Here is a 56,795-nt window from a genome sequence, read left to right on the forward strand (position 1 = left end):
GCCAGCTGGCACCGCGCCTCCCGGCCGTCGGCGGTCACGTCACGGGCGTGACGCGCGTCGCGGACGTCAGCTCGCGGGGGTCGCGTGCACCAGGAACTCGACGGAACCCGCGTCGTCGACCTTGACGAACCCCAGGCTCGGGGCCTGCACGCCGTAGTCCGAGAAGGTGATCGGGACCGAGCCGGAGATGTCGACGCCGTCGCCGTTCAGGCCGACCTGCAGCTTCGCGGTGACGTCCTTCGTGACGCCGTGCAGGGTGAGCTTCCCCGGAGCCGTCACGGTCGTCGTGTCGGAGCCGCTCGGGACCGCGTCGGCGATCGGCGCGGTGAGTTCGAAGGTGGCCTCGGGGAAGGCCGCGGCGTCCATCGCGGAGTCGCGGAAGTAGGCGTCGCGCTGGTCGGAGTCGGTGGTGATGTCGGCGACCTGCACCGCGATCTTGGCCGCGGTGATGCTCGTGCCGTCGACGGTCGCGGTGCCGGAGACGCTGTCGGTGCGGCCGGTGACGGTGACGTCGGAGCCGTTCAGGACCTCGTGGACGCGGTACCCGGCCTCGGAGTCGCCGCCGACCGTCCACTCGCCGGACAGGTCCGTGTCGTCGAGGGTGGAGGCCTCGCGGGTGGCGGCGACGGACGGCGCGGCCGAGGCCTTCGCGTTCTCGTTGCTCGTGTAGACGTTCGTGAAGACCACCGCGCCCACGACGCCGAGGACGACGACGGCGGCGATGACGGAGATCCAGATGACGGCCTTGCGGCGCTTGCGCGGGGTGTCGGTGGTCACGAGCAGAACGGTGACACGTCATGCTCGGGAGACCCTGAGTCCGTGGCAGCGACCGTCCCCGGTCCGGCCGCTACGCTCGTCCGGTGCAGAGGACCTCGACCCGGTGGCTCGAACTCGCCGGCTTCGTCCTGGCGTTCGTCGCCGTGCACGGGTTCCTGTGGTGGCTGACCCTCGTGTCGGCGAACCTGCCGCTCGGTGACGTGACCATCACCTACAGCCGCTGGATCGAGACCGGGCGGACCGCGGACTTCTGGGTCGGCATCGACGGCGCGTGGGTGTACCCGATCCTGGCGATCGTGCCGATGGCGGCAGCGGCCCTCGGGGGCGTCGCGTCGATCGGCACCGGCTGGCTGCTGCTGATGGTGCTGCTCGATGCCGTGGCGTGCGCGTTCCTGTGGCGGTTCCGGGCGCGTGTGGGGTCGTCGGACCGCTTCGGCGTGCACGGCGTGCGGGTCGTCTGGTGGTGGCTGCTGTTCCTGCTCGCGCTCGGGCCGATCGCGCTCGGTCGGATCGACACCGTCGCAACGGTGTTCGCGCTGGTGGGCGTGGCGTTCGTGGCCTCGAGGCCAGCCGTCGCGTCCGCGCTCTTCACCGCCGGCGCGTGGACGAAGGTGTGGCCCGCGGCGCTCGTCGCGGTGCTGCTGCTCCTGCGTCGCGGACACCGCCGGGGTGTGCTCGCCGGAGCGCTGGTGCTGAGCGCCCTGATCGTGCTCGTCGACGTGCTGTGGGGCGGTGCGCCGTACCTGCTGTCCTTCGTCGGTGAGCAGACCGGTCGTGCGCTGCAGATCGAGTCACCGCTCGCGACGCCCTTCATGTGGGCCGCAGCGTTCGGCGTCCCGGGTACAGCGGTGTTCTACGACCAGGAGATCCTGACCTTCGAGGTGTCCGGTGCCGGCACGTCCGCCGCCGCCGCGGTGTCGACGCCGCTGATGGCCGTCGTCGTGGTGGCCGGGGTCGTGCTCGCGCTCTGGGCCGCGCGCCGCGGTGCCCGTCGGGCCGAGCTCGCGCCGGTGCTCGCGCTGCTGTTCGTCGCGGCGCTCATCGCGACGAACAAGGTGGGGTCGCCGCAGTACATCGGCTGGTTCGCGGTGCCGATCGTGTGGGGACTCGCGGCGGGCACCCCGAGCGCACGTCGGTTCGTGCCGATCGCGGTGACCGCGCTGCCGATGGCGCTGCTCACGCAGGTGATCTACCCGGGCTACTACGACCAGTTGCTCGGTGTGCAGCCGTGGATCCTCGTGGTGCTCACGGTGCGGAACGTGCTCGAGGTGGCGATCCTGGTGTGGAGCGTCGTCGTGCTGGTGCGGATGGGGCGTCGCGCGGGGTCCGGACGGGTGTCGGCGCGCTCGTCGCCGTCCGTGCGCGACCAGCCCGAGCCGGGCAGGATGGACACATGATCGTCGCCTTCTCCGTCGCTCCGTCCGGTGGTCCCGCTGCAACGTCCGACGGGTCCGTGCACGACGCCGTCGCGGCCGCCGTGCGCGTGGTGCGCGAGAGCGGGCTGCCGAACCGCACCTCGTCGATGTTCACCGAGATCGAGGGGGAGTGGGACGAGGTCATGGACGTCGTCAAGCGCGCCACCGAGGCCGTCGGGGAGTACGGAACCCGGGTGTCACTCGTGCTCAAGGCCGACATCCGACCCGGGCACACCGGCGAGATCGACGGCAAGCTCGAACGGCTCGAGGCCGCGCTCGGCGAGTAGTGGTCAGCGGCGCCGACGCGGACGCCTGCGGCGACGGGGGTCGGTGCCGACGACCGCCGCGACCGTCAGCAGGACGAGGCCGGCGACCGCGAACACCACGACGACGACGATCCCGAGCGGGTCGGTGACGTCCTCGCAGTTCGCGGTCGCGCCGGCGGCGCAGGAGGCCAGGACGGTCGTGACGGTGGGCACGTCGTCATCCTGCACCGCAGCGTCGCCCGACACGCCGGAGCGGTCCCTCGGATGTCGGTGGTCGGGTGTCTCATGGTCTGCATCGAGCCACTTCCGGTGGCCTGCGAGACGACGATGAGGAGCGCGTGATGATGCACGACGGCTGGTGCCCCGACTGCGACCTGCGAACGGTCGTCATCGACACGGACGAACAGGGCGAGAACGCCTGGGCGACCTGCGCGGAGTGCGGCACCGGATGGGTGCACCGCGACGAGCTGCCCGAGCAGGCCCCCGCACGGACCCGCACCCCGGAGCGCCAGGCGGCCTGAGCACCAGCGGGCTTTCGCTGGTCCGTTGGAGCGGTCTACACTCGATAGACCAGGACATCATGGCCGCCCCGTCCGGTGGGGTGCTGCACCGTCGTCCCGCTCCGCCCGCACGAGAACAGGCCCCATGTCACAGCTCACGCCTGCGCGTCGCACCCTCGCGCTCATCTCGCTCGCTCTCGGCGGGTTCGCCATCGGCTCGACCGAGTTCGTCGCGATGGGGCTGCTGCCGAACATCGCGCAGGCCCTGCTCCCCGAGCAGTACGGCATCGACCCCGACGCCGGGATCGCCCACGCCGGCTGGCTCGTCAGCGCGTACGCCCTCGGGGTGGTGGTCGGTGCGCCGACCATCGCGGCGATGTCCGCCCGGTTCCCGCGCAAGGGCCTGATCCTCGTGCTGCTCGTGGGGTTCGTCGTCGCGACGATCGCGAGCGCGCTGCTGCCCTCGTTCGGTCTGGTGCTCGTCGCCCGCTTCGTCGCGGGTCTGCCGCACGGCGCCTACTTCGGCATCGCCTCGATCGTCGCCGGCGACATGATGGGCCCGGGCAAGCGCGGCAAGGGCATCGCCATGGTGCTGCTCGGCCTGTCGGTCGCGAACGTCGTCGGCGTCCCGGCGATCACGTGGGTCGGACAGGTGGCCGGGTGGCGGGTCGCCTACGGCGTCGTCGCCGCGCTGTTCGCCCTGACGTTCCTGGCCGTCGCGGCCTTCGTGCCGAAGAGCGCCCGCGACGAGCACGCCACGATCGGCCGTGAGCTCCGGGCGTTCCGCGTGCCGCAGGTGTGGATCGTGATGGGCCTCGGTGCCGTCGGGTTCGGCGGGTTCTTCGCGGTGTACTCGTACATCTCCCCGCTCGTGCAGAACGTCACCGGCATGCCCGAGTCGTTCGTGCCGATCGTGCTCGTCGTCGTGGGCATCGGCATGGTCGTCGGCGGGGTGCTCGGCGGACACCTGGCCGACCACAGCGTGAAGCGCACGATCTACGTCGGCATGTTCGCGCTCATCGGCGCACTGCTCATCACCGTCCTGACGGCGCAGTGGCTCTGGGGCATGCTGCTCGGCGCGTTCCTGCTCGGGGCGACCTCGTCGGCGATCCCGCCGGCGGTGCAGTCGCGCCTGATGGACGTCGCCGGGGATGCCCGCACGATCGCGGCGGCGCTGAACCACTCGGCGTTCAACATCGGCAACTCGATCGGTGCTGCCCTGGGCGGCGCGGTCATCGCCGCCGGCTTCGGGTTCCTCGCACCGGGCTGGCTCGGCATCGGCCTCGCGCTGCTCGGCGTCCTGGTGACGATGGTCAGCTACGCGGTCGAGCGGCGGAGCACGCGTCGTGCCGCGGTCCGCTCCTCGTCACCGTCCACCGGTCCGATCACCGCACCGGTCCCGACGGCCTGACACGCGGGGTGCGCGCACGCACCCACCGGACGGGAGGCCCGTGGCGACGCCGCCACGGGCCTCCCGTCCGTCACGTGGCGCGGCCAACGCACATGGTGAGCAGCAATGGTCGGGTCCTGTGACGGGACCCGACCATTGCTGCTCACGAAGCGCAACGCGCGAAGCGCAAAGCGCAAAGCGCAACGCGCGCTAGAGCCCCAGGGGGCTGCCGTCCTGCACGATGATGCCGTCGGTGATCGCACGCTTCCGCAGCGCGACCTTCGTGCCCACGTCGAAGCCGGCGACGCGGTACTTCTCGCGGATGCGCTTGAGGTAGCTCTTCGCGGTCTCCTCGGAGATGCCGAGCTGGTAGGCGACGCTCTTGACGGGCTCGCCACCGCCGTACAGGGCCATCACGCGACGCTCCTGGGCGCTGAGCTTCGGGACACCGCCGACGTCGCCGCTGTTGATGGCGAGGTCGAGCTCGGCCGAGACGTACTGCTCGCCGCGCTGGGCGGAGCGGATCGCCTCGACGATCATGTCGGCGTCCTCGCTCTTGACCAGGTACCCGAGGGCGCCGGCACCGAGGGCCTCGCGCACGACGTTCGGCTCCGAGTACGTGCTCATCACGACGGTCTTGACGCCCGCGGTCTTGAGCGTCGAGATCTTCAGCGACACCGGGATGGAGTCCTTGAGGTCCAGGTCCAGCAGCACCACGTCGACCGGGAACGCCGGGCTCGTCAGGAGCTCGGGCCAGGTCGTGACGGCGGCCACCAGGGTGATGTCGTCGGCCGCGTTCCGGATCCACTCCGTGAGCGCGCCGAGGAGCATCCTGTGGTCGTCGACCAGTGCGAGTCGGATCGGTTCCTCTGGAGTCGCCATGCTGGCGTCCTTTCTCGGTGCGGATTGCTCGGCCGATCATAGGAGGATGCGGGCCGGAAGTCGGTCAGGCGTGCGGGTGTCCGGCGGCTACATCGACGGATGTCGGTTCACGACGCAGTGCGCGACGATGTGCAGCGCGCCGTCGCGGACGGTCTCGGTGTACGGGCCGATGCGCTGCAGGGCACTCCACGCCGTCGGGCCGAGGCTGCGCCGGGGCACCCCGCGGGACTCGATGACGACGGGGACGTCCATCGTGTCGTCGCTGACCGGGTGACCGTCGGAGCCGATCGGACCGAGGGTGACGGAGACGACGGGCATGCCGGGCTGCGCGGTGCGGCCGTCGCCGACCATCTGCCAGATCGCCTGCAGCAGCCCGTCGCGCTGGGTGGGGGAGAGATGCCCCGCCAGGGCGGTCGGGTCGGCGACGCTCACCGAGCGACCGAGGTGGTCGGACTCGGTGATCGCGTGGTAGAGCCAGGTCTCGCGACGGCCCTCGATCAGGTGCAGGCGGAGCTCGGTGGCGAGCGACGCGGCGACGGAGCTCGAGGCGTCGGACAGCGGCAGCGGGTCGGTGCCGTTGGCGACGGCGTCGAGCAGCTTCTCGGCGGCCAGGTCGAGCCGGGCGAGCTCGTCCGAGGCGAGCATGCCGACGGCGAACTGCGGCGCCTGCACGTTGCTCTGCACGAGCACCCGGTCGAGTTCGCGCTGCACGAGCTGGCGGAACCGCTGCACGACGTACAGTGCGAGCGCCGGTGGCACGACGACGAGTGACAGCAGGGACACGATGCCGGGCATGGTGTCGTTCGTGATCGGCGTCGACGCGACAGCCATCACGATGAACGCGATGCCGAGTGCACCGATGGCGACGGCGACCTCGCGGGCGGGGCGGAGCGTGGCGATCGGCAGCAGGGCGAACCCGGCGGCCATCGACGCGGTCGCGGTGTGCGCGATGTCGTGCTCGGGCCAGATGCCGATGAAGTCGAGCGTGACCACGCAGGCCAGCACGACGCAGATCAACGCGAAGGCCGGACCCGTCAGCCGTTCGCCGTAGGTCAGGACGCTGAGTCCGACCCCGACGGCGGCGACGACGTAGAGCCCCCAGGCGACCGCGGGCAACCACGGGTCGGAGTACTCGTTCCAGCGCACCAGGAAGAACGCGATGCCGGCGACGGCCTCGATCGCGGTGAGGACCGCGGCGCCGAGGCCGAGGTACCCGGCACCGAGCGAGGCGCCGGGCTTCGCGGCCTGGCGCAGCGACCGGGCGCCGGTCGACGTGGACGGGAGCCCTCGGGCCTGCCGGCGCTCGCTCGTCCGGTACCGCTCGCGCGCCTCGCGGCGGGTACGGGGTGCTGGCGGAGCGGTCTCGCCGGGCAGGCTGCGGCCGATCGTGTCCTCGGGGACCCGGGTCATCGCGGTGCCTCCAGGACGACGGTGGTGCCGGAGCCCGGCGCGGAGAAGAGCTTCGCGTCGCCGCCGACCTCGCGCAGGCGGTTCACGACGCTCTCCTTGAAGCCGAGTCGCTCGGCACTGACGGTGGTGAGGTCGAAGCCGACGCCGGAGTCGGTGACCATCGCACGGACGACCTCGTTGTCGTGGACGATCGTGACGTGCGCCTCGCCGACGCCGGCGTGTCGACGGACGTTCTCGAGGCACTCGCCGAGCGCGAGCAGGAACGCGTCGAGCACGTTCGACGGCAGCAGGACCTGCCCGGTGCCGTGCCAGCTGACCTCGAGCCCCATCCGGCCGAAGCGCTGCTTGACCGACTCGAGGGTCTGCCCGAGCGGTGATTCCTCTTCGCGGGTGAGCGAGTAGTCACCGGACTGCGAGGGCTGCGGGGTCGCACCGAGGCGCAGGTGCCGGAGCAGTCGGGCGTCCTCGGCGGCCTGCTCGCGCATCGCCTGCTCGGAGACGCCGACGCCGGAGTGCGCCAGCAGCGTCAGGGTCGCGAGCACGGTGTCGTGCAGCAGGCGGGCACCCTGGCGGCGCTGGGCCTCGGTCTCGCTGGCCTGCCGTTCGGCGCGGTGGGCGGTGCCGATGCTGTAGATGCGGCGGGCGACGCGGGGGATGCTGCGCGAGATCCAGATCGCCACGACGGCCATCAGGATCCACCCGAGCAGTGCGCCGCTGACCGGGGTCGACAGGAGCGAGCCCGATCCCCACACCATGAGCACCACCACGGCGCCGCCCCCGGCGATGGTGATGCCGAGACCGACCGGGTGCCCGCGCTGGGCCATCAGCGGTGCCGAGAGCCCGCCGGCGGCCAGGGGCATGACGGCGCTGGCGACGAGGGGCCGCGCGGCGTCCTCGACGCCGGTGAAGAGCAGCACCATCGTGGCGAGCCCGGCGACGACGATGGCGGCGGTCCACCACACTTCGCCGCCGCGAGCGAAGCACACGAGGGCGGTGATCATCGCGGCGATGCAGAGGAGTGCGCCGATGAGGGGCAGCGTGGGCACGGCGGCGGCGGAGATGATGCCCACGACGCTGACCAGCGCGCAGACGATGCCCACGACACGGGTCGCCGACCGCAGCAAGCGGTCGCGTTCCTGTGCGATGAAGTCCATCGATGTCCTGGTTGGTGACGATCTGGGCGGTGCGGGAAACCGAGCGTCGGTCAGTGCCGAGCTCCACGCCATCATTCCACGCGCGCCACCCGTTGGGGGGTCTTCGGCGCGCCGTGGTGGCTGGCGGGCTCGCTCAGGAGTCGAGCAACCGCCGCAGGTGCGCCCCGACCTGCTCGTGCTCGATGAGGAACCCGTCGTGTCCGAACTCGCTCTCGATCACCGCTGCGGTGTTCCCGTCGAGTGCATCGGGCACGCCCGCGGCGATCCGGTGCTGGTCCTCGACGGGGAACAGCCGGTCGCTCGAGATCCCCACGACCAGGGTCCGCGCGGTCACCAGCCCGAGTGCCGCCGACACCCCGCCGCGCCCGGCGCCGACGTCGTGCGAGTCCATCGCGTACGTCAGCGTCACGTAGCTCGAGGCGTCGAACCGCCGGGTGAACTTGTTGCCGTGGAAGTCGAGGTAGCTCTCCACCGAGAACCGGCCGTCGTCGCCGAGCGGTGAGACGTCGCTCTGCCAGGACCGCGCAAAGCGGCTGTTCAGCTCGTCCGACGCCCGGTACGTCATGAGCGCCATCCGCCGGGCCAGCGACAGCCCCCGGTGCGGTCCCTCGCCGACGTCGGCCTCGTAGTAGTCGCCGCCCGCGAACGCCGGGTCCATCTGGATCGCGGCCCGCTGCAGCGAGTTCGCCGCGATCTGGTCGGCGGTGGTCTGCGCCGTCGACGCGAGGACCGCCAGCCGCCGTACACGCGCCGGGTGCGAGACCGCGAACTCGAGGGCGTGCATGCCGCCCATGGACCCGCCGACGACGGCCGCGAAGGTCTCGATGCCGAGCCGGTCGGCGAGCTGCGCCTGCACCTCGACCTGGTCGCGCACCGTCACGAACGGGAACCGCGAGCCCCACTCCGCGCCCGACGGCGACACCGACGACGGCCCGGTGGTGCCCTGGCAGCCGCCGAGCATGTTCGGCGCGATCACGAACCACCGGTCGGTGTCGATCGCCCGGCCGGGGCCGACGACGTCGCCCCACCAGCCGGCGGTGCGGTGGCCCGGGCCGGCGGCACCGGTCACGTGCGAGTCCCCGGTCAGGGCGTGCAGGACGAGCACCGCGTTGTCGCGGGCGGCGTTGAGCGTGCCCCACGTCTCGTAGGCCACGCGCACGGACGGCAGGCGGCCGCCGCGCACCCACTGCTCGCCGAGGGACTCGAAGTGGCGTGCACCCGGGTGGTCACCGGGACGCCAGGCACCGGTCACGGGCGGCTTGCCGAGGGTGCCGAGTTCGGTGCCGGGCACCAGGGTGGACGGCACGGAGTCCTCGGGGGTCGTCTGCCAGTCCATCGTGCGTCCAGTCTGCCGGGAGGCGCGGGTCGCCGCCGCCGTGTTACGTCACGCCCGGCGCGTGGCCGGGTGTCCGGGCCGTGCTCGCCGTTCCGTGCGCGCGCATGTTCCGACATCGTGCGCGTTGTTCGACTCGTGGATCGTCGCACCATGCGCACGTACCGGATGCGTGTGCAACGAGCGACGTCCCACGCGTCGATCGACACGTGGGACGTCGCAACATGCACGCGCATCGGCAGCCAGCCAGCCAGGCCCGGCCGCGCGAACCCTACGCGCGCTGGCTCTCCTGCGCGATCGCCCGGGCCGCCGCAAGCCCGGCCTCGAGGTCGGCCTTCAGGTCGGCGATGTTCTCGATGCCGACCGACAGCCGCACCAGGCCGGGCGTGACCCCGGTGGTGAGCTGCTGCTCGGGGGTGAGCTGGGAGTGCGTGGTCGACGCCGGGTGGATCACGAGCGAGCGGACGTCACCGATGTTCGCCAGGTGCGAGAAGAGCTGCAGGTTGTCGACGAACGCCTTGCCCGCGGTGACCCCGCCCTTGAGTTCGAACGACAGCACGGCGCCGACGCCCTTCGGCGCGTACCGGTTCGCGGCCGCGTACCAGGGCGACGTCGGCAGCCCGGCGTAGGCGACCGTGGCGACGTCGGGGTGCTGGTCGAGCCACTCCGCGATCTCCTGCGCGTTCGACACGTGCCGCTCGATGCGGAGTGACAGGGTCTCGATGCCCTGCAGCAGCGCGAACGCCGTGTCCGCGGAGTTCGACGCACCGAGGTCACGCAGCAGCTGCACCCGGGCCTTCACGATGTAGGCGAGCTCGTTGCCGACCGCCTCGGCGAAGACCGCGCCGTGGTACGACGGGTCGGGCGTGTTGAACTCCGGGAACCGGTCGGCGTGCTGCGACCAGGCGAACTTCCCGCCGTCGACGATGATCCCGCCGATGACCGTGCCGTGGCCACCGAGGAACTTCGTGGCCGAGTGCACCACGATGTCGGCGCCGTGCTCGAACGGACGGATCAGGTACGGCGTCGCGATCGTGTTGTCGACGATCAGCGGGACGCCGGACTCGTGGGCGACGTCGCTGACGCCCGTGATGTCGAGGACGTTGATCTTGGGGTTGCCGATGGTCTCGGCGAAGAACAGCTTCGTGTTCGGTCGGACGGCGCGGCGCCACTCCTCGAGGTCGTCCTGGTCCTCGACGAACGTCGTCTCGATGCCGAGCTTCGCCAGCGTGTACTTGAACAGGTTGTACGTGCCGCCGTAGATCGACGACGACGACACGATGTGGTCACCCGCCCCGGCGATGTTCAGCACCGCGTAGGTCTCGGCAGCCTGGCCGGACGCGACGAGCAGGGCCCCGGAGCCGCCCTCGAGCGCGGCGATCCGCTGCTCGACGACGTCGTTCGTCGGGTTCATGATCCGGGAGTAGATGTTGCCCGGCTTGGCGAGCGCGAACAGGTCGCGCGCTTCGTCCGAGTTCGCGAAGACGTACGAGGTCGTCTTGTAGATCGGCGTCGCTCGGGCGCCCGTGGTCGGGTCCGGCTGCGCGCCGGCGTGGACCTGGGTGGTCTCGAACTGCCACTGCGCGGCGTCGTGCTCGGTCATCTTGGTGCTCCTGTCCGGTGCGGCTGGTCGTCGGGTCGCCCTGCGCTCGGCCTGGAGGCGCGGCGCGGCTGTGCGTCGGGTGTCACGGTACGCAGGTGGCCGGGCCCGCACCACCGCACCCGCCTCGGGACGTAACGCACCCGCCCGACGCGCCACGGGCCTCCCGGCCGGCCGGCCGTCTGTCCGCACCGTGCTGTCACCGTCGGACGGTGCGAGGTCGGTGGTTCCGTGCGGCGCTACCGCGCCGCACGGAACGGGCAAGCTCGCACCGGCCGGAGGAACGCGCACGGTGCGAGGTTCCGTCGGACGGTGCGAGGTCGGTGGTTCGGTGCGGCGCGGTAGCGCCGCACGGGACGGGCAAGCTCGCACCGGCCGGAGTAGCGCGCACGGTGCGAGGTGGCACCGCTACGCCTTGTCGCGGCGGAACAGCCAGTCGACCTTCGGCTCGAGCAGCCACCGCATCCCGCGCCGCACGAAGGGTTGCGCCAGGAAGAGGCTGACGGCACACGCGATGACGACCATGAGGAGCACGAACGGCCATGCCGAGTGCTCGCCGGCCAGGACGCCGGACTCCCGGATCGGGTAGAGCACGAACGTGTGGAGCAGGTAGACGTACATCGTCGCCGCGCCGAACCGGGTGATCCAGATGTTCCGACGGGGGATGAGCACCAGGAACGACGCCGTCAGCAGGGTCGCGAGCAGCATCAGGCCGAAGCGCACCGCACCCGCCCACCAGGCGTCCTCGCCGAGCCCCGAGTAGGAGTCGTCGTAGAAGAACCAGTGGTGCAGGTCGAACTCCTTGAACTGCGGGATCCAGACCGCGCAGGACACCGCCCACGCGGCGAACACCACGACGGCGGCGATCCGCACCCGGACGACCGTGCGGCGGGACGCCTCGTACCAGCGGTCGAAGACGCCCCACTGCTTGACCTGCCACCCGAGCAGGAAGAACGGCAGCAGGCTGATCGCGCGGGACAGCGAGAGCGTGGAGTCGACGTTGTCGAAGTAGCCGACGCCGATGCTGAACACGACCGCCCAGAACAGCGGCCACCGCAGCTGCGCCAGGTACGGCAGGATCAGCTTGAAGATGCCCAGGGCCAGCAGGAACCACAGGGTCCACGTCGGTTTCGTCGGGTTGAAGTCCTTGCCGCCCTCGACGATGCCCTGCACCACGGTCCAGATCGTCTGCATGATGATGTACGGCACGACGATGTCCGTGATCGTCCGCCGCATCCGCTTCGCCGTCGGGGTGTCCGCCGACGAGAAGTAGCCGCTGATCACACCGAACGCCGGCATGTGGAACGCGTAGATGAACGTGTAGAGCGCCAGGGCGTGCTCGCTCGCCGGCGTCTGCCGCTGGATCGCGTGGCCGATCACCACGAGCGTGACCGCGACGAACCGCGCGGTGTCCCACATCGGGATCCGGCGCGGGGCTCGACCGGGCTCGAGCTGCGTCGCCGGGGCCGAGGGGGCGGGAGGGGCGGCATCCGTCGTCATCGCCGGTCACGTTACCGGATCGTGACCTGGACGGCCCGGTGCGGTGCCGGAACCGTCCCGCTCGGTACGGTGGACGGACCGGGCCACCACGCGCCCGGTCACCGACGCAGGAGGCAGATCACATGGCAGCACGGCGCGCAGTCGTCACCGGAGCGAGCTCGGGCATCGGGGCGGCCACCGTCCGGCTGTTCCGGTCGCGGGGCTGGGACGTGCTCGCCGTGGCCCGTCGCGCCGCGAAGCTCGAGGCGCTCGCCGCGGAGACGGGGGCCGACACCCTGGTCGCCGACATCACGGACGCCGACGACGTGGCGACGCTCGCCGCGCGGGTCGCGGACCTCGGCGGTGCCGACGTGCTCGTGAACAACGCGGGTGGGGCGTTCGGTTCGGCGAGCGTCGAGGAGTCCGACGTCGACGACTGGCGCGCCATGTTCGAGGTCAACGTGATCGGCACGAAGCGGGTCGTCTCCGCGCTGCTGCCGCACCTGCGCGACCGCGCTCGGGAGTCCGGGGGAGCCGACATCGTCACGGTGACCAGCACCGCCGGGTTCGTCGCGTACGAGAACGGTGGCGGCTACAACGCCGCGAAGTTCGCCGAGCACGCCCTGGTCGGCGCGCTCCGGCTCGAACTGAACGGCGAGCCGATCCGGGTCGTCGAGATCGCGCCGGGCATGGTGAAGACCGACGAGTTCGCGCTCACCCGGTTCGGCGGGGACGAGCAGAAGGCCGCCGCCGTGTACGACGACGTGCCGGAGCCGCTCGTGGCCGACGACGTCGCCGAGGCGATCGTGCACGCGGTGGAGCTGCCGGCACACGTGAACCTCGACCTCGTGACGATCCGGCCGGTGGCGCAGTCGGCGCAGCACAAGCTGGCGCGCGGCCCGCTGACGCCCCGCTGAGCCAGCCCGCACCGGCCCCGCGCAGCGCCCGGGCTGCTGCCGCGGGTCGCGGGCGCGGGCTCCCTGCCGGTACCGTGGTCGGATGCCGATCAGCAGCGAACCCGAGCCCGCGGCTCCGTCCACCGTGACCGTGACGAGCGGGCCCGAGGTACTCGGCTGGCTCGAGTTCGGTGACGCCGCACGCCTGCTCGCCAAGGACGTCCTGTCCAGCGGCTTCGAGCCCGAGGTCGTCGTCGCCGTCGCCCGCGGCGGACTGATCATCGCCGGCGCCGTCGCGTACGCCCTCGGCACCAAGGAGTGCGGCTCGATCAACGTCGAGTTCTACACCGACGTCGAGCAGCGGCTGGAGGAGCCGGTCGTGCTCGCCCCCGCCCTCGACGCCCCGAGCCTGGCCGGCAAGCGGGTCCTCGTCGTCGACGACGTGTCGGACTCCGGCCGCACCCTGCGCCTGGTGGTCGACATCATCCGGAACGCCGGTGCCGACGTCCGGAGCGCCTGCCTGTACTCGAAGCCCGGCACCGTCCTCGAGCCCGACCACGTGTGGCGCCGGGTCGACGGCTGGATCACGTTCCCGTGGAGCGCCCTCGCCCCCGTGACGGCCGAGTCGTGAGCATCCACCTGGTCGGCGGCGGTCTCTTCGCCGCCGCGGACGCCGCAGCGCCGTTCCTCGCCGAGGCCACCGCCCGTTCGGCAGCGGTCGGCCGGAGCGTCCCGCGCATCGCCCTGCTCTCCGTGGCGGGCCCGGACGGCGGCAGCCCGTCGTCGACCGCCGACATCGCCGAGGTCCTCGGCGGCCCGCGCACGGCCGAGGTGCTCGTCACCGAGGTCGCGGCCGGTCAGGTCTTCGACACCACCGTCCTGAGCGATGTCGACGCCCTGGTCGTCGGAGGCGGCGTCACCCCCGACTACCTGGCGGCGATCGCTCCGCTCGTCGACCAGCTCCGGCTGCTCGTCTCCGACGGTCTGCCCTACCTCGGCTACTCGGCCGGTGCGATGATCGCCGCCGACCGTGCCCTGGTGGGCGGCTGGCGCATCGGCGGCGTCGAGATCTGCCCCGAGGCGGCGTCCGAGGGGCTGGACGAGGTCGAGCTCCGCGAGGGCCTCGGCCTGGTCGACCTGACCATCGACGTGCACGCGGTGCAGGCCGGCACGCTCGCGCGGCTCATCGCCAGCGCCGAGGCCGAGTTCGTCACCGCCGGACTCGCGATCGACGAGGACACCACGCTCGTCGTCGGCGAGGGCGCGCTCGAGGTCCGCGGGACCGGCAGCGTCTGGCGTGTGATGGCCGGCGAGGAGTCGGTGGCCGTCGCCACCATGGGCGCGTAGCCGACGTGGAACCACGGCCACTCGCCGACCTGGTCGACCCCGGCTGGGCCGATGCCCTCGCACCCGTCGAACCGGACGTGCACCGGATCGGCGCATGGCTCCGGGACGAGACCGCAGCCGGTCGCCACTACCTGCCAGCGGGCGGCGACGTGCTGCGCGCGTTCACGACCCCGTTCGACGCCGTCAAGGTGCTGGTCGTCGGGCAGGACCCGTACCCGACGCCGGGCCACCCGATCGGGCTGTCCTTCGCCGTCGACCCGGCCGTCCGTCCGGTGCCGCGGAGCCTGGCGAACATCTACCGCGAGCTCGCCGACGACCTCGGGGTGACGCCCCCGCCGCACGGCGACCTGCGTGCGTGGTCCGACCAGGGCGTCTTGCTGCTCAACCGGGTGCTCACCGTGCAGGCGGGCGAGGCCGGCAGCCACCGCGGCAAGGGCTGGGAAGCGGTGACCGACCAGGCCGTCCGCGCCCTGGTCGCCCGTGGCACCCCGCTCGTCGCCGTGCTCTGGGGTGCCCAGGCCGGTTCGGTGCGACCGCTCCTCGGCGACACCCCGGTCGTCGCGTCGGCCCACCCGAGCCCGCTCAGCGCGTCGCGCGGGTTCTTCGGCAGCCGCCCGTTCTCGCAGGTGAACGCGCTGCTCGAGTCGCAGGGCGCACCGCCCGTCGACTGGACGCTGCCCGCTCAGTAGGCTCGGCACGTGCTCGAGGAGGAATACCAGCGACGGCGGGTCCTGCCGCGACACCTGCGTGCCCCGGCGGCGACCGAGACGGCCTTCGAGTACCGCATCCGTGCGGCCGAGGTGGGGGACCTGCCCCACGTGCGCGAGATCCACACGCACTACGTCCGCAACTCGTCGGTGACCTTCGACCCGGCGGCGTTCACGTACGCCGCGTGGAAGAAGCGCTACGACGACATCCGGAAGCGCCGCCTGCCGTTCCTGGTGGCGGAGAACCCCGCCGGGCAGATCCTCGGGTACGCCCTGGTCGACGCGTGGAACCCGCGGGACCGCTCGAACCACGTCGTCGAGGACTCGATCTACCTCGGCGCCGCGTCCGGTGGCAAGGGGCTCGGCCGCGCGCTGATGGAGGCGCTGCTCGACGAGTGCCGCTCGGCCGGTGTGCGTGAGGTCGTCGCGGTCATCGCGGACCGCCAGGCCGAGGCGTCGATCCGGCTGCACGAGCGGCTCGGCTTCGAGGAAGTGGGCCGGATGGGCAAGGTGGGCTACAAGTACGACCGCTGGCTCGGCACCGTCACGATGCGGCTCCGCCTGCGCGGCCCGCGACTGTTCGCGCGACGACGCTGACGGAGCCGACGCGGTCGACGCGCGTCACGCTCGAGACGCGGCCGCGGGGCGGACGGGAGGCCCGTGGCGGCCCCGGCACGCGCCTCCAGGCCGTCGCCCGGTCGCGTCAGCCCGCCGGCGCCTCGGTGATGAACTCGTCCCGCGTCACGCGGAGCAGCGCGGTGGCCGCCGCCGCGGCGGCGTCCGCGTCACCGTCGACCGCTGCGCGCCCGACCGCCTGGTGCCGGAGTGCCGCCTCGCGCGTCCAGCGCGTGATGGGGTCCCGCGACTCCGACGTGCGGGTGCGCAGGAGCGCCTCGACCGTGCCGGCGAAGTGCGCGAACACGGCGTTCCCCGACCCGGTGAGCAGTGCACGGTGGAAGCGGACGTCGGCCTCCAGGTAGGCGCGGCTGTCCTCGCGTCCGCAGGCGTCGAGCATGTCCTCGGCGGCGGCGAGCACGGCGTCCGCGCCCGCGGAGCCGGCGGTCAGGGACGCCGCGACCGGTTCGACGCCGAGCCGGAGCTCGACGAGCTCGCGCTGCTGCACGAAGTACGCCGGTGAGGTACCGCGCCACCGGATCACGGTGGGGGCGAGCAGCTCCCACGCGGTGATGTCGCGGACGAGCGTGCCGACCCGCTGCCGGGGCTCGACCAGGCCGAGGGACTGCAGGACGCGCAGGGCCTCGCGGACGACCGAGCGGGACACCCCGAACTCGTCGGCGACCAGTTCGGGTCGCACGACGGAACCCGTGGCCAGGTCGCCGTCGACGATCCGCTGGCCCAGGGTGTCGAGCACGTGGGCGTGCAGTCCGCGTGCGGTGGGCATCGTTTCCTCCGTGCAGTACGGGTCACGCGGTCGCCGTGACGCCGGTCCCATCGAAGCGGCAGACTCCGGGGACGGGCGGTTGGCGCGCGGGACGACGGCGTATAGTCTGATTAATCAGATTATTGAGGGTCGGCGTTCGTCGCGCCAGTCCACCCTCGACACGAAGGCGACGGAGCCGCGCAGCAGCGACTCCAGGAAGGGGCGCTGATGCCTCACGCTCTCCCGGACCACCTGCTCGCCGCGGGTGGCACCACCGAGACGGTCGACCCGTCCGGTTCGATCCCGCAGCTGATCATCGCGGCGCTCGTCGGCATCGTGGTGATCATCGCGCTCATCACCTGGCTCAAGGTGCACCCGTTCATCGCGCTCACGATCGGCGCGCTCGGCGTCGGCATCGGCGCGGGCCTGGCGCCGGACAAGGCGGTCACCAGCTTCGGTGACGGCTTCGGCGCGACCATGACGAGCGTCGGCATCCTCGTCGGGCTCGGGGCGATGTTCGGCAAGATGCTCGTCGACTCCGGCGCAGCGGACCGCGTCGTGGACACCCTGGTGCGGAAGTCGTCGAAGGCGGCGCTGCCGTGGACGATGGCCCTGATCGGGGCGCTCATCGGGCTGCCGATGTTCTTCGAGGTCGGCCTCGTCCTGCTCATCCCGATCATCGTGCTCGTCGCAAAGCGCAGCGAGGTGCCGATCATGAAGATCGCCGTCCCCGCGCTGGTCGGCCTGTCGACGATGCACGCGTTCGTCCCGCCGCACCCCGGCCCGCTCGTCGCGATCTCCACCGTCGGTGCGAACCTCGGCACCACGCTCGCCTTCGGCATCGTGCTGGCGATCCCGGTGATCATCCTGGCCGGGCCGCTCTTCGCCCGCTTCGCGGCCCGCTGGGTCGACATCCCCGTCCCCGACATGTTCGGATCGCGTGGGGCGGTCGCCACCGCCGGGCCGGGTTCGGGGTCGGGTTCCGGGTCCGCCGCCTTCGCCGACGACCCGGCACACCCCGGACGGGAGGCCCGGCGCGGCCCCGCCACGCAGGACACCGCGTCCCTGCCCAACGGCAAGAGCGACTTCACGCGCGTCATCAGCGAGCCGCGCAGCCCCTCGTTCACCGTCGCCCTGATCGGCATCCTGCTGCCGGTCGTGCTCATGCTCGCCCAGGCGATCCGTGAGGCCACCGCCCCCGACGCCGCCGGCTCGTGGGTGAGCCTGCTCGACTTCCTCGGTTCGCCGATGATCGCCATCGGCATCGCGGCCGTCTACGCGATGGTCTTCTTCGCGATCGGCGGCGGGATGGACCGCTCGGCGGTGTCGAAGTCGCTCGAGAGCGCGCTGCCCCCGATCGCCGGGGTGCTGCTCATCGTCGGTGCCGGCGGTGGGTTCAAGCAGGTGCTCATCGACACCGGGATCGGCGGCGTGATCGCCGACGCCGTCAAGGACTCCGGCGTCTCGGTGCTGCTCGTCGCCTGGGTCGTCTCGGCCCTGGTGCGCGTGGCGACCGGGTCGGCCACGGTCGCCACGGTGACCGCCGCCGGCATCATGGCGCCGATCGCCGCCGATCTGTCGACGCCGATGACCTCCCTGCTCGTGCTCGCCATCGGTGCCGGCTCGGTGTTCCTGTCGCACGTGAACGACGCCGGGTTCTGGCTGGTCAAGGGGTACCTCGGCACCACGGTGGGGCAGACGTTCAAGACGTGGACGGTGCTCGAGTGCCTCATCTCGGTGTTCGGTCTGCTCGGGGTCCTGCTGGCCGGGGTGTTCATCCGATGAGCGGCGCAGACCTCGGTGCGGCCGCTGCTGCCGGTGCGGCCGACGCCGGGCTGGACGCCCGCGTCCTGGTCGTGATGGGGGTCTCCGGGTCCGGCAAGTCGACCGTCGCCGCCATGGTGGCGGAGCAGGTCGGGTGGGAGTTCGCCGAGGGCGACGCGATGCACCCGCCGGCGAACGTCGACAAGATGCACGCCGGCACCCCGCTCACCGACGAGGACCGCTGGCCGTGGCTCGACGTCGTCGCCGGCTGGATCCGCGGACACCTGGACGCCGGGACGAACGGCGTCGTGACCTGCTCGGCCCTGAAGCGCTCGTACCGCGACGTGCTGCGGGCCCCCGGGGTGGTGTTCGTGCACGTGGCCGGTGACGGTGCGCTCATCGAGGAGCGGATGTCGCAGCGCTCCGGGCACTTCATGCCGACGTCGCTGCTGCAGTCGCAGCTCGCCACGCTCGAGCCGCCGCAGTCCGACGAGGCCCACCTGACGATCGCCGCCGACCGCACCCCGGAAGAGGAGAGTGCCGAGGTCGTGGCGCGGCTCGGACTGGTCCGGATCCCGAGAGCCTGATCGGGCGGTGCTCGGCAGCATGGCCGCATGGCGATCGACGACTCCCTCTCGCTCCTGACCCGCGGTTACGGGTTCGGTGCCCACCTGTGGCGCCGGACCCGCCCGGGGGCGCGGGCGGTGGGCTTCCGACTGCTCGGACGTCCGGCGCTGCTCGTGCGTGGTGCCGAGGGCGTCGGGCTGTTCTACGACGGCGACCGCACGGCACGCCACGGCGCGATGCCGGCGATCGTGCAGCGGACGCTGTTCGGCGTCGGCTCGGTGCACAGTCTCGACGGGGCGGAGCACCACCACCGCAAGGCCACCTTCGTCGACGTCGCGTACGAGGACGAGCAGGTCCGGCGCCTCGCACCCCTGCTGGCCCGGGAGTGGGCGACCGAACGCGACGCGTGGCTCGCCGGTGGCACCCGGTCGGCGTACGACGCGGCCGTCGGCGCGATCGGCCGCGCCGTCATGCGGTGGGCAGGGCTGCCGGGGACGCCGGCGGCGAAGACCCGCTGGGCGGCGCGGCTCGCCCAGGTCGTCGACGGCTTCGGGGTGCCCTACTCACCGGAGTACCTGCAGGCCGTCCTGAACCGGCACTGGTCGGACCGGCACGCCCGGCGGCTGGTCGAGGCCGTGCGCGGTGGCCGGTTGACCCCCGAGCCGCACACCGCCCTGCACGAGTGGGCGTGGCACCGGGACCCCTCCGGGGCGCTGCTGCCGGCGCGGCTGGCCGGCATCGAACTGCAGAACAGCATCCGGCCGGCCATCGCGGTGGCCCGGTTCGTGGCGTTCGCGGCGAAGGAGTTGCACGACCGGCCGGAGTGGCGGGGACGGATCGCCGCCGAGAGCGCGGCGGCCGAGGTCGCTGACGGGCCGCGCGTCGACGGCCCGCGCGTCGACGGCCCGCTCGCCGTCGGTCCGCGCGTCGACGGCCCGCTCGCCGTCGCCTTCGCGCAGGAGATCCGCCGGACCGCGCCGTTCGTGCCGATGCTGCCCGCCTGGGCCACCACGGACGTCGAGCTGGACGGCGAACACCTGCCCGCCGGCGGGCGCGTGGTGCTCGACATCACCGGGACCGACACCGACGAGCGCTCGTGGGAGCGTGCCGGCGAGTTCGACCCGTCGCGGTTCCTCGGCGTGGACGATTTCGAGTCCATCACGACGTTCGTCCCGCACGGCGGTGCCGACGTCGCCACGGGGCACCGGTGCCCCGGCGAGAAGGTCGCGATCGCCGCACTCGCGGCCGCGGTCTCGGTGCTGAGCGACCCGCGGCTGACGATCCTCGACGACGGGCTCCAGGTCGACCGCCGCCGACTGCCGACGAAGCCGGCATCGGGTGGCGAGGTCCGGGGCCGCTGCCCCTTCCACTGACCCGGTCGGCTCCCGCCCCGGTGTCCGCGGGCCCGTCGCTCAGCTGAACCGGATCGGGGTGCCGACGGGCAGCGCCGCGAGCGTCTTCGTCATCTCCGCCGAGATCCGGACGCAGCCGTGCGAGCTGCCGGTCGGGTCCGGGTAGTAGTGCAACGCGGTCAGTGCCGCGTTGCCGCCGTACGACGGGATCCGGGACGAGTGCGCCCCGGTCAGGATGATCGGGTTGCCCTGCGTGTACGCGACGCGCGTGTCGACGTACGCCGCCTCGACGTAGGTGGCGGTGTCGGCCGGTGTGGGGTCCTCCGGCGTCCCGAGCCGGGCGGCCTCGGTTGCCGTGACCTTGCCCGACCGGGTGACGACGGACACCGTGCTCGCCGCGACGTCGACCGTGATCATCCGGTCGGTGCGCGTCACGGTGAAGTCGGCGGCCCGGGCCCAGGCGAACGTCGCGCTCGGGGCGTCCGGGTCGCCGCCGTCACCGGGGGTGCGGTTGCGGGACGGCGTGGACACCAGGAGCATCCCGCCGTCCTTGCCGGGGGAGCGATCCCACACCGCGGTCGCCGCGGGTCGGTTGATCGTCGACACCAGGTGGGACAGGGTCGCCACCGGCCGGGCGCGGCTCGACGGGCTCGCGTACAGGGCGACGAGCTGCGTGCGCGGGGTCGCGATCTGCCACGTGTCCTCGGGCTCCACGTCCCCGCCGTCGAGCAACTGCGGCACGACGGCGTCGTGGAACGCCAACGGCAGCGCGGCCAGGGTCGCGTCGGACGGTGCAGCGGGGACGGCCGCGAGCGTCGGCCTCGGTTTCGGCGTGGCGCTCGGGGTCGGTGTCGTCGTGGCCCGGGCCGCGCGGGTCGGCTCCGGTGCTGGCGACCCGACGGTCACCCCCACCACGACGGCGGCGACGGCGAGCACCACCACCCCGGCAGTCGTCGCGATCCAGGTGTTGCGTCGCATGGTGCTTCCCCCTCGGTCGATCCGTCAGCGTTCGGTGACGGTGCCGCCCTCGACCCGCCACTGCCGGTCGAGTCGGACGGTCTCCAGCATGCGCCGGTCGTGTGTGACGAGCAGTAGGGTCCCGTCGTAGGACTCCAGCGCCTGCTCGAGCTGCTCGATCGCGGTGAGGTCGAGGTGGTTGGTCGGTTCGTCGAGGACGAGCACGTTCACCCCGCGGGCCTGCAGGAGCGCGAGTCCGGCCCGGGTGCGCTCGCCGGGGGAGAGCGCCGAGGCTGGTCGGCCGACGTGGTCCGCCTTCAGCCCGAACTTCGCGAGCAGCGTCCGGACGTCGGCGGTGGTGTACTCGGGGACGATCGCCTCGAACGCCGCTGCCAGGGGCTGGTCACCGGTGAACGCCGCACGCGCCTGGTCGACCTCGCCGACCGCGACGCTGGACCCGAGCGAGGCCGTGCCCGTCGTCGGCGCCTGCTTGCCGAGCAGCGCCCGCAGCAGGGTGGACTTACCGGCGCCGTTCGGGCCGGTGATGCCGATCCGGTCACCACCGTCGACCTGCAGCGAGACCGGGCCGAGGGTGAAGTCGCCCTGGGTGAACGTGGCGTTCGACAGCGTCGCCACGACGGCCGACGACCGGGGTGCGCTGCCGATCGTGAACTCCAGCTGCCACTCCTTGCGCGGCTCCTCGACCTCGTCGAGCCGGGCGATGCGGGACTCCATCTGCCGGACCTTCTGCGCCTGCTTCTCGCTCGACTCCGAGGCGGCACGGCGGCGGATCTTGTCGTTGTCCGGGCTCTTCTTCATCGCGTTCCGGACACCCTGGCTCGACCACTCGCGCTGCGTCCGTGCCCGCGAGACCAGGTCGGCCTTCGTCGACGCGAACTCGTCGTACGCGTCACGCTTGTGCTGCCGGGCGATCTCGCGCTCCTCGAGGAACGAGTCGTACCCGCCGCCGAACAGCCGGTTGGACGACTGCGCCAGGTCGAGCTCGAGCACCGAGGTCACCGAGCGCGCCAGGAACTCACGGTCGTGACTGACGAGCACCACCCCGCCGCGCAGCCCGCGCACGAACGCCTCGAGCCGGTCGAGGCCGTCCAGGTCGAGGTCGTTGGTCGGTTCGTCGAGCAGGACGATGTCGAACCGCGACAGCAGCAGCGCGGCGAGCCCGACGCGGGCGACCTGCCCACCGGACAGCGCGGTCATCAGGGAGTCCGGGCCGACGCCGTCCGCACCGGAGTCGCCGGTGCCGGGTTCGAGGCCGAGGTCGGCGAGCACCGCCGGGATCCGGTCCTCCAGGTCGGCGGCCCCCGCGGCGAGCCAGCGGTCGAGCGCCGCCGAGTACCGGTCGGCCGCTGCGTCGCCGGCGTCGGGGTCCCCGAGCGCCGCCGCTGCTGCGTCCATCGTCGCCGTCGCCTCGGTGCAGCCGGTCCGCCGCCCGAGGTACGCCGCGACGGTCTCGCCCGCGATGCGCTCGTGCTCCTGGGGGAGCCACCCCACGAACGCGTCCGTCGGTGCCAGGGACACCGTGCCGGCCAGCGGCTCGTCGACCCCGGCCAGCAGCCGGAGCAGCGTGGACTTGCCGGCACCGTTCACACCGACGACCCCGATCACGTCACCAGGCGCCACCGTCAGGTCGAGGGAGTCGAACAGCGTGCGAGCGGCGTACCCGCCGGACAGGCCCTTGGCGACGAGCGTGGCGGTCATGCGCCCATCGTCCCACGCGGAGCGGGCACCCCACGTGCAGCAGACTGGGCCGATGGACTCCTGCGTCTTCTGTGCCGTGATCGCCGGTGACCAACCCGCCGTGTGGGTCGAGCGCGAGGAGCACGCCGTCGCCTTCGCACCCCTGCCCGACTCGGCGCTGGCTCCCGGCCACACCCTGGTCGTGCCGGTCGAGCACACCGCCGACCTGCTCAGTGCAGGACCCACGGCACTCGCCGCCACCACGGCACTGGCGCAGCGCGTCGCCCGTGCGATGAAGGGGGCGCTCGGCGCGACCGGGACCGTCGTGCTGCAGGCATCGGGCGCGGACGCCGGCCAGAGCGTGCCGCACCTGCACCTCCACGTCGTGCCGTGCTGGCCGGACGACGCCACGACGCACTGGCCGGAGCGACGATCCGCGCACGTGGTCGACGGTGACCCGCACGCGCTCCTCGCCGAGATGTTCGAGTAGCCGCCCGAGCAGACCCTGCCCGGCCAGACCCTCAGCCCCGCGGCACCAGCCGACCCGCACCCACCGGCAGCAGCCCGCCCCGGTACTCGAGCGCCGTCGCGCCGCCGACCGGCACCGAGGCCGCCCCGAACCGCCACGCGCGGTTGAACAGGTACACGCCGATCACCGTGTCGCCGTCGTCCGGCACCGCCCACGTGCCGGTGCCCCACTGGGCCGGGTGCCCCACCCCGTCGACGGTGACGGTCGGCCGGGCGAACCAGGCGAACAGGGGCCGGACGAGCCGGAGTTCGATCCGGCGCTTCGTCGTGCCGGAGGGGAGAGTGGTGTCCACCGTCGAAGGATACGGGCCACCGCCGCCTAGGCTCGGAGCCGTGTTCGAACTCCACCACCTCTCCGCACAGGAACTCTGGGACTGGATCCGCCGGGGCGAGGCGACCGCCCTCGAGGTCACCGAGCACTACCTGTCCCGCGTGGAACGCCTGGACGCCGGACTCGGCGCCTTCGTGACGGTCACCGCGGACGCTGCCCGGGCCCGAGCCGATCGCCTCGGCCACCTGGTGCCGACGTCGAGACCGTTGTGGGGCCTCCCGTCCGCCGACAAGGACCTGTACGACCGCGCCGGCGTCCCCACGCGGAACGGCACCGCGAGTCTGCCGGAGCGTCCCGCGTCGGCTGACCACCCGCTCGTCGCCGCGCTCGACGCGGCCGGCACCGTCAGCCTCGGCAAGACCGCGTCACCGGAGTTCGGCATGTCCTCGTCGTCCGAGACCCGGCTCGGCGTGACGCGGAACCCCTACGACACCACGCGCGCGCCGGGCGGGTCGTCGAGCGGTGCAGCCGTCGCCGTCGCCGCCGGACTCGTGCCCGCCGCGGTCGGGTCGGACGGCGGCGGATCGGTTCGGATCCCCGCCGCGGCGACCGGACTCGTCGGCCTGAAGCCGAGCCGCGGCCGCGTGCCGTCGATGCCCGGCCGCTCCGGCGTCGGCGGCCTGTCCGTGGCCGGGCCGCTCACCCGGTCCGTCGCCGATGCGGGCATGCTCCTCGACGCGCTGGTCGCGCCGACCGGGCTGCCGGAGCCCTCGCCGTACGCCCTCGTCACCCCCGACGTCGGCGAGGGACCGTTCACCGCGGCCGCCGTCCGCGGCGAGGGCCGGTTCGTCGTCGGGGTGCTCGAGGGTTCACCGTGGGACGACACCGTCGACGTGGTCGTCGACCCCGCGGCCCGGGCTGCCGTGGAGACCGCCGTGCGGGTGCTCGGCGAGGTCGGGCAGGGCGTCGAGGACGTCCGGATGCCCCGCGTGCCGTATGCCGACGCGTTCCGGGTGGCGTGGGAGAGTTCCGCCGCCCGCCTGCCGCAGGTGCCCGGCATCGACCTGTCGTCGCTGACACCGCTCGTGGCGTGGCTCGTGGCGCGCGGGCAGGCGCTGTCCGGCACGCAGGTCCTCGACGCGATGACGACGCTCGACACCTTCTCGACGACGCTCATCGGCGCGTTCGACCGGTTCGACGCGGTGCTCACGCCGACCCTCGCGATGACGCCGCGGCCCCTCGGCTGGTACGGCGACGACCCCGACGAGGACTTCCGCCGCCAGTGCGCGTACTCGCCGTGGACGTCGATGGCGAACGTCTCCGGGCTCCCCGCGATCACCCTGCCGGTCGGCGTGACCGACGACGACCACCCCGACGGCGGCGGCCTGCCGATGGGCGTGCAGCTGATCGGGCGCCCCGGCGGCGAGCGCGTCCTGCTCGCGATCGGCGCGCAGCTCGAGCGCCGGTTGCGCTGGCAGCGGCGGCACCCGGCTGCCTGGACCGCCTGACGGGAGGCGCGGGGCCGCTCCGGTGCGCGGGGTGCGGGGGCGCGGGCGCGCGGCGCACCGTGCGGCGTTGTCAGGCTGGTGCGGGGTTGCTTGCTCGATGCGGCCTTGTAGGCCGGCTCCGTGCGGGCAAGCCCGCACGGAGTGGCGGGGTGCGCACGGTGCGGTGGACTCGTGTGCGTCTGGTCTGGAGGCGCGGGTCGGGCCGGTGCCGTGCCTCCTGTCTGGCGCACGGTGCGGTTTCGTGCATGTGGTGCGGCGTTGCTTGTCCGGTGCGGCCTTGTAGGCCGGCTCCGTGCGGGCAAGCCCGCACGGAGTGGCGGGGTGCGCACGGTGCGGTGGACTCGTGTGCGTCTGGTCTGGAGGCGCGAGGCGGGCTGGTGTCGTGCCTCCTGTCTGGCGCACGGTGCGGTTTCGTGCATGTGGCGCGGCGTTGCTTGTTCGGTGCGGCCTTGTAGGCCGGCTCTGTGCGGGCAAGCCCGCACCGAGTGGCGGGGCGCGCACGGTGCGCCGCCGCCCGCCGCCCGCCGCCCGCCTACGGCAGCGTCGGCGCCGCCGCCACCAACGCCCGCGTCACCGGGTGCTGCGGCGCGTCGAGGAGCGACACCGGCCCGTGCTCGACGATCCGACCGTCGGACATCACCGCGACCGTGTCGCACAGCCGCTGCACGACGCCGATGTCGTGCGACACCAGCACGAGCGTCAGCCCGAGGTCGTCGGCGAGCGACCGGAACAGCTCGATCACCCGGGCGCGGACCACCACGTCGAGAGCGCTCATCGGCTCGTCGCCGAACAGGATCCGGGGCGAGTGCACCACGGCCCGGGCGATCGCGATCCGCTGCCGCTGCCCGCCGGAGAACTCGTGCGGGTACCGGTCGACCGTGTCGGCGGGCAGGTCGACGCGCTCCAGCACGGCACGAACCAGGTCGTCGTGCGACCCCGGGACCTGCAGGGCCCGCAGCGGCTCGGCGACGATCGCGCCGACGCGCATCCGCGGGTCGAGGGACGCGTACGGGTCCTGGAACACCACCCCGGTCTCGCGACGGAACCAGCGCAACGCACGCGCGGACCGGGACGCGACCACCGGACGGCCGGAGGCGGCGACGGTGCCTGCGGAAGGGGCCTCCAGGCCGGCGAGCAGCCGGACCAGCGTGGACTTGCCGGATCCCGATTCGCCGACGATGCCGAGCCGTGCGCCGGGGGCGACCGTCAGGTCGACACCGTCGACGGCGGTGCGGACCGGACCGGGCTCGAACGGGCCGCGGCGGGCGAGGCGGTAGGTGCGGTGGAGACCGGTGGCCTCGAGGACGGGGAGGGTCACGGGGCGGTCCTCCTGGCGGTGGCACGTGCGGCGTCGACGAGCGCGGCGGTGGCGGGGTGCTGCGGTGCGGCGAGCAGGTCCGCGACGCGGCCCTGTTCGACCACCCGGCCGGCGTCGAGCACCACGGCGGTGTCGGCGATGCGCGCGAGCACGGCGAGGTCGTGGGTGACGAACACCATGCCCGCCGGCAGGTGCTCGAACAGGTCGAGGATGCGGGCCTCGGTGGTGACGTCGAGCGCCGTGGTCGGCTCGTCGGCGACCAGGTACGACGGCTCGCCTGCCATCGCCATCGCGATGCAGATCCGCTGCCGCTGGCCGCCGGACAGCTGGTGCGGGTACTGCCGCAGCAGCGACTCCGGGTCGGGCAGGCCCACGGACGCCGCCAGGTCGACGACTGCCGCGCGTGCCACGCGTCGGTCGAGCCCGCGGTGCAGCCGGAGCGGCTCCGCGATCTGCGCGCCCACGCGGCGCAGCGGGTCGAGCGCGGTGCCCGGCTCCTGGAACACCATCGCGATGCCCGACCCACGGTGGCGCGCGCGCTCGCGGTCGGGCAGGCCGACGAGTTCGGTGCCGTCCAGGCGGACGCTGCCGGTCACGACGGCACCGGTGGGCTCCAGGCCCATCAGGGCGAGCGAGGTCATCGACTTGCCGGATCCGCTCGCGCCGATCACGCCGACGCGCTGGCCGGGAGGCACGGTGAAGCTGACGTCGTCGAGGATCGTCCGCCCCGTGATGCGGACCGACAACCCGCGCACCTCGAGCCCGGAGGCTGCGGTGGCGTGGGCGGGGCCGGATCCGTCGTGTGCGTCGGCGGTCATGCGGTCACCCCCGGGGTGGTCGTCGCCGGGTCGGCGTTCCGGTCGCTCGCGGTGCCGTCGGTCGTCGCCGGGTCGGCGCTCCGGTCGCTCGTCGTCAGCCGCGGGTCCGAGGCGTCCCGCACCGCGTCGCCGAGCAACGACAGTGCCGCGACGACGAGGGCGATGGCGGCTCCCGGCCAGGTCGCACTCCACGGGTGGACCCCGATGTAGGTCTGCAGGTCGGACAGCAGGCTGCCCCAGGACGCGGTGTCCGATCCGGCGCCGTAGCCCAGGTAGGACAGCCCGGCCTCGGCGAGCACCGCCGTGGCCATCGCGAGTGACAGCTGCACGGTGAACAGCGGCGCCGCGTTCGGCACCAGGTGACGGAAGAGCACCCCGGCACCGCCGACGCCGGACGCCCGGGCCGCGGTCACGTAGTCGCTCCGGGCGATCCGCCGGATCTCGCCGCGGGCCACGCGAGCGATCGTCACGCCGAAGGAGAGCCCGACGCTGACGATCACCACGCCGAGCGATCCGCCGAACACCGCGGTCAGGAGCATCGCGGTGAGCAGGGTCGGGAACGCCACCAGGATGTCGAGCAGGACCGCGGTGCCCTCGCGCACCCAGCGGGCGGTGAGCGAACCGATCGCGGTGAGGACGATGCCGACGGCGCTCGCGATCACCCCGGAGCCCACGGCGACGAGCACGGTGGTGCGGGTGCCGGCGAGCAGGTAGCTCGCGATGTCGCGGCCGGCGGCGTCGGTGCCGAACCAGTGCGCGGCGCTCGGCCCCTCCCACTGGTGGAACGGGTCGGCGCGGAACGGGTTCTGCGGTGTCCAGACGAGCGACACGGCGGCGAGCACGAGCAGCAGGCCGAGCACGACGACGGCGAAGACCCCGGTCGGGCGGGACACGAGGCGGCGGATCATCCCTGCACCTCGCGCTGTCGTGGGTCGAGGGTGCGGTGCACGACGTCGACGGCGAACCCGACGAGCAGCACGAGTCCGGTGAGCACGAGCAGTTCCGACTGCACCTTCGTGATGTCGCGGCGGCCGACGTCGGTCACGAGCATCCGGCCCACCCCGGGCAGGGAGAACAGCTGCTCGACGACGACGGCACCGACGAGCAGCCCGGCGATCTGGACGCCGAGCACCGCGAGCACCGTGAGGGCGACGCTCGGCAGACCGTGGCGGAGCAGCGCCTGCGTGCGGGTGAGCCCGACGGCGGCGGCGGTGCGCAGGTGGTCGGCGTCGAGGACGGAGAGCGTGGCGGACCGGGTGAACCGGAGGATCACGGCGCCCTCGACCGCACCGATCGTCAGCGCGGGCAGCACGAGCGACGCGAACGCCCGCCCGGGTTCCGACCAGCCGTCGAGCGGGAAGCCCTGCGTCGGCAGCCAGTGCAGCGTCACCGCGAACAGGGCGACGAGGAGCATGCCGGCCCACACGACGGGCACGGCGGCGACCGCCTGCGCAGCGAATCCGATCACCGCACCGCCCGGGCGTCGACGGAGCACCGCGGCGACCACCCCGAGCGGGACACCGATCACCAGGGCGGTCGCCAGGGACATCGCGGCGAGCGGCAGGGTGATCGCGAGCTTCTGCGCGATCTCCGGTGCGACGGCACCGTTCGTCACCAGCGAGCGGCCGAGGTCACCGCGGAACACCCCGCCGATCCAGTCGAGGTACTGCACCACGACGGGCCGGTCGAGTCCGAGCTGCTGCCGGAGCTGTTCCACCTGCGCGGGGGTCGACTGCGTGCCGGCGACGACCTGGGCGACGTCACCGGGCAGCACGCGGAGCGTGGCGAAGATGATGACGCTCGCCACGAGCAGGCCGACGACGAGCAGGAGCACCCGCCCGATGAGGAACCGGGTCACGACACCGATGCTACGGGGACGGACACCCCGCCGCGGTCGCTCCGGGTCACTTGACCGCGAGCTTCGCCAGGTCGAGGCGCGAGTTGCCGCCGTCGACCGGGAAGCCCGTCACGCCGGAGCGCACCGCGGTGATCTCGGTCGCCGTGTAGAGCCACTCGCCGGCCGCGTCCTCGCTGACGATGCGTGCAGCCTTGCGGAGTGCCTCGGTCTTCGTGGCCTCGTCGGTCGCCGCGATCGACTGGGCGTAGAGGGCCTGCACCTTCGGGTTGTCGTAGCCGAAGTAGTAGTCCGGGTTCGCCCAGTTGCCGAAGTCGCGGGCCTCGACGTGGTCGACCATCGACAGGTCGAAGTCCCGCTCGCCGGACTTCGGTGCCTGGAACACCGAGGACAGCCAGGTGGCGAAGTCGACACGCTTGACGGTCAGGGTGATCCCGACGTCAGCGAGCTGCGACTTCAGCACGTCGCCGATCGTGGTCGGGTAGATGTTCGCGTAGGTGAGCGTCAGCTTCAGGTCCTGCTGGCCGGCGGCGGCCAGGAGCTTCTTCGCGTTCGCGGGGTCGTACGCGTCGATGTCGGTGAGGTCCTCGTAACCGGGGTCGAGCTCCGGGATGGGGCCACCCTGCTCCACGCCGGTGCCGCCGATCGCCTTGATGAGCGCCTTCGCGTCGATCGCCTGCCTGATGGCCCGGCGCACGCGCTCGTCCGTGAACGGTTCCTTGCGGTTGTTGAACGCCAGCGTGTACTTGTCGGTCGTCTTGCCGCTGTGCAGCGCGATGTCGGCGTTGCCCTGCAGCTGGCTCTTGAGCGTGCCGTCGACCGGGTTCAGGACGTCGAGGTCACCGTTCGCCATCGCGTTGACGGCGGTCGACGGGTCCGTGATGTACCGGAAGACGATCTTCGCGACCTTCGCCTTCGTGCCCCAGTAGTCCTCGTTGCGGTCGAAGGTGAGCGAGTCGCCCTGCTTCCAGCTCGCGACCTCGAACGGGCCGGTGCCGTTCGCGCTGTCGGACAGGTCGTTGTCCGCGGCCTTCTCGAGCACCAGGCCGGAGCGGCCGGTCAGGTTCCAGAGCAGGTCGGAGTCCGGCTTCGCCAGTTGCAGCACGACGGAGTCGTCCGACGGCGAGGTGATCGACGTGACGCCCGCGAGCTTGGCCGAGTCGACGTACGAGTCGTTCGACTTGACCTGCTCGAGCGACCACACGACGTCGGCCGCGGTGACCGGCTTGCCGTCCTGGAACGTCGTGCCGTCCCGCAGCGTGAACGTGTAGGTCAGGCCGTCGTCCGAGACCTCGTGCGACGAGGCCAGCACGTCGCGGATGTCGCCGTCGGCGGTCCGGCCGACGAGCCCCTGGTACACGTTGTCGATGAGCACCTGGTCGAGCGCCGCCCCGGACTGGGTGCGGATGTCGAGACTCGTCGGCTCGAGCACCAGCCCGACGCGCACCGTGGCGTCCTTGCCGCCGGTGGTGTCGGACGAGCCGGAGCAGCCGGTCAGCGCCAGGGCGGAGACGACAACGACGGCGGTGGCGGCGAGGGCAGCGCGCCCGATGCGCGAGGTGCGCGCGGTGCGACGGGGCAGGAGCGGACTCATGGGGTGGTGGGTTCCTTCCGGGCACGAGGGCTGGGATCGGGCCTCGCGCTCGCACGAGGGTACCGGCGGCTGGTGCCGTCCGGCGACGGTTCTTCGATCGGGTGCAACAATCTGTGCCGCTCCGCCCATGCCCGGATCGCCGAAGCCAGTTCGAGGGGTGCCTGGTTCTGCACCGCGTGCCGCGAGGTCACCGTCACGATCTCGGCGTCCGGCAGACGTTCGGCGAACCCGGCGTGCAGCTTCGGGGAGACGTACCCGCGGTCACCCCGGACGAGCAGGATCGGCACGCGCAGGGCCTCGAGGTCCGGCCACGCATCGGCGAAGCGCCCCACCGACGACGTCCGCCCGGCGGGCAGGTGCGGGAAGTGGTGACGGCGAACGAGTCGCCCGTCCGCACCGAGGGCCGTCGTGTGCCGGGCCTCGCGCAGCAGCACCTGCCGGTCGTCGCCGACCCGCGCCTCGATCGCCCGGTCGACGACCTGCTCGAGCGACTCGAACGGCTCCTCGGCCTCGAGCGCGCGGGCGATCCGGTCGACCGCGCGCTGCGCGAAGTCCGGCGACATGTCGACGAGCACGAGCCCGGTGACCCGATCTGGTGCGGTGGCCGCGAGCCGAGCGGACAGGATGGCACCGAGCGAGTGGCCGACGACGATGCCCGGCGGCACCGCGAGCGCGTCGAGCGCGGCGAGCACGCTCGGCGCCGTCGCGGCCGCCGCGTAGTCCGCGTCCTCCCGCCACGACGACCGGCCGTGGCCGGGCAGGTCGAGGGCGACCGCCGGCTCGCCCACGGCCAGTGCCGTGGTGTCGAAGCTGTGGGCGTCGATGCCGAGCCCGTGCAGGTAGGTGATCCGGGCCTCCTGGCCGTCGTCGCCCCACCGGATCGCGGAGATATCCTGCCCGTCCGCGGTGCGGACCACCTGCCTGGAGGCGCGGAGCGGCGCGGTCACGCCGCTCGCGCTGGCGAGGGCGGTCAGGTCGGCGAATTCGTCGTCGGGGGCTTCGGACACGGGGACGATCCTCGCACCGTTCCGCGGGCCTGGAGACGTTAGGTAAGGCATGCCATACTCGATTCCGTGGCAACCCGGTATCGCGTCTTCTCCGTCCGTGTGGCCGCCGTCACGTCGCTCACCCCGAACTTCGTCCGGGTCACGCTGACGGGCGACGCGCTCGCCGACTTCTCCTCGGTCGGTCTCGACCAGCGGATCAAGATCGTGCTGCCCCTGCCCGGCATCGGCTTCTCCGAACTGCCGGAGGACGAGGACTGGTACACCGCCTGGCGCGCGCTGCCGGACGACGCCCGCAACCCGCTCCGCACGTACACGGTCCGCTCGTTCCGGCCGGACGCCCGCGAACTCGACATCGACTTCGTCGCGCACGGCGACACCGGTCCGGCGTCGCGCTGGGTGTCGGCCTGCCGCGTGGGTGACGAGCTGCGCATCGTCGGGCCGCGGGTTCCCGAGTCGCCGGAGGACCTGCCGACCGGTGCCGCCGAGTTCGCTCCCGGGCACGCGAACCGGATCCTGCTCGCCGGGGACGAGACCGCCGCACCGGCCATCTGCGCCATCCTCGAAGCCCTCGACGTCTCGACCGTCGGCCACGTCTTCATCGAGGTGCCCACCGACGCCGACCGGCTGCCGGTCACCGCGCCCGCCGGGGTCGAGGTCCGCTGGATCGCCCGCAACGGCGCCACCCACGGGGTCCGGATGACCGACCAGGTGCACGCCTGGGCCTCCACCGTCGCGCCGTCGTCCGCCGCCGCGTGCGAGCCGGCCGCCGAGCTCACCGACGTCGACGTCGACGAGCAGGTGCTGTGGGACGTCCCCGCGCCCGTCGACGAGCGCCCCGTCTACGCGTGGATCGCGGGCGAGGCCGGCTGCGTCAAGGAACTCCGCCGCCACCTGGTGCGCGGCGTCGGCATCGACCGCAAGCAGGTCGCGTTCATGGGCTACTGGCGGCACGGCAAGGCCGAGCACTGATGCCGACCTCGGGCACCGCGCTCGGTCCGGTCCCGACCACCGCGCTGGGGGCCCGTGGGCTGACCCTGGCGTACGACGACCGGGTCGTGGTGGACACGCTCGACGTCGACATCCCGGACGGCGAACTGACGGTCATCGTCGGGCCCAACGCCTGCGGCAAGTCGACGCTGCTGAAGTCCTTCGCCCGCACCCTGAAGCCGCGTGCCGGCACGGTCTTCCTCGACGGGGCGCCGATCGACTCGTACCGCCCGAAGGCCGTCGCCCGGCGCGTCGGGATGCTCCCGCAGACCCCGATCGCCCCCGACGGCATCACCGTGCGTGACCTGGTGTCCCGGGGCCGGTTCCCGCACCAGGACCTGCTGCACCCGTCCTCCGGGTCCGACCGGCAGGCCGTGCAGGCCGCACTCGAGCAGACGTCGACGGTGGAACTGGCGGACCGGAGCGTCGACGAGCTCTCCGGCGGGCAGCGGCAGCGGGTGTGGATCGCGATGGTGCTCGCGCAGCAGACCGACATCGTGCTGCTCGACGAGCCGACGACGTTCCTCGACATCGCGCACCAGTACGACGTGCTCGAACTCGCCTCCACGCTGCACGCCGCCGGTCGCACGGTCGTCGCGGTGCTGCACGACCTGAACCAGGCCGCGCGCTACGCCACCCACGTCATCGCGATGCGCGACGGGGCGATCGTCTCGGCGGGGGAGCCGTCGTCGGTGCTCACCGCGGACCTCGTCGAGGACGTCTTCGGCCTGCCGTGCGTCGTCGTCCCCGATCCCGAGACCGGCACGCCCCTCGTGGTGCCCCGGCGGCGCGCCGCCTGACGCGCGGATGCTGGTCACGACTCGTCGTGCGCCGGGCCGGGCCGAGGTCGCACGATCTGCCGCTTGCTCGGCGTCCGGACGACGGTTCGCGCGATCGCGGCGACGCGCACGCGGCGTGTCGCGCGACATCGGTCACGTGCCGTCGCCGAGTGGTCGCGACTCGTCGTCGGAGGGGCGCCGAGTGGTCACGAACCGTCGGTTGGCGGCGCTGCAGGCGACGGTCTGCGACCGCTCGCCGCGCACCCGGCGGGGCGTTGCGACCGGCGGGCGGGCGCGGTGGGCGTGGGGCGCGGCGGCCTGGAGGCTCGGGGCGGCGCCGGCACGCGCCTCCAGGCCGTCGATCGGTCGCGTCTCGTCGCCTGGCCGGCCCGCCGCCGAGTGGTCACGACTCGTCGTCGCCCGGGCGCCGAGCGGTCACGAACTGTCGGCTGGCGGCGCCGCAGGCGACGGTCTGCGACCGCTCGCCGCGCACCCGGCGGGGTGTTGCGACCGGCGGGCGGGCGCGGTGGGCGTGGGGCGCGGCGGCCTGGAGGCGCGTGGCGGGGCCGGCACGCGCCTCCAGGCCGTCGACTGGTCGCGTCCCGTCGCCTGGCCGGCCCGCCGCCGAGTGGTCACGACTCGTCGTGGGCCGGGCGCCGAGCGGTCACGAACTGTCGGCTGGCGGCGCCGCAGGCGACGGTCTGCGACCGCTCGCCGTGCACCCGGCGGGGTGTTGCGACCGACCGAGCCCCGGCCGGCCCCGGCCGGCACGCCCGACGAGGTCGCACGATCTGTCGCCCGACCGGCGTCGGGGCGACAGTTCGCGCGACCACGGCGATGCGCACGCGGCGTGTCGTGCGACCCCGCACCCCACCCGCACGCGCACCCGTCAGCGGTAGCCGCCGTCCTCCAGGCCGGCCTCGACCTCGAACCGGTTCCGCAGCGGATCCCGCCCGGCCACGGCGTAGAGCAGCGGCATGAGCATCCCGTACCGGCGCCACTGCTCGACGTGCACCCGCTCGTGCCGGAGCACCGGCGGGCCGTCGTTGTCGCGGGTCAGGTACACCGAACCGACGCAGGTGCCGCCGCGCCGGAACACCCAGCGCGGCAGCCCCGTGCAGACGACGAGCCCGTCCTCCACCCGGATCCGCCCGGTCGACAGGGGGACGCCCACGGCGAGCCCGACGGCGGTCGCGAAGACCCACCCCGCGCGGGACACGGGCGAGTCGAGCAGCGGGTTGCGCACGCTCAGGCCGGGCGGCCGTACGTCTCGAGCAGGCGGAGCCAGATCTCGTTCATCGTCGGGTAGGCCGGGACCGCGTGCCACAGACGGTCGATCGGGACCTCGCCCACGACCGCGACGGTGGCGCCGTGCAGCATCTCGGCGACGTCCTGGCCGACGAACGTGACGCCCACGACGACCCCGCGGTCCTCGTCGACGACCATCTTCGCGCGGCCCGTGTAGCCGTCTGCCTGCAGCGAGGACCCGGCGATCGCACCGAGGTCGTACTCGACCGCGCGGACGTTCAGCCCCTGCTCGCGGGCCTTCGCCTCGGTCAGTCCGACGCTCGCGACCTCGGGGTCGGTGAAGGTGACCTGCGGCGAGGCGGCGTGGTCGGCGGTGGCGACGTGGGCACCCCACGGCTCGGTGTGCAGCGGCGTGCCCTGGTACCGGGCGGCGATCGCCTCGCCGGCGGCACGCGCCTGGTACTTGCCCTGGTGCGTGAGCAGGACGCGGTGGTTGACGTCACCCACGGCGTACAGCCAGTCGGTGCCGTGCACGAGCATGGTGTCGTCGACGTCGAGCCAGTCGCCCGCGGTCAGGCCGACGGTCTCGAGCCCGAGGTCACGCGTGTGTGCGGCGCGGCCGGTGGCGGCGAGCACCTCGCTCGTGATGACGGTGGTGCCGTCGTCGAGCTCCGTGGTGACGAGACCGTGCTCGTCGCGGTCGACCCGGACCGGGTTGACGCCGGTGCGGACGTCGACACCGAGTTCGCGCAGGGAGTCGGCGACGAGTTCCCCGGCGAAGGGCTCCATGCCGCCGAGCAGACCGTGCCGGGCGACGAGGGTGACCTTCGCGCCGAGGGACGCCCACGCGGTCGCGAGCTCGGAGCCGGAGACACCGCCGCCGATGACGAGCAGGCTCTCGGGGACCTGCTGGGCGCTGGTGCCCTCGCGGGTGCCCCACGGCTTCGCCTCGGCGAGACCGGGCACCGGGGGCAGCGTGTGCAGGGAACCGGTGACGACCGCGACGGCGGCGCGCGCCGTGTGCGTCTCGCCGTCGACGTCGATGGTCTTCGGGCCGGTGATGCGGGCGTGCCCGCGGATCAGGTCGATGCCGGCGGACTCGAGCCACGAGACCTGGCTGTCGTCCTTCCAGTCCGAGGTGAACGAGTTGCGGCGGGCGAGCACGTGGGCGGCGTCGAGCGTGCCGGTCACGGCCTGCTTCGCACCGTCGAGCCGCTTGGCGGCGGCGAGGGCGTGTCCGCTGCGCAGGAGCGCCTTCGAGGGCATGCACGCCCAGTAGGAGCACTCGCCGCCGACGAGCTCGGCCTCCACGATCGCGACCGACAGGTCGCGCTTCCTGGCGTAGTCCGCCACGTTCTCGCCGACAGCGCCGGCTCCGATCACGATGAGGTCGTAGTCCGTCATGCTGCCGAGCGTACGCGGGACGGCAGGGCGTCCGCCGGTCGCGTCGGACGTGTGGTCAGCCCACCCGGGAGGCGCTGGTCACCGCTCCGACGACACGCAGGATGACGCCGAGGTCGTCCACCGCCCGGTCCGGGTCGACGGGGGCGAATCCGGTGAGCGCGGCGCCGACGAGGCGCCGCCCGCGCGTCGCGGCCTGGATGCGCTCGACGAGCGCTGCGCCGTCGAGGCCGAACGGGACGGGTTCGAGGAGTCCGTCGACCTCGGACGGGTCGAGGACGTCGAGGTCGACGTGCACGAAGACCGATGCGGCACCGGTCCGCTCGACCGCTGCGGCGAGGGCGTCCGGGGTGGCGGCGTCGACGTCGAGGTGCACGATCCCGGCCTTGTCGAGGGCGGCTCGTTCGGCGTCCTCGACCCCGCGGACCCCGGCGACGACGACCGAGGACGCCGGCACCACCGGCAGGCCGGGGAACAGGTCGTCGGGGCGGTCGACCAGCAGGCGCAGGGCGGCGGTCTCGGCGGCGATGGGCTGGGCCCGGTTGAGCGCGCGGTACCCGCTGGACCCGGAGATGCGGACGAACGCGGTGTCCGGTGCGAGGGCAGCGGTCGCGCCGAGGACACTGGCGCCGTCACCGCCGACGACGAGCACCGGTTCGGTGGCGACGGCTGTTTCCTCGGCGACGCGTTCGGCGACGGCGAGCACCGAGGTGTAGCGGGCGACGGCGGTCTCGAGGCGGTCACCCGCTCCGGCCGGGACGTCGACCACGGTGGTGGACGCCCGGGGGAGGTCGGCCGCGATCGCCGACGCGCCGTCCCCGAGGCGCATCGCGCGCGACGACGCCGAACCCTGCCACTGACCGACCACGAGGAAGTGCATCGTCTCAGTCTGTCAGCTGGGGTCCGGCGTCGTCAGGGCGTTCGTCAGATGCTCGAGGATCCGCCGGACTTCAGCGCGGCGAGCCGTGCCTCGACCTCGGCGTCCTTGCCGACGTCCTCGAGGCTCTCGAACTGGGCGTCGAGGCTCGACGACTGCAGCTCCTGCTGGCCGAGCACCTTCGCCTCTTCGCGGCGGACCTTCTCCTCGAAGCGGCCGAGGTCGCTCGTCGGGTCGAGCACGTCGATGTTGCCGAGGGCGTCGTTGACGCGGGACTGCGCCTCGGCGGTCTTCGAGCGGGCGACGAGGTTGTCCCGCTTCGCGCGGAGCTGCTCGAGCTTCTGCTCCATGCCGGCGAGACCGGTCTTGAGCTTCTCGACGGCCTCGTTCTGCGACGCCAGGTTCGGCTCCGCGTCCTTGACCTCCTGCTCGGCGGCGATCTGCTTGCCGATGGCGATCTTGGCGAGGTTGTCGAACTTGTCCGCCTCGGCCGACTTGCCCTCGGAGCGGTACTTGTCGGCTGCGGTGGAGGCGTTGGCAGCCTTCTGGCCCCACTCGACCGCGGCCTTCTTGTCCTCTTCGTGGTCCTGCTCGAGCAGGCGCACATTGCCGATGGTCTGCGCGATCGCGGTCTTCGCGTCGGCGATGTTGTTCGTGTAGTCGCGGACGAGCTGGTCCAGCATCTTCTGCGGGTCCTCGGCGTCGTCGATGATCTGGTTGATGTTCGCGCGCACGAGGGTGGAGATGCGTCCGAAGATGGTCTGCTTGGCCATTGCTGTTCCCTTTCGTGGAAGTCCTGTGGACGGTGTTGTCGGGTCGTGTCTGGTTCTGGGTGCCGGGGGAGTGCGTCGGGTCAGAAGCGGCCGCCGCCGGAGAAGCCGCCGCCGCCCCCACCGCCGCCTCCGCCGAAGCCGCCACCGCCGCTGAAGCCCCCGCCGCCGCCGAAGCCGCCGCCCCCGAAGGAACCGCCGCCGTAGCTGCCGCCGCGACCGCCGAGCAGGCCGCCGAGGACGAGTCCGGTGACGAGGCCGCCGAGCTGGGCACCACCACCGCCACCGCCCTGGCCGCCACCCCAGCCGCCGAGGTCGTCGTTGGCGGCATCCATCGCGGCGGCCGCGTACTGCTCGGCCGCGCGGGCGGCGTTGAGTGCCTGGCCGGGGTTGTTCGGGGCGAGCTCGACGGCGTCGTCGTAGGCGCGCTGGGCCTCGGACAGCCGGGTCCGGGCGGTCGGGCCGATGCCGCCGCGGTGCAGGGAGACGTAGTCGCGGGCCTGGCTGATCCGGTTCCGGGCATCGCGCAGGGCCGCGTCGAGCGCCTGGGTGGCCCGCTGGCGCTGTTCTTCGGCACCCCGCGCCGCGGCGATGGCCTGGTCGATCTCGGTGTTCGCCCGGGTCAGCGCGTCGACGGCCGCCACCGGGTCCTTCGGGTCGAGCCCCTGGCGGAGCACGGCCTCGGCGCGGGTGACCGCGGCGGCGAGGTCCGGCCCGCCCGAGCGCAGGCTGCGGGCGGCGGCGACGTCGCCCTGGATGTCGATGCGCATCGCCTCGGCGCGGGCGGTGGCCTCGTCGAAGGACTGCTCGGCGGCGAGTGCGCCGTCGGTGAGCTGCTGCACCTGAGCGAGCGCGTGCTGGGCGTCGCGCACGGCGACGACCGCCTCGCCCTTGTCGCCGGCCGCGATCGACGCGGTGGCGGCGTTCGAGCGTTCGGTGGCGAAGGCGAGCACCTGGTGGGCCTGGTCGACGTTGTTCGCCACGGTCGCGAGGGTGCGGCCGGTGTAGCGGGCGCGGACACGGTCGAGCGCAGCGGCGGCGGCCCCGACCGATGCCGGTGCGGCGGCCACGGCCTGGGCGAGCGATGCGGCCGCGTCCTCGATGCCGTCCTCGAGCGAGCGGAGCTGGTCGAACGCCTCGGTCTGCTCCTCGATCGCGGCGTGCGCACGTTCGCAGATCACGATGATCTGGTTCGCCCACTCGGCGCGCTGCTGCGGGGTGTCGGGGATCTCGTCGTCGAGCTGCTGCCGGATCGTGAAGGCCTTGCGGACCTCGCGCTGGGCGGCCTGCACGGCGTCGGCGAAGGGCTTGGCGGCGTCGGGGCCGAACTGCGCGCTCGCAAACCCGACCTCTTGCTCGGCGGTTCGGAGTTCGTCGTCGATGGTGACCAGGGCGCCGCCGGCGGTGCGTTCGAGGTCGGCGAGCGAGGCTTCCTGCGCCTCGGTCGCTGCGGCGGTGCGGCGCTTGTTGCGGGTCCGGATGACCAGGACCACGACGACGAGCCCGACGACCACGACGAGCAGCAGGATCCACAGCCAGGTGAGGTCCACCGGGGCCTGCGACTGGGTCAGCCCGTCGGCGAAGGCCACGGCGGCGCCGGACCAGTCGCCCTGCTTGAGCTCGGGGAGCAGCGCGTCGTTGACGGCGTTCTCGACGTCGGACGAGGAGATCGCGGTCTCGTTCGTCTGCTGGACGTCGTAGTTGCGCTCGTCGACCGCGACCGAGAGCAGGATGCCGTCGGTGTCGATCTGGTTCTGCTCGAGCACCGCCCGACCCCACTCGGTGTGGTCGGTGGGGTCGGTGAAGGACGGCACGAACACGACGTACAGCTGCGTCTGCGTCTCGGCGTACAGGTCCTGCACGGCCTGCTCGACCTTCGACTGCTGGGATGCGGTCAGCGCGTCGGCCTCGTCGAGGACGTACGCGCCGCCCAGGTCGACGGGCGCCGTGGCGTGGGCGGTCGCTGCCGGAGCCAGGACGATCAGCATCGCGACGAGGGCGGCCGTCACACGGCTCCACAGCCGCGTTGTCCCCCTGTGCCCGCTCGATCCGTCCGTGCCCGATCCGTGCTGGACCGCTCGCATCCGTCCTCCGTCCGTCGCCGGTCGGTACCCCGTGGCACCGCACCGGACCGCGCCACGAGTGCGCTGTCGCCCGGAGTCTATCCAGGCCACGCAGGGGCACCGCCAGACTCTGGGGGAACGCTCCGGACCGTGCTTCCTGTGGACGTCTTGTCCCCCGTACCGGGGTATGCTGGCGCCACTGTTCGAGGATGAACGGAAGGGGAAGAACGATGGAACGCACCACGAGCACCGAGGTCGTCCCGCTCGAGGACGGCTACCACCGGGTGTCGACTCCGGCGACGGGCGTGATCGGTTTCGTGCGCGAGCACGACGGCCGCTACGAGGTCCTGCGCGGACGAGTTCGCCAGGCGACCCGCTCCGAGGGGCAGTACAGCACCATGAATGTCGCGCTCATCGCGCTGACGCACGCCTGATCCGCTCTGGGCGCGACCACACGACCGACGGGCGCTGCCCCGGTCGGTGGGTCGCGCCTCCAGACCGTCACGGTGACGCTCCGGACGCCGGCTGCTGACCGCGCGGACGACCGGGAGGCCCTGGTCGCCGCCGTCGTGTCGGCGACCGGCGCCGAGCCGGTCGCGGTGCGCGCGGGGCGCGTTTGCCCGCACTGCGCGGGGACCGACCACGGTCGTCCGTGGGCGACCGTCGCGGGCGTCACGGTCGGCGTGAGCCTGTCGCGCGCACCGGGCGTCGTCGCCCTCGCGGTCGGACCGTCGGCACTCGGTGTCGACGTCGAACGGGTGTCGCGGGTCGCCGCTGCGCCGCTCGATGCATTCAACCCTGACGAACTCCGTCGAGCCGACGGGGATCCGGCGCTCCTCGCCGCAGCGTGGGCGGCCAAGGAGGCCGTCCTGAAACGCGACGGACGCGGGCTGCGCGTCGACCCGCTCGCGGTGGAGGTCGACGTGGCCGCCGGCACCGCCCGGTTCGAGGGTGCCGGACAACCGGTCACCGTGCTGTACCCCGCACCGGACGTCGTGCTCGTCGTCGCCGCGGGTGGCCTGCCCGTCGAGGTCGTCGGGGCGGTCAGCGGGGGAGCGTGAGCACCTCGGCGCCGTCCTGGGTGATCGCGATGGTGTGCTCGGTGTGGGCGGTCCGCGCTCCCGTGGAACTCCGCAGGGTCCACCCGTCGGCGTCGGTGACCAGGACGTCGGTGTCCGCCATCACCCACGGTTCGAGCGCGAGCAGGAGCCCGGGCCGGAGCGTGTAGCCGCGGCCGGGCCGCCCGGTGTTCGACACGTGCGGGTCCTGGTGCATGGTCGAGCCGATGCCGTGCCCGCCGAACTCGACGTTCACCGGGTAGCCCGCGGCCTCGAGCACGGTGCCGATCGCGTGGGACAGGTCACCGATGCGGGCGCCCGGTCCGGCGGCGGCGATGCCCGCGGCCAGCGCGCGTTCGGTGGCGTCGATGAGTGCGAGGTCCTCGGGGCGTGCGGTACCGACGACGAAGCTGATCGCGGCGTCGGCGGCGATGCCGTCCAGGGACACCGCGAGGTCGAGGGTCAGCAGGTCGCCGTCCTGCAGCACCCGGTCGTGCGGCAGCCCGTGCAGGACGGCGTCGTTCACGGCCGTGCAGATGTGGTGGCCGAACGGGCCGCGGCCGAACGAGGGTGCGTAGTCGACGTAGCAGGAGTCCGCGCCGGCGGCCTCGATCATCTGCTTCGCCCACCGGTCGATCTCGAGCAGGTTCGTGCCGACGCGGGTGCGTTCGCGCAGGGTCTGCAGGATCGTGCCGACGAGGGCTCCGGTGGCGCGGCCCTTGTCGACCTCGGCGGGGGTCAGGATCTCGATCACGCGGATGATCATACCGGTATTACTATGTGGTCATGGTCCGTCTCCCACTCCGTCCCGACGAGGTCGCGCGCGGTCGTCGCCTCGGTGCGCTGCTGCGTCGTGCCCGTGGTCCGCGGTCGATCGTGGGCACCGCCCTGGCTGCGGGGATCTCGCCGGAGACGCTCCGGAAGATCGAGACCGGTCGGATCGCGACGCCGGCGTTCTCGACGATCGCGTCGGTCGCGGGCGTGGTCGGACTGTCGCTCGACGCGGTGTGGTCCGAGGTCAGCTGCGACCCGGCCGACGGCGAGCTGGCTGGCTAGCCGACGCGGCGGCGGAGCCTGCTGATCGACGCGGCGGCGGAGCCTGCTAGCCAGCGGGCAGCGTCGGCACCGACGCCTCGTCGATCCAGGGCCCGGTCACCGCACCGACGTCCGCGACCGAGCGGCCGGCGGCGTCCGCGAACGCACGGAGCACGTCGGGCACGATGACGGATCCGTGCCGGTGCCGCTCGGTGATGCTCCGCAGCCCGGCGAAGAAGGCGTCGTCGCCGAACGTGCGGCGGACGGCGTGCAGAGCGAGGGCACCGCGCTTGTAGACGCGGTCGTCGAACATGTCCTTCGCGCCCGGGTCACCGATCACCAGGTCCTCCGGCTGCTCGAGCAGTCCCTGCCGGTACCGCTCGGCCAGCTGGTCGGCGGTGTCGTCCCCGCGGTCCTCGGACCACAGCCACTCGGCGTAGCAGGCGAACCCCTCGTGCAGCCAGATGTCCTGCCACCGGGTGACCGTGACGGAGTTGCCGAACCACTGGTGGGCGAGCTCGTGGGCGATGAGGCGGTCGGTGCCGTGTTCGCCGTCGACGTGGTTCCGGCCGAACACCGCCAGGCCGTGGGCCTCGAGCGGGATCTCGAGATCGTCGTCGGTCACCACGACGCCGTACGCCGCGAACGGGTACGGGCCGAACCGGTCACCGAACAGCGCGAGCATCTCCGGCACCTGGCCGAAGTCGGTCTTCGCGGCGGCGGCGAGGTCGGCGGGGTGGTGCAGCGTGACGGGGACCCCGCTCGTGCGCAGCTTCGTGGTGCGGTAGCGGCCGATCTGCACGGTCGCCAGGTAGGTCGCCATCGGCTCGGTGGTGGCGTAGGTCCAGCGGGTGCCGACGCGGTCGCGCTCCTTGGCGAGCAGCTCCCCGTTCGCCAGGACGTCGTACGCCGCCTCGGCCGCGATCTCGATCCGGTACGTGGCCTTGTCGTCGGGGCGGTCGTTGCACGGGAACCACGACGGCGCTCCCGTGGGCTGCGCGGCGACGATGACGCCGTCGGACAGTTCTTCCCAGCCGAGCTGCCCCCACGCACTCCGGACGGGGTGCGGGGTGCCGCGGTACCGCAGGTGCACGCTGAACACGGTGTCGGCGGCGATGGGGTCGGCCGGGGTGACCGTCACCTTGTGCGTCGCGGTCGAGACCTTCTTGGCCCGGCGTCCGTCGACGTCGACCCGGTCGACCGTGAGCCCGTGCAGGTCGATCACGACCTTCTCGAGCGGCTCCAGGGCGCGCGCGGTGATCGTGGCGGTGCCGTCCAGGCGGTTCGTGGCGACGCGGTAGTCGAGACGGAGCTCGTAGTGCTCGGCACTCCACCGTCGGTCGCCGCTGTGCGGGGTGTACGGGTCTGCGGCGGGATCGGAGGGCACGGGGACAGTCAACCTCATGGCGCCGGTGGGGCGGTCACCAACGGTGCTGCCGATGTCCACGGAGCGATCGGGTTGCCGGACCAGCGGGAACCCGTCGGCACCTGCTCACCCCGCATCACGAGCGAGGACGGCCCGACGGTCGCCCCGGCACCGATGCCGGCCGCCGGCAGGACCACGCTGTGCGGCCCGAGCGTCGCACCCGCGTCGATCCGGACGGTGTCGAGCTGCATCACGCGGTCGTGGAACAGGTGCGTCTGCACGACCGTGCCCCGCGCGACCGACGCCCCGGAGCCGATCGTGACCAGGTCGGCCTCGGGCAGCCAGTACGTCTCGAGCCAGGTGCCGCGGCCGATCGTCGCACCGAGGCTCCGCAGCCAGACGGCCAGCGCGGGGGTGCCGGTGGCCTGCTCGGCGAACCAGGGGCGCGCGACGGTCTCGACGAAGGTGTCCTGCACCTCGTTGCGCCACACGAAGGACGACCACAGCGGGTGCTCCCGGGCGGTGATCCGGCCGACGAACGCCCACTTCGCGATCGTCGAAACGACGGCGGCGACGGCACCGGCGGCGATGAGCACCGGTCCGGCGAGCAGCACCGTCCAGCCGATCCCGACGGCCGACCAGAGCGCCAGCAGTGCTCCGGCCACGCCGAGCGCGATGGCGGCGGAGACCATCGGGGCCACCAGGCGCAGCAGCTCCCAGCAGCCGCGGGCGACCTTGAGCCGCCTGGACGGGCGGAACGTGCGTGCCTCGTCGAACTCCGTCGCCGCGCGCCGCAGCCGCACCGGGGGCGACCCGAGCCACGACGACCCGCGCTTGGCCTTCTTCGGCACCGCGGACAGCACCGCCACCAGGGCCTCGCGCGGCACCGAGCGCCCGGCACCCGTCATGCCGCTGTTGCCGAGGAACGCCCGACGGCCGACCTTCGAGCGACCGATCCGCACCCGACCGCCGCCGAGCTCGTACGTCGCCACCATCGTGTCGTCGGCCAGGAACGCCCCCGACGCGATCTGCGTCAACGCCGGGATGAGCAGCACGGTCGAGATCTCGGTGTCCCGACCGACCCGGGCGCCGAGCAGTCGCAGCCACACCGGCGTCACGAGCGATGCGTACAGCGGGAACAGCAGGGTGCGCGCCGCGTCGAGCACCCGCTCGGTCGACCACACCTGCCAGCCGATCCGGGAGCGCACCGGGTGCCGTCCCTCGTGCAGGCCGATGCCGAGCAGCCGCACCGCGACCACCACCAGCAGCGCGTACACCGCACCGGCGACGACCGTCGCCAGGGGGACCGTCAGCAGCGCACGGAGCGCCGCGTCGCCCAGGGTCGACGCCCGCCCGACCAGGGCGAGGGCGACCAGCAGTCCGACTGCGACACCGACCACCGGCAACCCGGCCACGGCCAGGGACCCGGCCCCGTACGCGAGCAGCCAGCGTCGTCGGGTCGCTGGGCGGGCCTCCCGGTCGTCACGAGCCGACCCGGTGCGCTCCGCAGGTGCCCCTGCCCAGCGTTCGCCCGCGGGCACCGGGCCGCCGACGGCGGAACCCGCCGTGATCTCGGCACCCGCACCGACGTGCGCCCCCGGCAGCAGCGTCGTCCGGCTGCGCACCACGGCGTCCTCGTCGATGCGGACGTGCCCCAGGTGGAACACGTCGCCGTCGAGCCAGTGCCCGGCCAGGTCGACCTCGGGCTCGATCGAGGCACGCTTGCCGATGGTGAGCATCCCGGTCACCGGCGGCAGCGTGTGCAGGTCGACGTCCCTTCCGATGCGCGCGCCGAGGGCCCGGGCGTAGTAGCTGATCCACGGGGCGCCCGCCGTCGAGGGGCCGTCGACCGCCTCGGCGATGCGCTCGGCCAGCCAGACCCGCAGGTGCACCGAACCACCGCGGGGGTACGACCCGGGCCGGACCCCGGCGAGCAGCAGCCGCGCGAGCACCACCGTCAGCGCCATCTTGCCGATCGGCGTCACGAACACCAGGAGCGCCAGCACCAGCACCGGCCAGGGCAGCACCGGCAGGAACGGCAGCGTCGTCGCGTGCAGCACCGCGGCCACCAGGGCCGTCCACGTCAGCACCCGCAGCCCCCGGAGCACCTGCACCGGCAGCCCGAGCAGCGTCATCAGCAACCCCGTCGTCGGGGGCACCGGCGTGACGTCGCGCGACGATGCCGCCACCGGGCCGGACTCGTCCAGCGCCGCCGCCAACGCACCGATCCGCGGGTGGTCGTACACGTCCGCCACCGTCGTCGTCGGGAACCGCTCACGGATGGCCGACACCAGCTGCGCCGCCGTCAGCGACCCACCGCCGTGCGCGAAGAAGTCGTCGTCGACGCTCGCCACCGGCACCCCGAGGATCGCCGACCACCGCTCGGCGATCCACGCCACCGTGTCCGGCAGCATCGCCGCGTCCGAGGCACCCGGCAACGGCCACGGCAGCGCCGCACGGTCGACCTTGCCCGACGTCCGCGTCGGCAGCGACTCCACCACGGCCACCAACGGCACCAGCGCCGCCGGCAGCTCCTGCCGCAACCGGGCGTTCGCCGCCGCCACGTCCACCGTCGCCCCGGCCACCGGAGCCACGTACCCGACCAGCACCTGGTTGCCCGCCGGGGTCCGCTGCACCACCGCGGCACCACCCGCCACGTCGTCCAGGGCCTGCAGCGCCGCATCGATCTCCCCGAGCTCGATCCGCCGGCCGCCGAGCTTCACCTGGTCATCCGCGCGCCCCTGGAACACCAGCCCCTCGGGCTCGTAGCGCACCAGGTCCCCGCTCCGGTACGCCCGCTCCCACCCGAGCTCCGGGAACGGCGCGTACTTCTCCGCGTCCTTCGCCGGGTCGAGGTACCGCCCCAGCCCGACCCCGCCGATCACGAGCTCCCCGACGCCGCCCGGCTCCACCCGCTGCCCGGCACCGTCCACCACGGCCAGGTCCCACCCGTCCAGCGGCAACCCGATCCGGATCGGCTGGCTCCCGTCGAGCAGGGACCCGCACGCCACCACCGTTGCCTCGGTCGGCCCGTACGTGTTCCACACCTCACGGTCACGACTCGCGATGCGCGCCGCCAGCTCCGGCGGGCACGCCTCACCACCGAAGATCACCAGCCGCACCTGCTCCAGCGCATCGTCCGGCCACAACGCCGCGAGCGTCGGCACCGTCGACACCACGGTGATCGTGTGCGCGATGAGCCACGGCCCCAGGTCCACGCCCGTCCGCACCAGCGACCGGGGCGCCGGCACCAACGCGGCACCGTGCCCCCACGCCAACCACATCTCCTCGCACGACGCGTCGAACGCCACGCTCAGCCCCGCCAGCACCCGGTCACCCGGACCGATCGGCGCCGCCTGCAGGAACATCCGCGCCTCGGCGTCCACGAACGCCGCTGCACTGCGGTGGGTGACCGCCACACCCTTCGGCACCCCGGTCGACCCGGACGTGAAGATGATCCACGCGTCGTCGGTCTCGCGGGGGAGCTCGGCGCTCGCCGCAGGGTCCGTCACCGGCAGCTCGGTGCCGTCGCGGTCGCGCAGGACACCGCCCGCGCCGATCACCCCGACGACACCGGCCTCGCCGAACACCAGGGTGGCGCGCTCCTCGGGGTCGTCCGCGTCGACCGGCACGTAGGCCGCCCCGGCGGCGAGCACGGCGAGGATCGACAGGTACAGGTCACGCCCGCCGGAGGGGATCCGCACCCCGACCCGGTCGCCGCGACGGACGCCGCGGCGGGCCAGGTCGTCGGCCTGCGCGCGCACGAGGTCGAGCAGGGCGGCGTAGTCGACGCTGCCGGCCGGGTCCTCGAGCGCCCTCGCGTCCGGGTGGGTCGCCGCGGTCGCCGCCAGGACGTCGAACAGGGTCCGTGGGGCGGGTGCGTCGCCGCCGCGGGCGAGTTCGAGCTGCGCGTTCCCGGTGCCGATGGTCATCGAGGCCTCTTCCCGGTCGCGTGCGGGACGACCGGCCCGTGATCCTAGAGGGTCGAGGTGTCCTGCTCGGGAACGGACGGTGCCGCACCGGTCGGTCCGAGCGCTGCACCGGTCGGTCCGAGCGCCGCACGGGCCGCGTCGAGCGCCGTCGCGATCCCGATCGAGTCGTCCAGCGAGTGCACCGGGGACTCCGTGCGACCGTCCGCCACGTACTGCGCGAGCGCCGCCGCCTGCCACACGAGTCCCTGACGACCCCGCAGCCCCGTCGGCTCCGCCCAGTGGTCCTCCCCACCCGGGTGGTGCACCGCGAACGACGCCGGGAACACGAAGTGGTCGGTGTACCGGACCGTGGCCCGGCTCCCGGCGATCACCGCCAGCCCCGGCGTCCACGCCGTCATCGACGTGGCCACCACCGCCTGCGCGCCTCCCTCCGCCGTCGACACCGTGACGGACTGGAGGTCCACCCCGCGATCCGAGACCGCCCCCGTCGTGCTGCTGGTAACCGGGGCGCCGGTGGCGAACCGTGCGAACCAGTGCCCGTACACACCGGCGTCGAGGAGGGCACCCCCACCTGCGGCGGGGTCGAACATCCGGTCCGCCGGGTCCGGGTCGTGCGGCCACCCGACGTCGACCGTCGCGAGCCGGACATCGCCGAGGACCCCGTCCGCGAGCAGACGGGCGACGACGGTCGTGCCCGGCAGGTACCGGGTCCACATCGCCTCCATCGCGAGGACGCCCGCGGCCCGGGCGGCGTCGGCGAGGGTGCGCGTGTCCGCCGCCGAGGTCGTCATCGGCTTCTCGACGAGCACGTGCTTGCCGGCGGCGATCGCGAGCAGTGCATGCCCGAGGTGCTGCGGGTGCGGCGAGGCGACGTAGACCACGTCGACGGACGGGTCCGCCACGAGGGCCTCGTACGACCCGTGCACACCGGGCACACCGTGGCGGGTGGCGAAGGCCGCGGCACGCTCGGGGGAGCGGGACCCCACGACGACCACGCGCTGGTCGGAGTTCGCGTGCAGCGTCGCGGTGAAGTCGTTCGCGATCTCCCCGGGGCCGATCACACCCCACCGGAGCACGGGGCCGCCCCGCAGCGCGTGGACTCCGGGCACCGGGAACGTCATCGTCATGCCGGAACGCTACCGGGATGCTCAGGACCCGGTTGTGCCGCTCCTCGCCCCGGAACCGAACCGCATCGAGTCATCCGACCCAATCGCCCCGTGACACGGTCGATGAGAATCGGATTCCACGAACCGCCGCCGGTCGCGGCGTCGGGAACCCGAGGAAGGTCGTCACCGATGTCCGCCCAGCCACCTCCCCACATCGACCGCGACGTGCGGTACTCGGACCAGCACGACGCCCTGGTCCTCGACGTCCACCGTCCGGCCCCCGGATCGCCCCCGAGCACCGGCGCCGTCGTGCTCGTGCACGGTGGCGGATGGTTCCGCGGGGACAAGTCCAAGGAGGACGGCCTGTCCGCCCGACTCGTGGACGCCGGGTACACGGTCTTCGTGCCGAACTACCGGCTGGCACCGACGGACGTGTTCCCCGCGAGCAGGGACGACATGCTCACCGCCTACGAGTGGGCGCTGCAGTCCGACGTCCCCTTCGACCGGAGCAAGGTCGCCTTCTTCGGCGGGTCAGCCGGGGGGAACCTCGCCGTCGAGGGCGGCATCGCGACCGGCCGTCCCTCCGTGAGCTGGTCCGGGATCTTCGGCCTCGCCGAGATCATCCGGGCGACGGACGGCACGGTCTCCGCGGCGCCGACGACGCAGGACCTCGACGCGATGCGGAGCGCCGACATCGACCAGACCGGCCGGGACGACCCGTTCCTCCGCTGGGTGATCCTGCAGGAGGTCGGCGGCGACCGGTCGGCGCTCGCCGCGGCGTCCACGATCGAGCACGTGACGGCGTCGACGGGCCCCGTCTACCTCGCCAACTCGCTGGACGAGTGGGTCCCGCGGTCGGACCCGATCGCGCTGCAGGCGGCGCTCGCCGCGGTCGGCGTCCCGAACACGCTGCAGCTGATCCCCGGTCTCCGGCACGCCGAGGGCTACACCGACCACGCGCTGCCCGGATCGCTCACGTTCCTCGCGCAGACGCTCGGGGTCGAGCACCGCTGAGCGGCGCGCGACGAAGGAGGACCCCCGTGCACGACGACTCCACAGCTCCGCTCCCAATCGGCCCGGTCGGCAACGTCTTCCTGTTCGTCGACGACCTCGACGCCGCGGTCGCCTGGTACGCGGCCAGGCTCCGCCGCGAACCGGTCGTGCGTGGTGGCGCGCTCGTCGCGTTCGACATCGACGGCGTCCGCCTCACGCTGCACCGCACCGACGAACTCAACACGCCGGGGCCGTCCGGCACGGTGCCGTACTGGACCGTGCCCGACGTGGACGCCGTCGTCGAGGACTGGGTCGCCAACGGCGCCGTCGCGCACCGGGGGCCGAAGACGGTGTTCACGGGAGAGCGGCTCTGCCAGCTGCTCGATCCGTTCGGGAACCTCTTCGGCGTACTTTCCAGTGCCCCCAGGAGGATTCGAACCTCCGCCCCTGCCTCCGGAGGGCAGTGCTCTATCCCCTGAGCTATGGGGGCCAAGGGGTGTCAACAACCGTAGCAGGTCCGGCGGGTGGTCCCGGACAGCGCGTGTCGCGCCGTGGACGTGCCGTCGGCACGGCCGGGAGGCGCGGTGCAGGCCCGCCACGGCCCTCCCGTGTCGCGTTCCCGTGCGAGGTTCCGTGTCCCGTGCAGCGCTGCAAGCGCGCACCACGCACGGAACCTCGCACCGGATGGCGGACCCGGCACCGTGCGAGCGTCGCGAGCCGGCGCGAGGTCCCGTGTTCCGTGCGGCGCTGCAAGCGCGCACCACGCACGCAACCCCGCACCAGACGACGGACACGGCACAGGGCGTGGCCGCCGTCGACCTGGAGGCGCGGTGCGGGCCCGCCACGGGCCTCCCGTCCGCACGGTGCGAGCGACGCGAGCCGGTGCGAGGTTCCGTGTTCCGTGCGGCGCTGCGAGCAGCGCACCACGCGCGCAACCTCGCACCAGACGACGGACGCGGCACCGTGCGTGGCCGCCGTCGACCGGGAGGCGCGGTGCGGGCCCGCCCCAGGCCTCCCGTCCGCACCGTGCGTCCGTCGCGATCCCGTGCGACGTCCCGTGTTCCGTGCGGCGCAGCAGGCGCGCACCAGGCACGCAACCTCGCACCCGACGGCGGACGCGGCACGGTGCGTGGCCGCCGCCGGCCGGGAGGCGCGGTGCGGGCCCGCCACGGGCCTCCCGTCCGCACGGTGCGACCGTCGAGATCCCGTGCGAGGTTCCGCGTTCCGTGCGGCGCTGCAAGCGCGCACCACGTGCGCAACCTCGCACCAGACGGCGGCGGCCTCGCACGGTGCGCGGGGGCAGCGCGCTTCAGCCCGCGGGCGTCGCCGTCGCCGACGCGGACGGCTGCAGCGCGGCCCGCACCGCGTCCACGACGGGCTGTGCCCCACCCGGCTCGGTGAACAGCGTCGACTGCGCGGTGATCCAGTACGGGTCGGCGAAGGCGTCGGCGCGGCCGACGTCGCCGCTCAGGGCGAAGTAGCCCTCCACGCGGTAGGTGGGGACGGACCCGCCCCGCTCGTACAGGGCGTCCTTCAGGTTGGTGAGCGACTTCTCAGGCAGGTCGGCGACCGCGAGCGTGATCGCCGTGGCGTCCGCGTCGGTGCTGACGAACCGGCACACGCGACCCTGCTGCTTCGCGATGGTCGCGGCGGGGGAGCCCTTCGCCGGGGTGAAGGAGTCGTCGAGCTCGAAGGTCTGCCCGTACACCGACAGTGCGCTGGTCGGCAGGAGCTCCGCGCAGGTCTGCGACACCGGCTTGCCCGCCGGGGTCGCGCTGGCCGACGGGGTGCTGTCCCCGCCGCCTGAGCACCCGGCGAGCAAGACGGCTGCTGCGGTGGTGAGGGTGGCGACGGTGAGCGCCCGGGCACGGCTGCGGGGGGTCATCCCGACATGATGCTGCATCGACCGGTGCGGACCTGGGCGTCCCGGTAGGATCGGTCCTCGTGACTCCTGCCGAACTCTCCGCCGCGTACCTGTCGATCCTGACCGGGATCGTCGAGCGCCGAGGCGCGTCCGAGACCGTGACGATCGAGGAGTCCCACGTGGTGCTCGAGCGTCCGAAGAACCGCGCCCACGGCGACTGGGCCTCGAACGCGGCCATGCAGCTCGCGAAGCGGCTCGGCACGAACCCGCGCGAGCTCGCGACCGAGATCGCCGGTGAGCTGACCGAGCTCGACGGTGTGGACTCCGTCGACGTCGCCGGCCCCGGCTTCATCAACATCACGCTCGAGGCGGCCGCCGCTGGCGAGATCGCGCGCACCATCGTGGACGGCGGCGAGTCCTTCGGCACCGGCGATCTGTACGACGGCGTCCGGATCAACCTGGAGTTCGTCTCCGCCAACCCCACCGGCCCGATCCACATGGGCGGCGTCCGCTGGGCCGCAGTGGGCGACAGCCTGGCCCGCGTGTTCCAGGCGCAGGGTGGGCTGGTCACCCGCGAGTACTACTTCAACGACCACGGCGCGCAGATCGACCGGTTCGCCCGCTCCCTCGTCGCCAGCGCACTCGGAGAGCCCACGCCCGAGGACGGCTACGGCGGCGCCTACATCGCCGAGATCGCGGCACGGGTCATCGCGACCCTCGAGCCGGGCATCGACGTCCGCGACCTGCCGCGCGACGAGGCGCAGGAGCTCTTCCGTCGCGAGGGCGTCGACTTCATGTTCGCCGACATCAAGTCGTCACTGCACGACTTCGGCGTCGACTTCGACGTCTACTTCCACGAGAACGCCCTGCACGAGTCGAAGGCCGTCGAGCGTGCCATCGCCCGACTGCGGTCGGCCGGCGTGATGTACGAGGCCGAGGGCGCCGAGTGGCTCCGCACGACCGACTTCGGCGACGACCGCGACCGCGTCGTCATCAAGTCGGACGGCGAGCCCGCGTACATCGCCGGCGACCTGGCGTACTACCTCGACAAGCGCGAGCGCGGCTTCGAGCGGAACCTGATCATGCTCGGCGCCGACCACCACGGCTACGTCGGCCGGATGATGGCGATGTGCGCCGCGTTCGGGGACGAGCCGGGCAAGAACCTCGAGATCCTGATCGGGCAGATGGTCAACCTGCTCAAGGACGGCGCGCCGATGCGCATGTCGAAGCGCAACGGCACCATCGTCACGATGGAGGACCTCGTCGACGCCGTCGGTGTCGACGCCGGCCGGTACGCCCTGGTCCGGTTCGCCAGCGACACCGCGATCGACATCGACCTCGACCTGCTCACGAAGCGCACGAACGACAACCCCGTCTTCTACGTGCAGTACGCCCACGCCCGCACGCAGTCGGTGGCCCGGAACGCCGCGGCGGCCGGGGTCGACCGGTCGGTGTTCGACGCCTCGCTGCTGACCCACGAGTCGGAGAGCGCGCTCCTCGGAGCCCTCGCCGAGTACCCGCGGGTGGTCCGGCACGCCGCCGAACTGCGCGAGCCGCACCGCATCGCGCGGTACATCGAGCAGCTCGCCGGCCTCTACCACCGCTGGTACGACTCCTGCCGTGTCACGCCCCTCGGCGACGAACCCGTGACCGACCTGCACCGCACGCGCCTGTGGCTGAACGACGCCACCGGCCAGGTCGTCCGCAACGGCCTCGGCCTGCTCGGCGTGTCGGCTCCGTCCCGCATGTAGCGGAGCGGCGGCGCGAGCAGACGGCCGAGCCGTTGCCGAAACGCGCCCCTTGACGGTCATCGCGCCCCGGTGTGCGAGGGCGCGATGACCGTGGCGGGGCGCGATCGCGTGCGCCCCGCGCCCCGCCCGCCCCCCGCGCTCGCACCCGCCGCAGCCGCCGCGCCGGACGCGCACCGGGCCTCCAGGCAGCCTGCCGGGACCGGCTGGCAGGGTAGGACGCATGCCCGCAGCCACCGAACGCCCCACCACGCGCCGCCGCTGGCCCGTCGTCCTGCTCGTGGTCGTCGTCGTGCTCGCCGCCCTCGTCGTGATCGCCGAGTTCGTGCTGCGCGGCGTCGTCGACCGGATCATCGCCCAGCAGGTCGAGCAGTCGCTACCGGACGGCACGACCGGCGAGGTCGACGCCCACGCCGAGGGCATCGTCATCCCGCAGCTCATCAGCGGCACGCTCGACCGCGTCGAGATCTCCTCGGCGAAGCTCACGGTGGACGGCATCCCGCTCGCCGCCGACGTCACCGCGCAGGACGTCCCGGTGGACGGCAAGGGCGACGTCCGCGACGTCGACGGCACGGTCACCCTGGCGTCGTCGAGCGTCAAGGACCTGGCGAAGTACAGCCCGCTGTTCGACCGGCTGAACCTGGTCGACGGCGGCGTGGAACTGACGGGGTCGTCGTCGGTGCTCGGCTACGACATCACCTACGCCGCCAAGGGTGCCGTCGTCGCCCAGGACGACGGCCGCGGCATCTCGATCACCCCGGAGAGCGTGCGGATCACGAACTCCGACCTCGGCCTCAAGGTCGACTCGATCCCCGGCGTCACCGGCGTCCCGGTGCAGGTCTGCACCGCGCAGTTCCTGCCCGAGGCGCTGCGGGTGCGCTCGCTCGACGTGTCGAAGTCGGACGCGACGGTCCGCATCACCGCGGACGCGCTGCCGCTCAACGAGGACGGCCTGCGGACGGTCGGCAGCTGCGGCTGAGCGGACGGGTGCGTAACGCGGCCTGGAGGAACGGCTCGCGTCGGTAGGATCGGGTCCCGTGAGCGAGAACCCCCTTGCACCGCCGCGGCTGCGGTTCCCGACGGACGCCTCCGAACTGGTGGACCGCATCTGGCCCGCGTCCGCGACGCGGACCGACGACGGCACCCTGGCGATCGGCGGCATCAGCGCGACGGACCTGGTCGCGCAGTTCGGCACGCCCCTGTACGTCGTCGACGAGCGTGACGTCCAGTCCCGCGCCGTCCGCGTGCGGAACGCGTTCGCCGAGGCGTTCGAGCGCATCGGCAGCCACGCGCACGTCTACTACGCCGGCAAGGCCTTCCTCACGACGCAGGTCGTCGCGTGGATGGCCGAGGCCGACCTGCGCGTGGACGTCTGCACCGCCGGTGAGCTCGCGGTCGCCCTGGCCGGCGGCATCGACCCCGGCCGGCTCGGCTTCCACGGCAACGACAAGTCCGACGCCGAGATCGCCCGCGCGGTCGAGGTCGGCATCGGCACGATCGTGCTCGACAGCCACGAAGAGGTGCAGCGCGTCGCCCGTGCCGCCGCCGACGCCGGGGTCGTGCAGCGCGTGCGCATCCGGATCAACACCGGTGTGCACGCGTCCACCCACGAGTACCTGGCGACCGCCCGCGAGGACCAGAAGTTCGGCATCCCGCTGTCCGAGGCCGTCGAGGCCGCAGCAGCCGCCCGCGCCGAGCCCTCGCTCGCCTTCGTCGGGCTGCACTCGCACATCGGCTCGCAGATCTTCGACGACGCCGGCTTCCGCGAGGCCGCACGTCGACTCATGGACGTGCACGCGACGCTCGTGGCCTCCGGTCCGGTGCCCGAGCTGAACCTCGGCGGCGGCTGGGGCATCGACTACACCGAGGCCGATTCGGCCTTCGCCCCCGAGGACGTCGCCGAGGCACTGGCCACGATCATCGGCGAGGCCTGCGCCGAGCGCGGCATCCCGGTGCCGGACATCGCCGTCGAGCCGGGCCGCTACATCATCGGCCCGCCCGGGGTGACGCTCTACCGCGTCGGCACGATCAAGCCCGTCACGCTCGAGACCGAGGACGGCGGCAGCGCGACCCGCACGTACGTCTCGGTCGACGGCGGGATGAGCGACAACATCCGTCCCGCCCTGTACGGCGCCGACTACACGGCCCGGCTCGCCCGCACCTCGGACGCCCCGGCGGTGCTGAGCCGCGTCGTCGGCAAGCACTGCGAGAGCGGCGACGTCGTGGTCAACGACGAGTACCTGCCCGGCGACGTGCAGCGCGGTGACCTGCTCGCCGTCGCGGCCACCGGGGCCTACTGCTGGGCGCTGTCGAGCAACTACAACCACGTGGGCCGCCCGCCGGTCGTCGCCGTCGCGGACGGCACAGCCCGTATCCTCGTGCGGGGCGAGACGATCGACGACCTCCTCGCCCGTGACACCGGGGTCGCCGCCGTGCCCGCCGACGGCACCGGCCGCTGACCCCCGACCCGACCGGGTCCGCCCACCCCGCAGGGCGCACCCCCACCGACAGGAACCGCTACCAGATGATCGAATACCGCAACGTCCGTGTCGCGCTGCTCGGGGCCGGCTCGGTCGGTTCCCAGGTCGCGCGACTGCTCCTCGAGCACGGCGACGAGCTGGCCTCGCGCGCCGGTGCCGGGCTGGAGCTGGTCGGGATCGCCGTGCGCGACGTGGACGCGCAGCGCGACGTCGACCTGCCGGCGGAGCTCTTCACCACGGACGCGGCATCGCTCATCCTCGGCGCGGACATCGTCGTCGAGCTCATCGGCGGCATCGAGCCGGCGCGCACCCTCGTGCTCCAGGCCCTGCAGTCGGGCGCGGACGTCGTCACCGGCAACAAGGCGCTGCTCGCGACCCACGGCCCGGAGCTCTTCGCCGCGGCCGAGCAGGTCGGCGCGCAGCTCTACTACGAGGCCGCCGTGGCCGGGGCGATCCCGATCATCCGTCCGCTGCACGACTCGCTCGCCGGTGACCGCATCGTCCGGATCATGGGCATCGTCAACGGCACCACGAACTTCATCCTCGACCTGATGGACCGCAAGGGCTCCACGTTCGAGGACGCCCTGGCCACCGCGACGGAGCTCGGCTACGCCGAGGCCGACCCGACCGCCGACGTCGAGGGCTACGACGCCGCGCAGAAGGCCGCGATCCTGGCCTCGCTCGCGTTCCACACCTCGGTGCCGCTCGCCGCCGTGCACCGCGAGGGCATCACCCACGTCACGATCGACCAGGTCCGCGCCGCCCGCAAGGCCGGCTACGTCGTGAAGATCCTGGCGACCGCCGAGCGGCTCACCGACGAGGACGGCCGCGAGGGCGTCAGCGCCCGCGTCTACCCGGCCCTCGTGCCCGAGTCGCACCCGCTCGCGAGCGTGCACGGTGCGAAGAACGCGGTGTTCGTCGAGGCCGAGGCCGCCGGCGACCTGATGTTCTACGGCGCGGGTGCCGGTGGCGTCGAGACGGCCTCGGCGGTCCTCGGCGACCTGGTCTCCGCGGCCCGTCGGCACGTCATCGGCGGCCCGGGTGTCGCCGAGTCGACGCAGTCCGAGCTGCCGGTGTTCCCGATCGGCACCGTGCGCACGAGCTACCAGATCACCCTGCACGTCACGGACGCCCCCGGCGTGCTGTCGACGGTCGCCGGCGTGCTCGCGAAGCACGGCGTCAGCGTCGAGACGGTCGAACAGACCACCACCGGCGCAGCCGAGGGGACCGCGACGCTCGTCATCGGCACCCACCTGGCGCGCGAGGCCGACCTGGCGGACACCGTCGTCGCCCTCCGCGGCGAGGACGTCGTCC

52 protein-coding genes, 1 tRNA gene and 1 pseudogene (1 of these 54 running past the window's edge) are annotated in these 56,795 nt (G+C 73.0%); 25 read left to right on the forward strand and 29 right to left on the reverse strand.

The features are described from left to right. Window positions 1–66: 66 nt before the first annotated feature. Window positions 67–777, reverse strand: coding sequence for a YceI family protein (locus tag BIU91_RS05495; protein WP_071404567.1), 711 nt, complete (start codon window positions 775–777; stop codon window positions 67–69). 83 nt (window positions 778–860) lie between these two features. Here BIU91_RS05495 and BIU91_RS05500 point away from each other — a divergent pair, with 83 nt between their 5' ends. Together BIU91_RS05500 and BIU91_RS05505 are read left to right on the forward strand one after the other, a co-directional pair. After that, entirely contained in the window at window positions 861–2,174 is a 1,314-nt protein-coding gene (locus BIU91_RS05500; protein ID WP_084740708.1) for a glycosyltransferase 87 family protein, read from the forward strand. Next, entirely contained in the window at window positions 2,171–2,479 is a 309-nt protein-coding gene (locus BIU91_RS05505) for a thiamine-binding protein (protein ID WP_071404568.1), read from the forward strand. The genes BIU91_RS05500 and BIU91_RS05505 overlap by 4 nt, the downstream gene beginning before the upstream one ends. Before the next feature lie 3 nt (window positions 2,480–2,482). Here the strand turns inward: BIU91_RS05505 and BIU91_RS05510 are convergent, their stop codons facing one another. Continuing rightward, window positions 2,483–2,671, reverse strand: coding sequence for a hypothetical protein (locus BIU91_RS05510; RefSeq protein ID WP_139196694.1), 189 nt, complete (start codon window positions 2,669–2,671; stop codon window positions 2,483–2,485). Between the two features lie 128 nt (window positions 2,672–2,799). Between BIU91_RS05510 and BIU91_RS05515 the strand changes: the two genes are divergently transcribed. Next, entirely contained in the window at window positions 2,800–2,979 is a 180-nt protein-coding gene (locus BIU91_RS05515) for a hypothetical protein (RefSeq protein WP_071404570.1), read from the forward strand. Between the two features lie 124 nt (window positions 2,980–3,103). Next, a complete protein-coding gene (locus BIU91_RS05520; RefSeq protein ID WP_071404571.1) occupies window positions 3,104–4,369 on the forward strand; it encodes an MFS transporter in 1,266 nt (421 codons plus the stop codon). A 189-nt stretch (window positions 4,370–4,558) separates the two neighbouring features. Here the strand turns inward: BIU91_RS05520 and BIU91_RS05525 are convergent, their stop codons facing one another. The 6 genes from BIU91_RS05525 to BIU91_RS05550 all read right to left on the reverse strand — a co-directional run bounded on the left by BIU91_RS05525 (window position 4,559) and on the right by BIU91_RS05550 (window position 12,227). After that, window positions 4,559–5,230, reverse strand: coding sequence for a response regulator transcription factor (locus tag BIU91_RS05525; protein ID WP_017888182.1), 672 nt, complete (start codon window positions 5,228–5,230; stop codon window positions 4,559–4,561). A gap of 87 nt (window positions 5,231–5,317) precedes the next feature. After that, the gene (locus BIU91_RS05530) at window positions 5,318–6,640 is read right to left on the reverse strand and encodes a hypothetical protein (protein ID WP_084740710.1); all 1,323 of its coding nucleotides are present in this window, start codon (window positions 6,638–6,640) and stop codon (window positions 5,318–5,320) included. Further along, window positions 6,637–7,794, reverse strand: coding sequence for an ATP-binding protein (locus BIU91_RS05535; RefSeq protein WP_071404572.1), 1,158 nt, complete (start codon window positions 7,792–7,794; stop codon window positions 6,637–6,639). Before BIU91_RS05535 ends, BIU91_RS05530 begins: the two co-directional genes overlap by 4 nt. Window positions 7,795–7,927: 133 nt before the next feature. Beyond that, window positions 7,928–9,130, reverse strand: coding sequence for a homoserine O-acetyltransferase (locus BIU91_RS05540; protein WP_071404573.1), 1,203 nt, complete (start codon window positions 9,128–9,130; stop codon window positions 7,928–7,930). A gap of 268 nt (window positions 9,131–9,398) precedes the next feature. Further along, window positions 9,399–10,730 carry a bifunctional o-acetylhomoserine/o-acetylserine sulfhydrylase gene (locus tag BIU91_RS05545; RefSeq protein ID WP_071404574.1) on the reverse strand — a complete coding sequence of 444 codons (1,332 nt, stop codon included), beginning with the start codon at window positions 10,728–10,730 and terminating at the stop codon, window positions 9,399–9,401. A 405-nt stretch (window positions 10,731–11,135) separates the two neighbouring features. Then, window positions 11,136–12,227, reverse strand: a complete 1,092-nt coding sequence (locus BIU91_RS05550) for an acyltransferase family protein (protein ID WP_071404575.1) — start codon at window positions 12,225–12,227, stop codon at window positions 11,136–11,138. A 122-nt stretch (window positions 12,228–12,349) separates the two neighbouring features. Between BIU91_RS05550 and BIU91_RS05555 the strand changes: the two genes are divergently transcribed. The 5 genes from BIU91_RS05555 (at window position 12,350) to BIU91_RS05575 (ending at window position 15,753) form a co-directional block, all read left to right on the forward strand. Next, window positions 12,350–13,123 (forward strand): SDR family oxidoreductase, encoded by a 774-nt coding sequence (locus BIU91_RS05555; RefSeq protein WP_071404576.1) that lies wholly within the window; start codon window positions 12,350–12,352, stop codon window positions 13,121–13,123. Between the two features lie 82 nt (window positions 13,124–13,205). Then, a complete protein-coding gene (locus tag BIU91_RS05560; protein ID WP_051596753.1) occupies window positions 13,206–13,733 on the forward strand; it encodes a phosphoribosyltransferase in 528 nt (175 codons plus the stop codon). Further along, complete coding sequence (locus tag BIU91_RS05565; protein WP_071404577.1) at window positions 13,730–14,449, forward strand: Type 1 glutamine amidotransferase-like domain-containing protein; 720 nt, start codon at window positions 13,730–13,732, stop codon at window positions 14,447–14,449. Before BIU91_RS05560 ends, BIU91_RS05565 begins: the two co-directional genes overlap by 4 nt. 5 nt (window positions 14,450–14,454) lie before the next feature. Continuing rightward, the gene (locus tag BIU91_RS05570; protein ID WP_071404578.1) at window positions 14,455–15,138 is read left to right on the forward strand and encodes a uracil-DNA glycosylase; all 684 of its coding nucleotides are present in this window, start codon (window positions 14,455–14,457) and stop codon (window positions 15,136–15,138) included. Window positions 15,139–15,147: 9 nt separating this feature from the next. Further along, window positions 15,148–15,753, forward strand: a complete 606-nt coding sequence (locus BIU91_RS05575) for a GNAT family N-acetyltransferase (protein WP_027465815.1) — start codon at window positions 15,148–15,150, stop codon at window positions 15,751–15,753. A gap of 106 nt (window positions 15,754–15,859) precedes the next feature. Here BIU91_RS05575 and BIU91_RS05580 read toward each other — a convergent pair whose 3' ends face one another. Continuing rightward, a complete protein-coding gene (locus BIU91_RS05580; protein WP_071404579.1) occupies window positions 15,860–16,558 on the reverse strand; it encodes an FCD domain-containing protein in 699 nt (232 codons plus the stop codon). 207 nt (window positions 16,559–16,765) lie between these two features. On the opposite strand from BIU91_RS05580, the gene BIU91_RS05585 reads away from it, so the two are divergent. Genes BIU91_RS05585 through BIU91_RS05595 form a run of 3 tightly spaced genes read left to right on the forward strand, consistent with a single transcriptional unit; the run spans window position 16,766 to window position 20,241 of the window. Continuing rightward, a complete protein-coding gene (locus tag BIU91_RS05585) occupies window positions 16,766–18,322 on the forward strand; it encodes an SLC13 family permease (RefSeq protein WP_071404580.1) in 1,557 nt (518 codons plus the stop codon). Beyond that, window positions 18,319–18,888, forward strand: coding sequence for a gluconokinase (locus BIU91_RS05590; RefSeq protein ID WP_071404581.1), 570 nt, complete (start codon window positions 18,319–18,321; stop codon window positions 18,886–18,888). Before BIU91_RS05585 ends, BIU91_RS05590 begins: the two co-directional genes overlap by 4 nt. Window positions 18,889–18,915: 27 nt before the next feature. Beyond that, the gene (locus BIU91_RS05595; protein WP_071404582.1) at window positions 18,916–20,241 is read left to right on the forward strand and encodes a cytochrome P450; all 1,326 of its coding nucleotides are present in this window, start codon (window positions 18,916–18,918) and stop codon (window positions 20,239–20,241) included. A gap of 39 nt (window positions 20,242–20,280) precedes the next feature. Here the strand turns inward: BIU91_RS05595 and BIU91_RS05600 are convergent, their stop codons facing one another. Together BIU91_RS05600 and BIU91_RS05605 are read right to left on the reverse strand one after the other, a co-directional pair. After that, the gene (locus BIU91_RS05600; RefSeq protein WP_071404583.1) at window positions 20,281–21,198 is read right to left on the reverse strand and encodes a L,D-transpeptidase; all 918 of its coding nucleotides are present in this window, start codon (window positions 21,196–21,198) and stop codon (window positions 20,281–20,283) included. A gap of 24 nt (window positions 21,199–21,222) precedes the next feature. Then, window positions 21,223–22,896, reverse strand: coding sequence for an ABC-F family ATP-binding cassette domain-containing protein (locus tag BIU91_RS05605; RefSeq protein ID WP_071404584.1), 1,674 nt, complete (start codon window positions 22,894–22,896; stop codon window positions 21,223–21,225). A gap of 52 nt (window positions 22,897–22,948) precedes the next feature. Here BIU91_RS05605 and BIU91_RS05610 point away from each other — a divergent pair, with 52 nt between their 5' ends. Continuing rightward, on the forward strand, window positions 22,949–23,365 hold the full coding sequence (locus BIU91_RS05610; protein WP_071404585.1) for an HIT domain-containing protein: 417 nt from the start codon (window positions 22,949–22,951) through the stop codon (window positions 23,363–23,365). 31 nt (window positions 23,366–23,396) lie between these two features. On the opposite strand, the gene BIU91_RS05615 is transcribed toward BIU91_RS05610, so the two are convergent. Next, window positions 23,397–23,696 (reverse strand): hypothetical protein, encoded by a 300-nt coding sequence (locus BIU91_RS05615; RefSeq protein ID WP_071404586.1) that lies wholly within the window; start codon window positions 23,694–23,696, stop codon window positions 23,397–23,399. Between the two features lie 40 nt (window positions 23,697–23,736). On the opposite strand from BIU91_RS05615, the gene BIU91_RS05620 reads away from it, so the two are divergent. Further along, entirely contained in the window at window positions 23,737–25,182 is a 1,446-nt protein-coding gene (locus BIU91_RS05620) for an amidase (protein WP_071404587.1), read from the forward strand. 532 nt (window positions 25,183–25,714) lie between these two features. Here the strand turns inward: BIU91_RS05620 and BIU91_RS05625 are convergent. The 6 genes from BIU91_RS05625 to BIU91_RS05650 are packed head-to-tail and all read right to left on the reverse strand — an operon-like array spanning window position 25,715 to window position 31,774. Then, complete coding sequence (locus BIU91_RS05625; RefSeq protein ID WP_071404588.1) at window positions 25,715–26,500, reverse strand: ABC transporter ATP-binding protein; 786 nt, start codon at window positions 26,498–26,500, stop codon at window positions 25,715–25,717. Next, window positions 26,497–27,318: an ABC transporter ATP-binding protein gene (locus tag BIU91_RS05630; RefSeq protein WP_071404589.1), complete on the reverse strand. Its 822-nt coding sequence runs from the start codon at window positions 27,316–27,318 to the stop codon at window positions 26,497–26,499. The genes BIU91_RS05625 and BIU91_RS05630 overlap by 4 nt, the downstream gene beginning before the upstream one ends. Further along, the gene (locus BIU91_RS05635; protein ID WP_071404590.1) at window positions 27,315–28,226 is read right to left on the reverse strand and encodes an ABC transporter permease; all 912 of its coding nucleotides are present in this window, start codon (window positions 28,224–28,226) and stop codon (window positions 27,315–27,317) included. Before BIU91_RS05635 ends, BIU91_RS05630 begins: the two co-directional genes overlap by 4 nt. Next, complete coding sequence (locus BIU91_RS05640) at window positions 28,223–29,176, reverse strand: ABC transporter permease (protein WP_071404591.1); 954 nt, start codon at window positions 29,174–29,176, stop codon at window positions 28,223–28,225. The genes BIU91_RS05635 and BIU91_RS05640 overlap by 4 nt, the downstream gene beginning before the upstream one ends. 46 nt (window positions 29,177–29,222) lie before the next feature. Continuing rightward, the gene (locus BIU91_RS05645; protein ID WP_071404592.1) at window positions 29,223–30,767 is read right to left on the reverse strand and encodes an ABC transporter substrate-binding protein; all 1,545 of its coding nucleotides are present in this window, start codon (window positions 30,765–30,767) and stop codon (window positions 29,223–29,225) included. After that, on the reverse strand, window positions 30,764–31,774 hold the full coding sequence (locus BIU91_RS05650; protein ID WP_071404593.1) for an alpha/beta hydrolase: 1,011 nt from the start codon (window positions 31,772–31,774) through the stop codon (window positions 30,764–30,766). Before BIU91_RS05650 ends, BIU91_RS05645 begins: the two co-directional genes overlap by 4 nt. Window positions 31,775–31,840: 66 nt before the next feature. Here BIU91_RS05650 and BIU91_RS05655 point away from each other — a divergent pair, with 66 nt between their 5' ends. After that, entirely contained in the window at window positions 31,841–32,743 is a 903-nt protein-coding gene (locus BIU91_RS05655) for a siderophore-interacting protein (RefSeq protein ID WP_128780015.1), read from the forward strand. Then, window positions 32,743–33,561 carry an ABC transporter ATP-binding protein gene (locus BIU91_RS05660; protein ID WP_071404595.1) on the forward strand — a complete coding sequence of 273 codons (819 nt, stop codon included), beginning with the start codon at window positions 32,743–32,745 and terminating at the stop codon, window positions 33,559–33,561. Before BIU91_RS05655 ends, BIU91_RS05660 begins: the two co-directional genes overlap by 1 nt. Window positions 33,562–34,429: 868 nt before the next feature. On the opposite strand, the gene BIU91_RS05665 is transcribed toward BIU91_RS05660, so the two are convergent. From BIU91_RS05665 to BIU91_RS19160, 5 genes are all read right to left on the reverse strand, one after another. Then, window positions 34,430–34,786 (reverse strand): Fe-S oxidoreductase, encoded by a 357-nt coding sequence (locus BIU91_RS05665; RefSeq protein ID WP_171907784.1) that lies wholly within the window; start codon window positions 34,784–34,786, stop codon window positions 34,430–34,432. A gap of 2 nt (window positions 34,787–34,788) precedes the next feature. After that, complete coding sequence (locus BIU91_RS05670) at window positions 34,789–36,192, reverse strand: NAD(P)/FAD-dependent oxidoreductase (protein WP_027465800.1); 1,404 nt, start codon at window positions 36,190–36,192, stop codon at window positions 34,789–34,791. A 55-nt stretch (window positions 36,193–36,247) separates the two neighbouring features. After that, window positions 36,248–37,069 carry an arginase family protein gene (locus BIU91_RS05675; protein WP_071404596.1) on the reverse strand — a complete coding sequence of 274 codons (822 nt, stop codon included), beginning with the start codon at window positions 37,067–37,069 and terminating at the stop codon, window positions 36,248–36,250. A 44-nt stretch (window positions 37,070–37,113) separates the two neighbouring features. Beyond that, window positions 37,114–37,839, reverse strand: a complete 726-nt coding sequence (locus tag BIU91_RS05680; protein ID WP_017885772.1) for a PspA/IM30 family protein — start codon at window positions 37,837–37,839, stop codon at window positions 37,114–37,116. Between the two features lie 80 nt (window positions 37,840–37,919). Next, complete coding sequence (locus tag BIU91_RS19160; protein ID WP_175473015.1) at window positions 37,920–39,845, reverse strand: TPM domain-containing protein; 1,926 nt, start codon at window positions 39,843–39,845, stop codon at window positions 37,920–37,922. A gap of 284 nt (window positions 39,846–40,129) precedes the next feature. Here BIU91_RS19160 and BIU91_RS05690 point away from each other — a divergent pair, with 284 nt between their 5' ends. Then, window positions 40,130–40,333 carry a hypothetical protein gene (locus BIU91_RS05690; RefSeq protein ID WP_017885770.1) on the forward strand — a complete coding sequence of 68 codons (204 nt, stop codon included), beginning with the start codon at window positions 40,130–40,132 and terminating at the stop codon, window positions 40,331–40,333. Window positions 40,334–40,405: 72 nt separating this feature from the next. Next, window positions 40,406–40,960, forward strand: coding sequence for a 4'-phosphopantetheinyl transferase superfamily protein (locus BIU91_RS05695; protein ID WP_071404598.1), 555 nt, complete (start codon window positions 40,406–40,408; stop codon window positions 40,958–40,960). Here BIU91_RS05695 and map read toward each other — a convergent pair. Continuing rightward, window positions 40,944–41,711: a type I methionyl aminopeptidase gene (map, locus tag BIU91_RS05700; RefSeq protein WP_071404628.1), complete on the reverse strand. Its 768-nt coding sequence runs from the start codon at window positions 41,709–41,711 to the stop codon at window positions 40,944–40,946. The two genes, BIU91_RS05695 and map, sit on opposite strands and share 17 nt — an antisense overlap. Window positions 41,712–41,743: 32 nt before the next feature. Here map and BIU91_RS05705 point away from each other — a divergent pair, with 32 nt between their 5' ends. Beyond that, complete coding sequence (locus BIU91_RS05705) at window positions 41,744–42,013, forward strand: helix-turn-helix transcriptional regulator (protein WP_071404629.1); 270 nt, start codon at window positions 41,744–41,746, stop codon at window positions 42,011–42,013. A 46-nt stretch (window positions 42,014–42,059) separates the two neighbouring features. On the opposite strand, the gene BIU91_RS05710 is transcribed toward BIU91_RS05705, so the two are convergent. From BIU91_RS05710 to BIU91_RS05720, 3 genes are read right to left on the reverse strand one after another with little or no spacing between them, the layout of a single operon-like run. Then, entirely contained in the window at window positions 42,060–43,379 is a 1,320-nt protein-coding gene (locus tag BIU91_RS05710) for a M1 family metallopeptidase (protein ID WP_253183694.1), read from the reverse strand. 14 nt (window positions 43,380–43,393) lie between these two features. After that, window positions 43,394–47,290: a Pls/PosA family non-ribosomal peptide synthetase gene (locus tag BIU91_RS05715; RefSeq protein WP_071404599.1), complete on the reverse strand. Its 3,897-nt coding sequence runs from the start codon at window positions 47,288–47,290 to the stop codon at window positions 43,394–43,396. 44 nt (window positions 47,291–47,334) lie between these two features. Further along, entirely contained in the window at window positions 47,335–48,417 is a 1,083-nt protein-coding gene (locus BIU91_RS05720) for a Gfo/Idh/MocA family oxidoreductase (RefSeq protein ID WP_071404600.1), read from the reverse strand. 168 nt (window positions 48,418–48,585) lie between these two features. Here BIU91_RS05720 and BIU91_RS05725 point away from each other — a divergent pair, with 168 nt between their 5' ends. Next, window positions 48,586–49,410 (forward strand): alpha/beta hydrolase, encoded by an 825-nt coding sequence (locus tag BIU91_RS05725; protein WP_071404601.1) that lies wholly within the window; start codon window positions 48,586–48,588, stop codon window positions 49,408–49,410. Window positions 49,411–49,436: 26 nt separating this feature from the next. Next, window positions 49,437–49,781: pseudogene (locus tag BIU91_RS19505) on the forward strand (VOC family protein); the annotation flags it as partial. A 26-nt stretch (window positions 49,782–49,807) separates the two neighbouring features. Here the strand turns inward: BIU91_RS19505 and BIU91_RS05730 are convergent. Next, window positions 49,808–49,879, reverse strand: a tRNA-Arg gene (locus tag BIU91_RS05730). 819 nt (window positions 49,880–50,698) lie between these two features. Continuing rightward, entirely contained in the window at window positions 50,699–51,274 is a 576-nt protein-coding gene (locus tag BIU91_RS05735) for a hypothetical protein (RefSeq protein WP_071404602.1), read from the reverse strand. A gap of 59 nt (window positions 51,275–51,333) precedes the next feature. Between BIU91_RS05735 and argS the strand changes: the two genes are divergently transcribed. The 4 genes from argS to BIU91_RS05755 form a co-directional block, all read left to right on the forward strand. Continuing rightward, entirely contained in the window at window positions 51,334–53,004 is a 1,671-nt protein-coding gene (gene argS, locus BIU91_RS05740; protein WP_071404603.1) for an arginine--tRNA ligase, read from the forward strand. Window positions 53,005–53,224: 220 nt separating this feature from the next. Beyond that, window positions 53,225–53,980: an LmeA family phospholipid-binding protein gene (locus BIU91_RS05745; protein ID WP_071404604.1), complete on the forward strand. Its 756-nt coding sequence runs from the start codon at window positions 53,225–53,227 to the stop codon at window positions 53,978–53,980. A 58-nt stretch (window positions 53,981–54,038) separates the two neighbouring features. Then, the gene (lysA, locus tag BIU91_RS05750) at window positions 54,039–55,460 is read left to right on the forward strand and encodes a diaminopimelate decarboxylase (RefSeq protein ID WP_071404605.1); all 1,422 of its coding nucleotides are present in this window, start codon (window positions 54,039–54,041) and stop codon (window positions 55,458–55,460) included. Window positions 55,461–55,525: 65 nt separating this feature from the next. Next, window positions 55,526–56,795, forward strand: the 5' portion of a protein-coding gene (locus BIU91_RS05755; protein ID WP_027465790.1) for a homoserine dehydrogenase. Its footprint extends 38 nt past the window's final position; the window shows 1,270 of its 1,308 coding nt (coding positions 1–1,270); its start codon is at window positions 55,526–55,528; the stop codon falls past the right edge of the window.

It is taken from the genome of Curtobacterium sp. MMLR14_002 (genome assembly GCF_001864975.1).
Taxonomy (GTDB): domain Bacteria; phylum Actinomycetota; class Actinomycetes; order Actinomycetales; family Microbacteriaceae; genus Curtobacterium; species Curtobacterium flaccumfaciens.

Coding starts and splice junctions, on each gene's coding strand:
- BIU91_RS05610 (WP_071404585.1), top strand. CDS start 22,949: ATGGACTCCTGCGTCTTCTGTGCCGTGATCGCCGGTGACCAACCCGCC.
- BIU91_RS05515 (WP_071404570.1), top strand. CDS start 2,800: ATGATGCACGACGGCTGGTGCCCCGACTGCGACCTGCGAACGGTCGTC.
- BIU91_RS05560 (WP_051596753.1), top strand. CDS start 13,206: ATGCCGATCAGCAGCGAACCCGAGCCCGCGGCTCCGTCCACCGTGACC.
- BIU91_RS05505 (WP_071404568.1), top strand. CDS start 2,171: ATGATCGTCGCCTTCTCCGTCGCTCCGTCCGGTGGTCCCGCTGCAACG.
- BIU91_RS05520 (WP_071404571.1), top strand. CDS start 3,104: ATGTCACAGCTCACGCCTGCGCGTCGCACCCTCGCGCTCATCTCGCTC.
- BIU91_RS05535 (WP_071404572.1), bottom strand. CDS start 7,794: ATGGACTTCATCGCACAGGAACGCGACCGCTTGCTGCGGTCGGCGACC.
- BIU91_RS05580 (WP_071404579.1), bottom strand. CDS start 16,558: ATGCCCACCGCACGCGGACTGCACGCCCACGTGCTCGACACCCTGGGC.
- BIU91_RS05725 (WP_071404601.1), top strand. CDS start 48,586: ATGTCCGCCCAGCCACCTCCCCACATCGACCGCGACGTGCGGTACTCG.
- BIU91_RS05745 (WP_071404604.1), top strand. CDS start 53,225: ATGCCCGCAGCCACCGAACGCCCCACCACGCGCCGCCGCTGGCCCGTC.
- BIU91_RS05585 (WP_071404580.1), top strand. CDS start 16,766: ATGCCTCACGCTCTCCCGGACCACCTGCTCGCCGCGGGTGGCACCACC.
- BIU91_RS05675 (WP_071404596.1), bottom strand. CDS start 37,069: ATGCACTTCCTCGTGGTCGGTCAGTGGCAGGGTTCGGCGTCGTCGCGC.
- BIU91_RS05530 (WP_084740710.1), bottom strand. CDS start 6,640: ATGACCCGGGTCCCCGAGGACACGATCGGCCGCAGCCTGCCCGGCGAG.
- BIU91_RS05545 (WP_071404574.1), bottom strand. CDS start 10,730: ATGACCGAGCACGACGCCGCGCAGTGGCAGTTCGAGACCACCCAGGTC.
- BIU91_RS05605 (WP_071404584.1), bottom strand. CDS start 22,896: ATGACCGCCACGCTCGTCGCCAAGGGCCTGTCCGGCGGGTACGCCGCT.
- BIU91_RS05600 (WP_071404583.1), bottom strand. CDS start 21,198: ATGCGACGCAACACCTGGATCGCGACGACTGCCGGGGTGGTGGTGCTC.
- BIU91_RS05705 (WP_071404629.1), top strand. CDS start 41,744: ATGGTCCGTCTCCCACTCCGTCCCGACGAGGTCGCGCGCGGTCGTCGC.
- BIU91_RS05735 (WP_071404602.1), bottom strand. CDS start 51,274: ATGACCCCCCGCAGCCGTGCCCGGGCGCTCACCGTCGCCACCCTCACC.
- BIU91_RS05715 (WP_071404599.1), bottom strand. CDS start 47,290: ATGACCATCGGCACCGGGAACGCGCAGCTCGAACTCGCCCGCGGCGGC.
- BIU91_RS05555 (WP_071404576.1), top strand. CDS start 12,350: ATGGCAGCACGGCGCGCAGTCGTCACCGGAGCGAGCTCGGGCATCGGG.
- BIU91_RS05540 (WP_071404573.1), bottom strand. CDS start 9,130: ATGGACTGGCAGACGACCCCCGAGGACTCCGTGCCGTCCACCCTGGTG.
- BIU91_RS05690 (WP_017885770.1), top strand. CDS start 40,130: ATGGAACGCACCACGAGCACCGAGGTCGTCCCGCTCGAGGACGGCTAC.
- BIU91_RS05590 (WP_071404581.1), top strand. CDS start 18,319: ATGAGCGGCGCAGACCTCGGTGCGGCCGCTGCTGCCGGTGCGGCCGAC.
- BIU91_RS05525 (WP_017888182.1), bottom strand. CDS start 5,230: ATGGCGACTCCAGAGGAACCGATCCGACTCGCACTGGTCGACGACCAC.
- BIU91_RS05720 (WP_071404600.1), bottom strand. CDS start 48,417: ATGACGATGACGTTCCCGGTGCCCGGAGTCCACGCGCTGCGGGGCGGC.
- BIU91_RS05595 (WP_071404582.1), top strand. CDS start 18,916: ATGGCGATCGACGACTCCCTCTCGCTCCTGACCCGCGGTTACGGGTTC.
- BIU91_RS05680 (WP_017885772.1), bottom strand. CDS start 37,839: ATGGCCAAGCAGACCATCTTCGGACGCATCTCCACCCTCGTGCGCGCG.
- BIU91_RS05670 (WP_027465800.1), bottom strand. CDS start 36,192: ATGACGGACTACGACCTCATCGTGATCGGAGCCGGCGCTGTCGGCGAG.
- BIU91_RS05660 (WP_071404595.1), top strand. CDS start 32,743: ATGCCGACCTCGGGCACCGCGCTCGGTCCGGTCCCGACCACCGCGCTG.
- BIU91_RS05550 (WP_071404575.1), bottom strand. CDS start 12,227: ATGACGACGGATGCCGCCCCTCCCGCCCCCTCGGCCCCGGCGACGCAG.
- BIU91_RS05635 (WP_071404590.1), bottom strand. CDS start 28,226: ATGATCCGCCGCCTCGTGTCCCGCCCGACCGGGGTCTTCGCCGTCGTC.
- BIU91_RS05630 (WP_071404589.1), bottom strand. CDS start 27,318: ATGACCGCCGACGCACACGACGGATCCGGCCCCGCCCACGCCACCGCA.
- BIU91_RS05645 (WP_071404592.1), bottom strand. CDS start 30,767: ATGAGTCCGCTCCTGCCCCGTCGCACCGCGCGCACCTCGCGCATCGGG.